The following is a 57671-nucleotide window of genomic DNA, read 5'->3' on the forward strand; positions in this document are numbered from 1 at the left end:
ACCTAAACCTTTGAGCGCAGCGTACATACGCTCGCTTTGCATCGGGAAGGTGCCGTGAGATTAAGGGGGGGTCTTCTTCCCCATGTAATTAAATTAACAAGCGCGGCATAAACCGCGCTTTCAATTTACTCTGATACAGAAGGTTCAGTATTTGCTTGAACATCGCGTGCAGGAGCTTCGTCACTTAACAAGTACTTATCCAGCCATTGCTCTTGCTCCCAAAGCACATGCAGTAAACTCTTGCGAGCACGGTAGCCGTGAGCTTCATAAGGTAACATCACTAAACGCGCTTCTTTCCCTAAGCCTTTGAGCGCAGCGTACATACGCTCGCTTTGCATCGGGAAGGTGCCAGAATTCGGGTCTTCTTGGCCGTGGATCATTAACATCGGCTCGTTAATTTTTTCAGCATGAAAAAACGGTGACATATTGGCGTATACATCCTGTGCTTGCCAAAAATCACGTTCTTCTCCTTGAAACCCAAACGGTGTCAAGGTCCTATTATAGGCACCACTGCGGGCAATACCAGTTTTGAATAAATCACTGTGGGCTAATAAGTTTGCTACCATAAAGGCGCCATATGAGTGGCCTGCAATGGCGATTTTATCTTTATCTGCAATGCCTTTTTCGACCAGCACATCTACCGCAGCTTTGGCACTTGCAACTAACTGCTTTCTAAATAAATCATTTGGCTCTTTACCATCAACACCGACGATTGGCATCTTCGGATCATCAAAAACAGCAATACCTTTTGCGAGGTAAGGCATTGGCCCCCAATAACCTATGTAGGTAAATTCGTACGGCGATTCACGTACTTGCGATGCAACTGCTTTATCTTTATATTCCAGTGGGTATGCCCACATTAATACAGGTAATGGACCTTGCGTTTTATCGTAACCTGGAGGTAAATATAGCGTACCAGAGAGTTCAACACCGTCATCACGTTGGTAACGCACAAGTTCTTTAGTCACCCCTTTAAACGCCGGGTATGGATGCTCAAAGGTAGTGAGCTGAGTCAGAGTGTCGGCATCTAAATCGCGAATAAAGAAGTTAGGTTGTTCGGCCTTAGATTCACGAATAGTAATTAATCGCTCACCTTCATCATCAAGCATGGCACGAACTCGCTCGTAATATGGCGCTTTTGATTGCCATAAACGCTTGGTTGTATTGGTCTTAATGTCGTACTGATCTAAAAATGGCACATTCCCTTGCTCTGACGCACCATCACCGCGCAAAAATATATAACGTCCACCAACCACTTTAATAACGTTTACACCAAGATCATTTCGCTCATAAATAGCGTCGCCCGGATCTTTATAAGCATCGTTATAGCTGCGCTGTGAAAACAATACGCGGTTATTATCCGCATCGCGTGGTTGGATCACATAGGTACGTAACTGGCGATCACTAAAACGCCACTCGGTTAAAAACGCAACGTTTTCATTCGCCCACTCAATACCTGAAAAACGTCGTTCTAGTTTAGCAAATAGTTTTGGTTCACGTTTAAAAGGTGAGCGTAAACTATATAGATGATCATGATACGGCACATCGGTTTTCATATCGCCGCCATCTTGCGCCTGCGCCCAAATGATCTCAGCACCTTGGTCATCACGCCACTGAAAATCACGACGACCCGTTCGCACACTGTCATAACCTTGTGGAATGTTGTCGGCCAGTGGCTGTTTAGACAATTGCGCTAACGTATAACCACGCATGCCAAGCACCTGCCACGTTGTCGCAAAGCGGCTATAGGGTACTTGATACGAAAATGGTTCGTCGATAGTGGCGACTAAAATATTGGTTGAATCAGGCGAGATCGAAAATGATTTAAATAATGCTGGTTTGCCAATCGATAACGCAACACCGCTCAGGGGAATATAAGTTAATTGACCTTGGCCGTAAAACTTAAACTGCAACTCATCAAACGGGCTGGTTAATAAATTTTGGTAAGTCCGTGCTGGCGCTTTTTGACCGCTACTTTGCTGAATAACCGGCACAACGCTATTTGCATCACTAACTAATTTTGGCTTGCCAAGGTTAACCGCTTGGTTAGCAACAATTGCCGTGCTATCTGGTAACCATTGATAAGGGGTAGCTGTTAGCACTGAATTAAGAGCCACTGTTGACAACTGACGTGCTTGTTTAGTTTCGGCGTTATACACCCACAATTGCGCCTGAGTTGGTTGCTCAACAATAAACGCTAAATATTCGCTATTACTTGACCATTTAGGTGAGCGGATCACCCCTTGAGGTAAATTATTAACGGTAATCACAGCCCCAGTCGCAATATGTTTAACTTGTAACGCACTAAATTTAGTGCGAGGACGTGAGCGTGAAAAGTTTGCCGGGTTTAACTTTATACCCGCCAATTTCAATTCTTCTTTTGCTAAATCATCTAATGTTTCAACACGTTTACGCTCAAACAGCGCTAACCATTGACCATCAGCCGATAGGTAGCTACTCGGTGCTAATTTAGCATCAACCAGCGCGGCTAAATCACTTGAAGGGGTTTGATAGCCTTGTGCAGCAAGTACCGAGCCTGAAACACTTACGCTCAGCACTAACGCTAATAACAGCCTGATGCCTTTCATGGTGTATCCTTGATTTTTTATTATTAATAGCTGTATCTAAACATGTTTTGCAACATTCATAAAGTTTTTGCGATTCTAGCTTCAATAACGCCGATAGATGACTTATTAGCTGAAACTACGTTAAACTGGCGCCTTCGTTCAAGCAATTGCTGACGCATACATTAAAATGAAAACAAAAACCGATAAAATAACTATTTTTGACGTTGCCAGAGAAGCTCAAGTTTCTAAGTCAACGGTGTCGTTAGTGCTTACAAACAGTGACAAAGTCAGTGATAAAAGCAAAGAAAAAGTATTGCATGCCATTGATAAGCTTGGCTATGTATATAATAGAGATGCGGCAGCACTGAGAAGTCGCCGCTCTAACTTAGTGGCGTTAGTTATTAATGACTTAACTAACCCTTACTCTGCGCAAATAGCGGTAGGACTTGAAAACCATATTCATGCCCTTGGTATGCTGCCGATGTTAGTGAACACCGCCGAAAATGTTGAGCGCCAAACACAAGTTGTTAAAACACTCAAAGAATATAATGTTGCCGCATTTATCATGTGTCCTGCCCCGGGAACTACCCAGCAGTGGGTTGATGAACTTATCAATAGTGGTTTCCCGGTCATTCACATTATGCGCGAAGTGGCTTTTTGTGCCGCCCCGACAATATTGCCGGACAATAAAAAAGGCACTCATCTAGCCACTAGCCATATTTTACAACAAGGTATTGAGGATATCGCTTTTATAGGTGGAACTGATGATATTTCTGATCATCATGAACGTTTAAGTGGTTTTCACAGTGCCTTAAAGCAGTTTAATATCCATCAACACAAACCAACGATCACCGCCGCCACGAACCGTCAAGGCGGGCGCGATGCCTTTGCTACGTTGTATGCGCAATACCCTGCGACTAAAGCGATTATTTGTTTTAATGATGTTATTGCATACGGTGTCATAGAAGCCATTCGCCAACATGGTTTGATACCCGGTAAGGATATAAAAGTAGTCGGTTTTGATGATTTAGCTGATTCATGTTTAATGTCTCCCTCGTTAAGCAGTGTCACCATCAATGCGGACGATATTGGTAAGCATACTTGCCAAGTACTGCAAGAATTACTTAATCAAGGCACTCCTGCGGTGCGTACCTTAGTCGATGTTCATCTGCAAGTAAGAGATTCAAGTCAATGAAAAAAGTCTTAGTAATTGGCTATGTATGGCCAGAACCAAATTCATCAGCGGCCGGCACTCATATGATGTCGCTATTAAAAGCGTTTAAAAATGAAAATTGGGCGGTTGAATTTGCCAGTCCCGCTCAGAAAACCGAGCATATGGTTAATCTGGATGACTACGGGATCAGCAGCGCAACTATTGCCCTTAATTGTGCAAGTTTTGATGAATATGTTATCAACTACGCCCCTGATATCGTCATGTTTGACCGTTTTATGATGGAAGAACAATTTGGCTGGCGAGTAGATAAACATTGCCCTAACGCAGTAAAAATCCTTGATACTGAAGATTTACAATGCTTACGCAATGCCCGCCATGAAGCGCATAAAGGCAACCGAGCATTTAACCATAGTGATTTACACTCTGACCTCGCCAAACGAGAAATAGCCGCTATTTTACGCTGTGATTTAAGTTTAATTATCTCAAGTTTTGAAATGCAATTACTTGCTGATGTATTTAAAGTCGACAGTAACTTATTGCATCATCTGCCTTTTATGGTCGATTTAAGCTCACTCCCTGAGCAAACTAAATCGTTTGAGCAACGCCAACACTTTATGACCATAGGTAATTTTCGCCACGCCCCAAACTGGGATGCCGTACTCTATTTACAACAAATCTGGCCGCTCATTCGTAAACAACTACCCCAGGCTGAGTTACATATTTATGGCTCTTACCCACCGCCAAAGGCCACCGCGCTTAATAACCCCAAAACTGGCTTTTTAATAAAAGGTTGGGCGCATGATGCCTATCAAGTAATGGAAAGTGCGCGTGTGTGCATCTCACCACTGCGTTTTGGTGCTGGCATTAAAGGAAAGCTGTTAGAGGCGATGATCATGCAAACACCCAGTGTTACAACGACAATTGGTAGTGAGGGTATGCACCATGATTTACCTTGGAGTGGTGTGGTTGAAAATGAGCCGCAGCAATTTGCCGATGCCGCTGTGGCTCTGTATCAAAATAAAAGTTTATTTACGCAGGCACAAACAGCCGGTAATACGATATTAAAAACGCACTACGACAAACAGCTTTTATCTAATAATTTAATCATTAAAATTCAATTGATTAAAGAGAAATTACAAGCTCACCGCGAAGCAAATTTTACAGGCCAAATGCTCAAACACCACACAATGCGTAGCACTCAATATATGGCGCAGTGGATTGAGGCTAAAAACAAATAAAAAAAACTAGACAGGCGGTGATTAGTGTTTAAAATTCCCGCCAAACTAGCTAGGCAAATTTAGATGTATTGTCTATATTTTTTAACTGAATAATTTAAATTTTGGCTCAATACAAATTTGAAAACCGCAACGTTCACAGAAAAGCGCAAATTTATCGTTAAACTGGGTAAGATGCTTCATAAGTATGGCACCCCAGCTTATCGACTCGAAGCTCACTTAATGGAAGTGGCTACTTACCTTGATCTTAAATCTTCATTTGTCATGTCACCCACTTCCGTTACTTTTGTAATTTGGACCGATGGCCATGAAGATGAATATACTCACGTTGCCCGTGTTGATCCTGGCGATCACGATTTAGGGTCGTTAGCCGATACCGATGATCTGGTTAATAAAATGCTCAATGGCGAACTCACGCTACAAGAAGTTGACGTTCAACTCGACGCCATTTTTATTATGCCAAATCCGTATAATCGCTTTACCACAGGGGTTGCCTTTGCCACCTCAGGCGGCGCATTTGCAATGCTGATGGGCACCAGCTGGAATGACGTATTTTGGTCAGCGCTACTTACCTCTGTCGTTTACTTATTTGTACTGTGGTCAGCGCGTTCAAAACGCGTGGGCCATATGTTAGAGCCATTAGTGGCGATAGTCTCGGCTATTTTGGCCTGCGCTGTAAGCGTGCATTTAGACGTCGGGATTAATATTCGTTTAGTGGTATTGTCTGCGATTATTGTGTTTATACCCGGGCTTGCATTAGCACTGGGCCTAGCAGAACTTGCAGCGCGGCATTTAGTTTCTGGTACAGCGCGTGTGATGGATGCTTTTATGCTGTTGTTTAAACTGTATTTTGGTGCCTTCATCGGCATTGCGATTGGTTTTGCACTATTCGGCCAAGCCGATTTCGTACAACCTGACCCTTTACCTAAATGGACGGCTTGGTTGGCAATCTTTTTACTCTGTAGCAGCTTAATCGTTATTTTTAGAACCAAACTAAAACATGCTACATGGTCTATCGCCTCTGGCTTTATCGCTTATGGCAGCAGTATTGGCTCTGCGATGTATTTAGATTACACCTTAGGAACATTTGTAGGTGCATTTGCGGTGGGTGTATTTAGTAACCTATTTAACCGCGTAGCAAACGCTCCTGCCTCAATTGTTGCCATGCAAGGCTTGATTGTATTAGTTCCAGGTAGCAAAACTTACATAGGTCTAAACTCATTAATTGAAGGGCAAGACTTTGTGTATGCGGAGCACATCGGCCAACAAACCTTCCTAATATTTATGTCATTGGTGGCTGGATTAATCTTTGCCAACGTTGCACTCCCACCGAAAAAGAGTTTATAAAGCAATTAAGTGCGGTAGTTACTATCGCGCTTAAACCTTATCACTTTAATCTCTTCATTAAACGCCTACTTGTGCGTATTAATCGCATATTTTAGCATTTAAGGTACACCTTGTTATAATCCTTCGATAATTAAAACATGCGAAGGAAAATTCATGATAAAAACTAGCCTAGCACTGGCTCTTGGACTCTCAAGCTCACTGGCATTTGCAGCCACATCGCTTACTGTAGAAGATATCCCTAAAATTCAGTCAGTTATTCAAACCAGCATTAGTCCAAATGGTGACAATGTTGCATTTACCCGCTCAGTGCCACGTGAATTATACGTCGACGAGAATGGTGCCAATTATAGCGAACTCTATGTCGTCGATGATGAAGGTGTCGAGCGTCCTTTCATTACCGGCTCTGTAAGTATCAAGAGTATTCAATGGTCAAACGATAGCAAAACGATCTACTTTTTAGCAAAACTTAAAGACGACAAGTTTACCGCGTTATATCAAATTCCAGTGGATGGTGGTCAAGCGCAAAAAGTACTATCGCTTAAAGACACATCAATTTCTAGCTATCAGTTAAGCCCGAATAACAAACAACTCGCTATTTTAGCTATGCCAGCGGCTGATAAATCTGAAAAAGAGCTGAAAAAATTAGGCTTTATGGCTGAGGTGTACGAGCTAGGCTTAAAAGATAAACAACTATTTATTGTCGATTTAGCCAAAACAGATAAACCTCTTACACCAACAGCGCTTAACGTTGCAAACTATGTAAGTGATGTAAACTGGGCCGCAAAAGGCGATAAGTTATTAGTAAAAACCCAGCCTACAGCGCTAATTGACGACAAATACACTAAATCACAATGGCACTTATTTGATATTGCGACTAATCAAGTGACGATGTCGTTTGCTACTGAAGGTAAATTAGACGGTGCTGAACTGTCTCATGATGGTCGTTACATCGCAATTCTAGGTGCCGAAGATAAGCATGATCCAGCCGCTGGTCGTTTATTTTTAGCTGACACAAAAACAGGTGAAGTAAGTGATTGGTTACCTAATTTCATGGGTCATATCGTTGATTTTGAATGGTCACATAAACGCAACACGCTTAATTTTATTGCCAATGTAGGTACGCAAAGTTTTGTCGCGAGCATTAAAACCGGCTCTAATAAATACAAAAAAATTATTAATGAAGGCCAATTTATTGCATCAAATCTGAGTATTTCTGATTCAGATAAAACCTTAGCGCTACGTGCAAACACTGCAAAGCACCCAAATGAAGTATTCATTATTCGTGGTTCTAAAGCACAACGTTTAACGGATTCAAACAACTGGTTGAATGACAAACGTTTTGCTAAGCAAGAAACTATTTCACTTAAGGCTCGCGACGGTGTTGAGATTGATGGCGTATTAGTCTACCCATTAGATTATGAAAAAGGCACGCGCTATCCATTGATCATGTCAGTGCACGGTGGCCCTGAAAGCCATGACAAAGACGGTTGGGTAACAAACTACTCGCGTCCAGGTCAAATGGGAGCAGCACGTGGTTATGCAGTATTTTACCCAAATTACCGTGGCTCTACAGGTAAAGGCGTTGATTATTCAAAGCTTGGTCAAAACGACTATGCAGGTAAAGAGTTTGACGATTTAATTGACTTTAAACAGCATCTTGTTGAAATGGGCTTAGTTGATACTAAACGTGTTGGTATTACGGGTGGCTCTTATGGTGGTTATGCATCAGCATGGGCCGCAACAAAATTGACTGAACACTTTGCTGCGAGCGTGATGTTTGTAGGTGTTACCAACCAACTATCTAAATTTGGAACTACTGATATTTCTAACGAAATGAATCTTGTGCATGCACGTTCATACCCATGGGATAAATGGCAGTGGTATTTAGAGCGCAGCCCTATTTACTGGGCAGGCCAGTCTAAAACACCATTACTGATCATGCATGGTAAAGATGATCCTCGCGTACACCCTGCACAATCAATGGAACTGTACCGTTATATGAAAGTACAAGGCAAAGATGTACGCCTTGTATACTATCCTGGCGAAGGTCATGGTAACCGTAAAGTAGCCGCGCAATATGATTACAGTTTACGTTTAATGCGTTGGATGGATAACTATTTAATTGACGGCAAAAAAGACATGCCAGCATTCGAGATTGACCATGCAGGCAAGTTAAAAGCGGTAAAAGACGCCAATAAATAATCCTATTATTTTGTGTTAAATACGCTTTTAGGCCAACATTCGTGTTGGCCTTTTTGCTTTTAAATAACAATGAATATGGATGTAATATAAAGACCTAACTCGGTAATTTTTACAAGAAAACACCTTAACAAGCTCAAATATAAAAAATTAAATCAATATATTACAACAACTTAAAAGTTGGCTTCTGTCTTGCAATATTCATTGTAATTAATGAGTAAAGCAAGGAAAACCCATGAATATTTTTGAAGCACTTCGTAATGATCACGACAAACAACGTTCGCTTGTCGATGCGCTGATAAAAACCCAGGGGGAGTCACCGAATAGACAGTCTCTTATGGATAATTTAAAACATGAGTTAGTAGAACATGCTAAATTTGAAGAGCGTTATTTCTATAATCCTTTGATGTTTGATGATTTAACCCATGAAAAAGCCCGTCATAGTATTGCAGAGCATCATGAACTTGATGAATTGATTGAGCAACTTGAAGAAACTGATATGAGCTCACCAGTGTGGCTTGTGACCGCTAAAAAATTACATCATCTTGTACATCATCATCTGGCTGAAGAAGAGCATGAAGTATTTCAACTAGCCGGTAAAGCGCTAACCGAAAGTCAAAAAGAAAGTCTAGCCGAAAAGTATAATGATGCGATGAGTTAACTGCTATATGTGCCCGCTTTAATTTATAAAGCTCTCTAAATAGCAACAACTCTATACCATTTGCATTTATTAGGCACCTCTAACACGGTCAATACTTGGCTAAGCAAACACTCTTAAATTAACTAAGCCCGGCATCAAACGCTGGGTTTTTTAATGCTCATGCTCCATCCCCACCTTTATTTAATATGAAAATCATTCATTGAATGTAAATATTTCGCAATTGAACATACAACTGATAATTGTTATCATACCTACCTTGGTTGCTTATTAGATTAATAATCTTTATTCTTGTCATGAAGGAAGTACAATGAAATCCCGCCCGCTTTATCTGGCCTCACTGATCAGTGCATTATTAACATCAACAACACTTATTGCTGATGATGACACAGCTGAAAATATGGAAGTGATGGTTGTCACCGCTTCTGGTTATGAGCAAAAATTAATAGATGCACCTGCAAGTGTCTCGGTTGTCTCTCGCGAAGATCTACAAAATAAGCCATTTACTAGCCTTGCTGATGCGCTTCGTGATATCGAAGGTATCGATGTTGGTGCCGGACAAGATAAAAACGGTAATATTAGTATTACCATGCGTGGTTTACCCGCAAGCTATACTCTAGTGCTTATTGATGGCCGCCGTCAAAGTGATGTAGGTAATATAGGCCCAAACAACTTTGGTAACAGCCAATTTATGTATATGCCGCCACTTGAGGCTATCGAGCGAATTGAAGTCGTTCGTGGCCCAATGTCCACTTTATATGGCGCTGATGCAATCGGTGGTGTAATCAATATTATCACTCGTAAAAATCTTGATAGCACCCATGGTAGCGTCACGGTAAGCAGTAATATCCAACAAGACGATCAATACGGTAACGATAATAAAGTCGATATATATTTGACCGGCCCAAGCGGCGTTGAGGGATTAACTTACGGGATCCGTGGTAGTTTTTATGACCGTCAAGAAAGTGAGCCAACTTACAGCGAAAGTTTACCACTTCCAGATGGCAGCATGTGGGTTGATGATGGTAGCTTTGGCGATAAAAAAATCGTTGCAGCACGTAACTGGAATGCCGGCGCAACAATAAACTACCTGATCAATAATCAGAATGAAATTACCTTTGAGTACGACATAGCCAAACAGCGTTACGATAACACCGAAGGTCAAACGGGTACGTTAGATAGCCCAGTCAGTTTATGGCGTGTTAGCAAAGGCATTGTACAGCCACGCGTTGGTTATACTCCATATCAACGTGTTGAACGTGAGCAATTTGTATTTGCACATGTTGGTCGATACGATGTTGGTACGCTTACCAGCAGCATTACCCAAAGCAGCAGTGAAAACTTTGGTCGCTCATTACCTCTTAATGTACAAGAGCGTTTAGGTGTGCAGGCCATTTGGGACCAAGCAGTACAGGATCAAGGCATCGACAAGCCAGAACTAACGGATGCAATTTACGCTCAACTTGATGAGACTTTTTTACCACGCCCAATGCGTACACTAAAACTTGATAACTTAATTATTGATACTAAGTTTGAATCAAATATAGATAACCACTATTTTGTAGTAGGCGCACAATATTTTGATGCCGAAATGGAAGATGGTGTATTTGGTATGTACGGGGATGGCTTCCGTGAAGGTACGACTCAAGATCATCGTCAAACAGCTGTATTTGCTGAAGATAACTGGGAAATTACCACAAATCTAACTGCAACTTTCGGCGCTCGTTATGATCATCATAATATCTTTGGCTCACAAGTTAGTCCTCGCGCTTATTTAGCCTACTCTCCTGCTGATGAATGGACTTTAAAAGGTGGTATCAGCACAGGATATAAAACCCCAGAGCCAAACCAACTATTCTCTGGTATTACAGGTTTTGGTGGCCAAGGTACTAAACCTTTTGTTGGCACGCCAGACTTACAACCTGAAACCAGTGTAAACTACGAAATGGCTGCTTACTTTAATGGCAGTGATAGTTTTAGTGGTAACGTAACGGTGTTTTACAATAATTTTAAAGACAAAATCATTAACCAAGATAACTTACCAAACTGTGAAGTGGCCATAGCTGATGAACCTTGTGTTGAAATTGGCGCAGGTTGGGCAGGCATCGGTAGCACCACCTTTACGCAAGCTGCTAACGTAGATAAATCAGCTACTCGTGGTGTTGAAATTGCTGCTAATTGGCAGATTATTGAACAGTTGTCACTACGTGGTAACTTTACTTACACCGATAGTGAAGTAAAAAGTGGTCGTGATGAAGGACTACCTTTAGTTAATACACCTAAAAATATGTATAACTTAACGCTTGCATGGCAACCATTGGATGATTTGAGTATTTCACTTATTTCTGAAATCCGCAGCGATCGTTACCGTGGTACGGCAAATGTGTCTGGTCCACAGGGCCCTGAAACACAAAAGCTCTACTACAAAGCCTATGATTTATATCATTTAGCAGCAAGTTATAAAATTAATGATAGCCTAGCATTAAATGCCCGTATTAATAATCTGTTAGATGACGACTTATCAAGCCGTACTTGCTTATTAGCAACCTCAGAGGAAGAGTACGAATGTACATCTGATTACAATACTACCCAAAAAGCACGCAGCTTGTGGGTATCAATGAGTTACAGTTTCTAGAATAAAAAGCTATAAAAATAAAGCCCAGCAATAATGCTGGGCTTTTTATTATTACGATTTAACCGTGCCTTTTATACTTCATCACCCAACACAGATTCGTGGCCGAAGCAGATTAAAGCGTATACTCAATAAGGGTTCCCGATGCATAAGCAAAGGAAGCCTTAACTTATAGAATTAAATTTTAGAGTTTATTCGCTTAGTATGTAAAGATATGTTCTGAAAGATTTAATTTAAATCATTGAGGGATCTTATGTATAGAATATGGCTATTAAGTTTATGCTTTGTCTTCGGTGTTGCAAATGCACAAACGCCGCAACCACTGAGTTATGACGCATTATTAAGCAACTATAATTACGATTTTGACGTTAACTATTTTAACCTTGACTCACAAGGGCTGTCGTTAAAAATGGCGTATATTTACTTACCAGCAAAGGCTGGTAAACCCGTTGTGACTTTAATGCACGGTAAAAACTTTAACGCTCATTACTGGACTGAAACTGCACTATTGCTACAAAAACTCGGTTATGGCGTGCTGATACCTGACCAAATTGGTTTTGGAAAATCATCTAAACCACGAGATTATCAATTCTCTTTTGCAGCCTTAGCTAGTCACACCCATGCTTTAATGAGCCAACTTAATATAAATAAATCAATTGTATTGGGTCATTCTATGGGCGGTATGCTGGCAAGTCGCTTTGCGCTTATGTATCCACAAACAACCCAACAATTAATTTTACTCAACCCTATTGGCCTTGAAAATTACCTGCAATATGTTGATTATAAAGACACTAACTTTTTTTATAAAAATGAGTTAACTAAAACACCTGCCGGGGTAAAAGCATACCAGCAAAAAAATTACTATGACGGAAAATGGAATAACCAATTTGCTGCTCTGACGAATTTTATCACCGGACAAATTCAAGGCCCAGATAAAGAGCTAGTAGCGTGGGTTAACGCAAAAACATACGACATGATTTTTACTCAACCCGTTATCACCGAGTTTAAAAACTTCACCATGCCTGTTTCACTAATTATAGGTACAAGAGACAGAACAGGACCTGGCCGTAACTGGAAGAAACAAGGGGTAGATTATGAACTTGGCCGCTACGATCAATTAGGTAAATCAGCCGCGGTATTAATTCCTCACAGCCAACTACTTGAACTGACTGATTTAGGTCATTTACCCCATATTGAAGATTTTAAGCGCTTTAAAGCTGTATTGTTAAAAGCCTTAGAAGCAGGCTCAAAGCCACTAGAGTAATATTTAGGCAGATCAGCGGTTAAAGTTATTAACAGCTGATTTGATTACTCAACGCTGACCTTTGAAAACCAATTAATAAACATAAATGCCTACTATTAGATACCTTTTAGCGATAACAGAAAAATATTGTTAATTAGCATGTGGATTCACTTTTAATATTTTGATGGCACTAAAAAATAACAACTCACTGATATTATTAGACTAAAACTCTATCTCCATTAATATATTACTATTCTGAAGTTATTTAAAAATTAAATAACTTTTCAGTTTAAAACTAAAAAAGCAGGTAATGTAAACTTAAAGTTAAAAAAACAAGCAGTCTGTTGTTGACCAAATTACAACCTTAGCTTACTCTATGTAAGCGCTTACAACACACACATTGATAAATGTAAGCGCTTACAACTTCGTTCGTAGACACAATAACAACCACAACGAAGTACTTTTAAATTTTTGTCGATACTGGGGTTCAACTAATGAACATGACAACAACCAAAGTAAGCCGCCTTGTTGCGGCAATATCCATGACCATGCTATTTGGCTGTGGTGGAAGTGCTGAGACAAAATCTGACTTCACAAAAGTCGATCCACAAAAGCCGGTTTCTGATTGGCAAATGGTTTGGAGTGACGAATTTGATGGCGCAAGTATTGATTCTAACAAGTGGAACTTTGAATTAAATTGTGCCGGTGGTGGTAACAACGAAAAACAATGTTACACCGACAGTGAACAAAATGCCTTCATTAAAGACGGTGTACTAAACATAGTCGCCTTACCGGCCGACGAAGGTGCCGAAAAGCCTTATACATCGGCACGTTTGAACACCCGCTACAACGCAGATTTTACTTATGGCCGTTTTGAAATGCGTGCAAAGTTGCCTTCAGGGCAAGGTAGCTGGCCTGCTTTTTGGATGATGCCAACTAATGAAGTATATGGTACATGGCCGCGCTCTGGCGAAATTGATATTTTAGAAGCTGTAAATTTAAAAACAGTTGCTGAAGATGGCACCGTTGAAGCTAATATTCATGGCACACTTCACTATGGTCGTGAATGGCCTAACAACTCGAACTCTGGTAAAGCATACACATTTGCAGAGGGGATGAACCCTGCTGACGATTTTCATACTTACGCTATTGAATGGCAAGAGGGCGAAATTCGTTGGTACGTAGATGACTACTTATATGCCACACAACGTCGTTCTGAAGTTCGTTATAACTCAAAAGACGAAGCTGTTGGCCTAAAACATAGAGGTTGGTTTGCTGAATACTTTGAACAAGGTAATGGCGAGCTTACAACACATTGGGATAATGCCCCCTTTGATAAAGACTTTTACCTTATTTTAAATAATGCCGTTGGCGGTGATTGGCCGGAAAACGTAAATAACTTAGGCGTTGACGCTGCAGCATTTGCAGAGGGTCAAAGCTTTGAGATTGATTACGTACGCGTTTATCAATGTGCAGCTAATACTGACACAGGTAAAGGCTGTGAGACAGTGCGCCCAGGTTACGACAACTTAGAAGATGCACTTGTTGAAGGTAAAGCGCCTGTACCTACTCCACCAAGTGATGGTGTTGCAAAAAACCTTGATATTTTTAATGGTAGCTTAGACGCAAACTGGATCGCTTGGGATTGTTGTGGCGGAACCACACCAGAAACCATTATCGACGCTGACAAAGGCGACGTGGTTAAATTTAATATCAACGATAATAACGGTACAGTATTAGGTTTTTCAACCCGTGGCGGTCACTTCCCTGATGGCTTTGCAGGGTCATCGTCTCCATTTGATGCTTCTTTACTGCTTGATTTAAATGGTCGTGTATCATTTGATATGAAAGTAGTGACTCCTCCAACATCTTCAACTACTTGGTTATTAAAGGCTGAAGCCGGTGATGGCGGCCCTAATACGGGCGACGTCCCACTTAGCGAAAGTAATGAAGGTGTAACGCCTGTTACTGGCCAATGGCAAACCTATACGTTTCCGCTTTCTTTACTACAAGAAAGAGGCCTCGATATAAGTGCTATTGATGTATTAATGGTATTTCCTACATGGCAAACAGGTGGCGGTGCCGAGTACTTAATTACCAATGTAGCTATTGAAGGTGACTTACCAAAAGTCGATCTTTTCAGTGATGAACAAAACCTAGATTGGCCAATGTGGGATTGTTGTGGTGGTTCAAAACCGGTTGAAGTAATGGATGATGAAGAACACGGTTTAACGGCTGAGTTTACTATTGGCGCAACAGCAACAGTAATGGGCTTTAATAGCCGCACAGCTGCAGGCGGAAGCGGTGAAGCATTCGATGCTACTTCGATATTAGAAAACGGTGTAATAGCGTTTGAGTTAAAGGTGATCTCAAAACCAAATAATCTTGATTCAGTTTGGAGTTTCAAAGTTGAGTCTGATAACGGTAGCTCTGCTGTCGAAATTCCATTAACTGACAGCGTCGAAGGTGTAGAACCTACTATTGGTGAATGGCAAACATATACCTTTACCCTTGCTGATTTAGCGGGTGCAGGTTTAGATGTTAGTGCATTAGATGTGGTGATGATTTATCCAACTTGGGACACAGGTGAAGGCGCTGTTTATCGTGTAGATAACGCATTCATTGGCATTCCATAACTAAGAATCACTTTATGGTAGGTGCGTATAAGCACCTACTTACCGTAAAAAATTTAGTAAAAAGCAGAGCAATTATGAACACAAATAAGTTTAAAAAAAGCCAAATAGCGGCTTCTGTGTCACTTATCATCGCTGCAAGCACATTTAACTTCGCTAACGCTGCGCAAGAAAGTACTGCCGAACCTGAAATCGAAGTAATACAAATTAAAGGTATACGTGGTTCACTGATCCGCTCTATGGACATGAAACGCGATGCATCTGGAGTAGTCGATGCAATTTCTGCCGAAGAAATGGGTAAATTCCCAGATACCAACTTAGCTGAATCACTACAACGCATTACGGGTGTATCGGTGAGCCGTGCAAACGGCGAAGGTAGCCAAATTACAGTCCGTGGTTTTGGCCCTTCATTTAATTTGGTAACACTTAACGGTCGCCAAATGCCTGGAACGGGTAACTCTCGTTCGTATAATCTTGAAAACATCGCCTCAGAAGGTGTAAGTGCCTTAGAAGTATTTAAAACTGCCCGTGCTGATGTGCCTAGCGGTGGTTTAGGTGCGACAGTTAATATTTCAACATCGCGCCCTCTGCAAAGACCTGGGCAGCACTTTTCAGCAACAGCAAAAGCAATTCATGACTCATCAAATGAAGTTGGTAGCGATGTAACACCTGAAATATCAGCTATTTACAGCAATACCTTTAATGATGAAATGTTTGGTATTGGCTTTTCATTCTCGCATCAACAGCGCGACTTTCAAAAACAAAGCGCTAATATTCAAGGTTGGCAAGCTAATGTAGATTTACCGACTCTTTCAGAAGATAAATTTATTGATGCTCGCCCAGTTGATGCAGACGGTAATCGCGTAGGTAATCACTTTTTTGCAAAAGACATGAACTACGCTATTGAAGATTTACAACGTGAGCGTACCAATGGGCAAGTAACACTGCAATTTGCACCCACTGATAATTTTGTGGCCACCCTTGATTACACAGCAAATGAGGCTACAACAGGGTCAAAAACTCTCGGCTGGGGTATTTGGAACGACTTTGGCAGTAATATTAACGGTTACGAGCTAGATGAAAATGGCACCGCTATTTATGCCGATATTAGCGGTAATGATGCGTCATTTACTTCTAGTAAAAACACCACTGAAGTAAAAGCTCGTTCTATCGGTTTAAATTTAGATTGGCAAATTAATGATACATGGCAAATTGAGCTTGACTACCATGATTCTAAAAACGAAACCGACAATGGCGCAGACAAAGGTCTAGGTAGTGATGGGCAAGTTATTTTAGGTTCTGATCAGCTTGTTAATAAAATTTATGATTACCGCACTGGCGAAGTTCCGCATACGCAAGTTAATTGGAAAAACGGCACGAATGTATTAAGCCCAGGTGAGATTGATTCAAACTTTAGTCAGTTTATTCATTCACCGGGGGAATCAAATATTGAACAACTTCAACTACATGCAAGTTGGATAAATGAAAGTTTTGACATTGGTTTAATTGAAGTTAAGTTTGGTGGTTCGCGCACAGAGCAAAACACCGGTGGTTATGAGGCATGGAGTGGCTTAGTTGGTGGCCCTGGTTTTAATCCTTCTTACACTGAAATTTTCCCAGATGGTATGTTTACACTTCATGATACCTCAGGATTATTAGATCAATTTGCCGGTGGCGGTAGCAATTTACAACCAAACTATTACTACAGCTATGATTTTGACGAAGCCGTAGCAAGACAAATGGCATACTTAACCGCTGATGTAACAGGCGGCGATGCTTATGCACCTAATGCCTATCTTGATGGCATTGACAGTCAAAGCTCGGTTGAGGAAATTACCAACAGTATTTATGTTCAATCACGTTGGGAGTTTGACGTTAGTAATTACTACGTTAAAGTAAACGCAGGTCTTCGCTACGAAGAAACCGATGTAACCAGCTCTGTTCGTCAGCGTGTTGAACAACAAGTTAATTGGATCAGCGCTTCAGAGTGGATCACTCAATATTCAGCAGGTGGCGATGATAACTTCTTAGTGCAAGAAGGCAGTTATGATATTTTACTGCCATCAATTGACTTAAGTGTTGACCTAACTGATGACGTGGTTGCTCGCGTATCGTGGGGCAAAACAATGTCACGTGCACCTTTGGGCGATTTAGCTGGCGGTCGTTCACTAACAGGCAGTCCAAAACCGGGAGCACGCGTAGGTAGTCAAGGTAACACGGGGCTATTACCGTTTGAATCAACAAATCTTGATTTATCTTTAGAGTATTACTACGCAGAAGGCAGTTATGCATCTGTAGGTTACTTTAAAAAGGACGTTGATAACTTTATTCAAACCACCATTACCCCAACCACCATTGAAGGCTTATATGATATTTTAAATGGCCCGCGCTATTTACAAGCTGTGAGTGATATTGAGGCACGTGGTGAGCAAGCAACAACCGATGCCATTTTTGCACAAATGCTTGCTAATGGTGATGGTAATGCCAATGGTCAAATTGAACCAAATAGTAACGATCCGCTTATTACTTGGAACATTAGCCAACCACAAAATACCGATAGCAAATCAGTCGATGGTTTTGAAGTGGCAGTACAACACTTAATTGGCGAAACAGGCTTTGGTGTCGGTGTTAATGCTACATTTGTCGACGGCGATGTTGAGTTTGATACAGACAGCTTAGACCAACAAGCCCCGTTAACGGGCTTAAGTGATTCAGCTAACTTCCAAGCGTTTTACGAAAAAGATGGCTTATCAGTAAAACTGACTTACGCATGGCGCGATTCATACCTTATTGGTGTAGGCCAAGCACAAGGTTCTGCTGATGCACCACCACAATATGCGAAAACATATGGCCAGTGGGATATGAGCGTAAATTATGACGTTAACGAGAATGTGACGGTATTCTTTGAAGGTATAAATCTCAATAATGAAACCGAGCAAGGCTATGGCCGTTACGAAGAGCAGTTCTTATTTGCTCGCCAGTATGGTCCACGCTACGCAATTGGTGCACGCTATACCTTTTAATAAACCTAAGTAATTAAACAGTCCAGCCGCTCATTGAGCGGCTTTTTTTATAACTGTTTAATTTTTTCTAATAGCTTATCGGTTGTCCAATCAATAGCGTTATAGGCAATATCGGGCTTATAGTAATCGCCCTTTGCTCTTGCTCTATCAACATACACTTTATTAGGGATAATAACTTTACCTAACCCTGAGGGTAACTCGGCGAGTCGAACATCCATATACAATGAGTCAGCACTGCTTGGCGCGCCAAATAACTGAGTGTTTGAAAACTGCTTAAATACATCAATGGCATCAAGACACGCACTTGCACACTGTGGCGGCACAATAACAAAAACCTGTGTTTTAAAGTCACTTACTGGCACTGTAATTTCGCTTTGGTTTGATTTACTTTGCGGCTCTTCGATGTAAAATAGCTTATTGTTTTCAAGTGACTGCGCCATACCTGCAGCTATTTCTTTAAATTCTTTTTGTGCTTTAGGTTGATCTTTCAACACTTCAATTAATGATTTAACATGGTTAGTATTATCTTTTGACGCTCACCACCAAACCCGGCTATTTTGTGAGTAGTTAGCCATTTTTTGTTCAACAACTTGCTCACCCCACAACGCTTTTGCAAGCTTTAAGCTCCAATACGACGAGCCACCTTGGTTATGACGAAGATCTAAAACCACCGTTTTTGCACTGAGTAACTTAGTACGTTGACTCGCCACTTACTTATACAGGTTATTGTAATCCTTAGTTTGCTTATCGTTATTTGCAAAACTGGGCATAGCAATCCACGCTATGTTTTGCGCAGGCCAAGTTAAGTCGGTTGCAAGCTCATCCCCATTATAGGCATGTGTTAAATGCTTACTTACGCTCTGTGGCTGAACAGACCAATCAAGGGTTTTACTGTAAGTTTGCCCATTGGCTTTTATTACTCTGCTATTGAGCGGCGCAGCTTTCGCTGAAGATAACTGTTATTTAACAGCTATTGTAAACAATGTATCAACCCCTTTATTACAAGGTGTTGCATCGACATAAGACTAGTAAAAGGGGTTAACCAATTTGAATTAGTATGTACACTAAGTCAAAGTGGTGTATTCACTTTTACTCGCCCTGCACTTAAGAGCTTTTCGTGGCAACAAGATGGCGCATTAAAAGCTCCCTTAAAAACAAATCATGCAGTGCAAAATTATTAGCTAATGCTAGGTGAGTTTGATAAGTATGAGCTAGCAAACATGGCTAACTCAGCTATATTAATCTTTTTTAAATAACACCTGTGGATAAACCATTGTTTTCATTTCTAATACATTACCGTTTGGATCTTCAATAAAAAACGTTTCTTGTTCAAATTCATTGCCAACAAAACGACGGTATGGCTTATCTAAATATTCAAGACCTGCATCTGCAATACGCTTTTTTAATGCTTGAAATTGATCTTCTGATAAGTGAATGCCAAAGTGAGGAACTGCCACCGCGCCCATATCAACATCATGACGAACAGTTGGTAAGCGCTCAACACTTTGATGAAGCGTTAACTCGTTACCCCAAAAATCAATGTCTACCCATCGCCCTGCTTCACTATTGCCCGTTTTACAGCCAAGTACGTCACAATAAAATGTTTTCGCTTTTTCGAGATCACCGGCAGGAATTGCTAGGTGCAAACAGTTGGACATAAATTACCTTTATTAATAACTTTTAACATATGAAATATGCTGCATTATACATAAACTGCAATTTATATAACATTAACAGCATTACTTTTAGTAATTAATTGCATACCACCAAAGCTAAAACTAATACTTTATGATGTGTGTGCTATGCCTAAATCCATCTCCTTGAAGTTCATCGCTTTTGTAAACGCGTACAACATTGGCATTATCTATTGTTGTGTCTGCGGCTTTAACTGGCCTCATTGGTTCATTCCATATCCTGCAGATTATAAAAAACATTCTTATGCATCTATTTATACACGTAGTTTTGCCAGTATGTGTTTCACCGTTTTAATTAGCAACTACTGGAAAATTGCTATTATTTCTGCAACTGGCGCTGCGCTCACAACTGCTAAATAAAAGTATTCTAATAAAGAGTAATCCGTTCGCTCTTTGTCGTTTAATAACTAATATAAATATAAATATAAAACTATTAATGACCCTAAACCGCCTACGCTATAATAATTTCATATCTAGCCTTGTTATTTTTTACGTATATCTGTTAATATCCTCCGCGAACTTTATTTGCCCTAAATAAAGAATAATCATATACGGATTTATGAACATGAAAAAACTAATCGCAGTAGCAGCTCTATCTTTACTTCCTTTCTCAAATGCAATGGCTGACCAAGATATTGGTTGTGGTCTTGGTTCAATGTTATTTGCTGGTCAGCAAGGTAAAGGCGTGAAAATTTTAGGCGCTACAACTAACGGTACATCAGGTAACCAAACTTTTGGTATCACTTTTGGTACTCTAGGTTGTGATGGTACTGGTACAGTAACCTCTTCAGAAAAAATTGCTTTATTCATCGACGGTAACATGGAGCAACTTGCTCGTGATATGTCAAAAGGTGAAGGCGAAACTTTAGCTACTCTAGCTGAAGCTTGGGGCGTTGCAGATCAAGATAAAGCAGCGTTTAATGCGCTAGCTCAAGCACAGTATTCTTCAGTATTCACTTCTGAAAATGTGACTTCACAAACAGTTTTAGAAAACCTAAACACTGTAATTGCAAGTGATGCAAAACTTGCTTCTTATACTCTTTCTTAATCAGCTAAATTAGCCGGTTTTTATACGTATAAATAAAGCCGCTGGGGTTTATCTCTAGCGGCTTTTATTAGTGATTATGAAAAAAATATTATTTGTTTTACTAATTGCACTGTTCAGTGCTTACTCAAACGCTAAAAGTATTGAAATTAATACATTAGCAACAGATCCATACTGGCTTAAACTGGGTCACTATCGTCCGACGACGCTAGGTGGTTGGAAAAGTGAAGTAGACAGTGTTAAGTTTTTTTTATCCCCTAAAGGAAAGGTAAGCCCAAGGGATGAGCTCAACACCACTATTAACGCATTTAATGGCGATAATAGCCTCCCTCAACAAACACAACAAACTCGGTGCCAATTTCCTGCACGTTACACGTGGCTTAAAACAAAAATAAAAAATAACTGGCCAGAACTTAATTGCCCAGATCTACAAACTTGGCAAAAAATTATAAACCCTAAGGGCGTTACTTTAGTCTTTCCAACTGCATTTATGAATAGTCCATCATCAATGTTTGGCCATACCTTGTTACGTATTGATGCAAAGGATCAAACTCGGCATAAAGAATTACTCGCATTTGCCGTTAATTTTGCAGCAGAGCCAGATGGTTCTGATAATGCTGCAATGTATGCATTAAAAGGCTTAATTGGTAGCTATCCGGGCAAATTTTCACTGATGCCGTATTATAAAAAAGTACGCGAGTATAATGATTTAGAATCTCGTGATATTTGGGAATACAAACTTAATTTATCCGAGGAGCAAGTTAAGCTTATTTTATTACATCTATGGGAGCTACAATTAGCCACTTTTGATTACTTTTTTATAGATGAAAACTGCTCTTATCAGCTGCTCGCATTATTACAACTGGCAAAAAACGATCTCAATTTAACATCCTCATTTGACTTACAAGCCATTCCATCTGATACCGTTGCGGTACTTAGAAATAATAACTTGTTACAAACACCTAATTATCGTCCTGCGTTTGGTACTAAACTGTATCATTATTCTACTCAAATGACTGACGAGCAACTTAATGACGCAAGAGCGCTTATGCAAGGTGGATCACTCAATACCCGAAACTACTCCGAATCACAATTGGTCGCTATATTAGAAATGGCCTATGAGTGGTTAAATTTTGAGTTTTACGATAAAAATTTAAACCGTGAAGAAATTGCCCCACGACTTGCTAAGTTACTCCTCATGCGTAGCAAATATAAAATAGCTTCGCCATTTACCAAACCAAATCGACCTGCAGCCTCTCCAGAGCAAGGTCATGGTTCTTCTAAAATAACGCTAGCAAGAACCCATTATAATCAACAAAGTGATTTAACAAGTTTTGCATATCGCCTCGCATACCATGACTTACTAGACACCTCTGCTGGGTTTATTCCTGGTGCTCAAATTAGCTTTTTTGATATTGAAGGCGCTATAAAAGATAACGGTAACACTCAGCTAGAACATTTTTATCTATTAGATGCAATGTCACTTGCACCCGATAACCGGATTTTTGATAGCTGGTCATGGAACCTTAAAATGGGCTTTGATCGACAGCCAAATAATGACTTTCAACAAGGCCGCTGGTTTACTAAAGGTGGCTATGGAAAATCAATCGGCAACCCAAACACCCTTCATGGCTATTTATTAGCACAAGTTGAGTTTAACAATGGCGATATAACGGATAAGTTAACAACGGGGTTTGGCACAGAAGCTGGTGTTATTTGGCAAATCAATAATAGTCATAAGCTTGCCCTTAAAACAAATATAATGTGGCTTGTCGATGCAGACGTAGATAATCACGCTGATCTAACATTAAAATGGAATTACGCTTTGTCACGAAATTTATCTATACGCACAGAGCTAAAAAACCAGCGATGGTATACAAGCAGTACGTCGGCTAAACTAGCCATTCAATATTACTTTTAATCACTGGGTTTTACGGAGCTTGTTGGGTAACCAAACAACACGTTTAACTTGGCTTTTAACCCTTTAGCTTGGTAAGTACTTTTAAATAAATACTGCCACTGATGAAAGGTGATTTTGATTGGGTTATTACTGTTTAATTGACCAATAATGCCGTATTTACAGGGCTTGTTTTCATCCTCTTCTACATAAGTGCCAAATAATTTATCCCAAATAATTAAAACGCCAGCGAAGTTTTTATCTAAGTAGCCATTATTTATAGCGTGGTGCACCCGATGATGCGATGGGGTATTAAATAATGCTTCAAACCAACCGAGCTTTTTTACCACTTGCGTGTGTACAAAAAATTGATAAGCCAAATTAAGTGCCACCACCGCAAAAACAATCACAGGCTCAAAGCCTATTAATATCATCGGCAACCAAAATAGCCACATTCCCGCCAGCGGATACATTAAACTTTGCCTAAATGCCGTGGTAAAGTTCATTTTAGTAGAACTATGATGCACTACATGAGCGGCCCATAACCAATGAATATGGTGTGATGCACGATGAAACCAATAGTATAAAAAGTCTTGCAGTAAAAAAGCGCCTAATACAGTAAATAGCGTCAATTCAATATCAAATAGCCGAAACTGATACAACCAATAAAAAAACGGCATTAATAATAATAACGCAATGGCATCAGCGCCTTGATGTAATAAAGCAAGTAACGCGTTGGCTAAGCTGTCTTTTATATCGTAGTAACGTCTAAATTTTATAAACTCAACCCCTACAAACAGCAAAAAAATAGGGCTCAGTGCCAATAAAATAATTTCAATGCTCATGGCGTTTGCTCCTGAAAATAGCTGGCTATTTTTTTAAGTGCTTGGCTAACATCTTTTTTTATAAAAAAAGCCAGTATAAAATTGGGTAACCACAAAGGCGCAATGCAACGAATATGGTAGCTGATCTCGGTGAGTGATGGCTGAGCATTATTGGCTTTTAAGTAAATATCACCACGGTGCTGTGCAACGGGTTTATCCCCTAAAATGCGGTAACAAATGTGGCTATTATCGGCCGTTATTATTTGCTCCTTAAATGTTGTACCTTGCATTTTTATTTGTCTAATGGTGCCTTTTCCACCACTTATTTCACCTGAGTCTTGCGGTGTTAACACTTCAAACTGCGCATTAAAAAAGCGCCCCAAATCAGCATGCGCTAATAATAAGGTGCATAATTGTTCAGGTGTTGCTGCCACACTATGTTTAACGTTTATCTCAATCATTGTGTGCCCCATATTATTTTTATAGATCTCTAGCATATAAAAATATTGCATGGCAAACTTGCGATTAGATGACTATTTTTTAGCTTTAGGCGACAAATGAAAACCTTAGCCGATCATTACTTTTCTAGCTGTTTGGATTATCTTCAAAGCACAGGATTAGATAGCCAAGAGATACTAACTGCCATTGAATTTGATGAATATACAAATAAGCAAACACAACAATTAGCGCCTCGTATTAGCTTAAAAAGCTATAATGCGCTGCTTAGTTATGCACAGCAAACGCTAAATGACTCCTTATTCGGGTTTGAATTAGGAAAACAAATACGTACCGCTGATTTTGGTGTACTTGGGTATTTAATTGAATCGAGTACTAATCTAGCCAGTGCCATTACTGCACTACTGAGCTACGACAGTTTAGTGGCTAACATAGGGCGTGCTGAGTTTGAACAGCAACAAACACTTTGCAAGGTAACCTGGTTAGCAGACCCACAGTGCAGTCCACAAGCCGTATTACGAAATATGACCGCGTGGGTAAGTGTTATACGCCAACTGCTTAATCCTCAGCTTTCGCCTAGTTGCGTTTATTTTACAGCACATTTTTCAGACAGTGAGTTACAACAATTAGCGCAATGGTTTAATTGCCCAGTAAAAGCTGGCGCTAACTTTAATCAAGTAGAGTTTCCAAGTAGTTACTTAACCCTTCCTTTTAAAACCGATAACTCCCAGATTAACGCTGTGCTAAAGCAAATGTCAGAGCAACAGCTATCCCAGTTTAAAAGTCAGCAATTATTAACAGAAAAAATTAATCATATTTTAATGGCTAAATATGATTTGCAGGACTGTTCACTGATCAGAACGGCTAGTGCTTTAAATATGACCCCGCGCACAGTGCAACGTCATCTAAAGCAAGAAAACACCAATTTTGCCGCTCTTCTTGAGCGAGAGCAAAAACGCCGTTTGTTAACATATATTCCTCATTATTCGCTAAGCAGTATTGCAACTATGTTGGGGTTTAATGATCAAAGCTCTTTTAATCGCGCCTTTAAGCGCTGGTATCAATGCTCACCTCGTCAATTTATAAAAAACAATAATTAAACAATTTGATTACCTAAAACACACATTTAACGTGTACCTTTTTATTAATTTTATTTACACTAGCCTCATGTATTGCTTTAAAGACAATTATTTATGCGTTTGCGTATGATGTTAACTGTTTTTGTATTGGTTTTTTATAGTGCGGTCTGTCACGCAAACCCGGTTACCTTCATCGCTGAAGATTTGCCCCCTTATCATTTTAAAAACCCTCAAGGTGAAGCGCAGGGTGCCTTAGTAGATATCGCTAAAGCAGTATTAAAAGGCACGGCTTTAACAGCAACGTTTGAAATAATGCCGATGGCGCGTATGTTTCAACAACAACAAGCCAATCCTAATGCCATCATGCTGTCACTGTTAAAAACACCAAACAGAAACAGCCAGTTTAAGTGGCTGGGAAAAGTGTATTTTGCAGATGCATACCTAGTAAGTTTACGCAGTCATAACGATGAAGTGATTCACTTAAACTTTGCCAAAGAATATAAAGTAGCCACTATTCGCGGTTATTCTGCACAAGCTTATTTAGAAGCTCAAGGCTTTACTGAAAGTGAGAATCTAGTCTTAGTGAGTTACTACCAGCAGCTATGGAGAATGCTGTATAAAAATCGTATCGATTTTGTGGTGACTAACACCCTCACCCTTGAAAACGAGTTAAAGCGAGCAGGGCTCGACCCAAGCTTAATTACTAAGCGTATACACTTAGATGAGCTACCTTCTTCTCTTCACTTTGCAGCAAGTAAGCAGCTTAACCCGCAAACAGCGAAAATTATTACTGATAGATTAAACGCGATAAAAGAAAGCGGTGAATACCAACAAATTTTAAATAAATGGCAACTCCCTATTCCAACGCGCCTTTAGTATTGAGTAGGTAAAACGCCTTGCGTTAAGTAATTTTTCAATGAAGTAAATAAAGGTGAAGGTAAGTTATTAATATCGCACCAACGCCACTGTAAACATTTGTTAGGCTCTTTATTCACAGGCTCGCCACCTTCATACTTTGCCTGCACATATAAAGTAATATAGTGCTTGTTCTCGGCGCTAAATATATCGTTGGTAAAATCGAGTTTACGAATATTAGTAACAGTAAGCCCTGTCTCTTCTGCTACTTCGCGCACTGCACATTGCTCAACCGTTTCACCAAATTCTAAATGCCCCCAGGGGTTGCCCAAGTATTTGCACCATGTGCGCCTATTCGCTCACCGAGTAAAATTTTATTATCATGCATTACTATCACTGCAACGCCTACTCTGACAACTTGACTCATTATTACCACATTAAATAGTTCATCATTTTTATATGTTACCTCATTTAAATCATCAAACTAGTCGTTAGTTCGTTATAAACCATAGCGTTAGCTAAAAACCACACAATCCGTTCATTATTTAACCGACCATAGTCGAATATCACTCCTGATAAAAAGCGCTTAGTTTTAAATAAAGTTATATTAAATTTTGCTCAGGAGCCTTTATGTCAGGTGAATACAAACAACACTACAACGAGTTTAAACAAAACCCGGCAGCGTTTTGGTTATCGCAAAGTAAACGCCTCCCTTGGTACCAGGCTCCCGAAACAGCTTACACACAAGATGAAAACGGTTTATATCACTGGTTTGCGGACGGCCAACTTAATAGCTGCTTTTTAGCGGTAGATCAGCATGTTATTGCCGGCCATGGTGATGAAACAGCGTTAATTTATGACTCACCCGTAACCCATACCGCGCGCAGCTACAGCTACTTTGAACTACAACAAGAGGTCGCTAAATTCGCAGGAGTAATGCAGTCTTTAGGCGTAACAAAAGGCGACCGCGTGGTTATTTATATGCCCATGATCCCCGAGGCCGTAATTGGTATGTTAGCCTGCGCCCGCATCGGCGCTATTCATTCGGTCGTTTTTGGCGGGTTTGCAGCACATGAGCTTGCCGTAAGAATTGATGACGCCAAGCCTAAGTTAGTACTCAGTGCTTCTTGCGGTGTAGAAGTGAATACCGTAATTGAATACAAAGAGTTACTTGATAACGCCCTCGAATCAGCCTCGTATAAAGTAGAACATTGTATTATTTATCAGCGTGAGCAAGTAACTGCACCACTTATGCCTGAGCGTGATATTGACTGGGCTGTTGCAATGCAAACAGCTACTGTTGTTGATCCTGTTCCGGTAAGTGGCGATCACCCGCTTTATATTTTATACACGTCAGGCACAACGGGTACTCCCAAGGGGGTTGTTCGTGAAAATGGCGGCCATGCCGTGGCCATGCATTACAGCATGGAAACCGTATACGGAATGAAACCTGGTGACGTGTTTTGGGCCGCTTCAGATATTGGTTGGGTTGTAGGCCATTCGTACATAGTGTATGCCCCGCTTATGTACCGCTGCGCCACTGTTTTATTTGAAGGTAAACCGGTTAGAACCCCAGATGCCAGTGCATTTTGGCGAGTGGTTGAACAGTATAAAGTAACGGCTTTATTTAGCGCACCGACAGCCTTTAGAGCGATAAAAAAAGAAGACCCCAATGCCGATGGGTTTAAACAATACGATACTTCAAGTCTGAAACGCTTGTTTTTAGCAGGCGAGCGCTTAGATCCCCCCACCTACGATTGGCTCAAAGAAAAAACAGGCCTACCTGTGCTTGATCATTGGTGGCAAACCGAAACTGGTTGGGCGATAGCCTGTAATCCTGTCGGCATTGAGCACCTACCTACAAAAGCAGGCAGTTCAACGGTTGCGACTCCTGGGTTTGACGTACGTATTTTAGATATGAATGGTGATGAATGCGCCCCCAATGAACAAGGTGCAGTCGTTATTAAACTGCCTTTACCGCCTGGGTGTTTACCTACTATTTGGCAAAATACTGAGCGCTTTAAGGCCGGTTATTTAAGTGAATATGAAGGCTATTATCTTTCTGGCGACGGCGGTTATATTGATGATGATGGCTACCTATTTATTATGGGCCGCACCGATGATGTGATTAATGTCGCGGGACATCGTTTATCAACCGGTGAAATGGAAGAAATTGTAGCCGCTCACCCAGCCGTTGCTGAGTGTGCCGTATTTGGTGTTAATGATGCGCTCAAGGGTCAAAACCCCATGGCCATGGTAGTATTAAAAAATGATTTTCATGGCTCGCATAAAGAAGTAGAGCAGCAATTGGTGCAAACCGTGCGTAATCAAATCGGCGCTATTGCGTGTCTTAAAAATATTATGTGTGTAGAGCGCTTACCAAAAACACGCTCAGGTAAAATTTTACGCAAAAACTTACGTCAACTTATTGATGGTGAAGAACTACAAATTCCATCAACCATTGACGATCCGAGTATTTTTGAGGAGTTAACTCTGCAACTTGCTGAAAATAAAATATAAATATTATTTTTAAAACGTCTATTTAAGCGCGGCTTAAATAGACTTTTCTCGCCCCATCTGCTTAACTAGATTTCATTAAATAGATGAAACTCACGCAAATAAATCTCTTGGGAATATAAATGACTGAAATACGATCGCAGCTGCGAGAATTTTTACTGCAATGGTTTAGTCTTTATTTTCCTGGGAGTGCGCATTTATGGTACAACATATTAGTACTGTGCTGGGTTGGCTTATTTGCGCTCATATTGCACCTCATCTTAAGGTCAGTTTCAAAACGACTACTTAAAGGCCGCTTTAGTGATAAAGTTGTTCAAACCGATACCCACACGCCTGCCGACTTAGCGCTTAAATTAACACGTAATATTTCCTTTGTTTTACAAGGTGCAGTGGTTGTTATACAAGCAAGGCTCTGGGTTCCAGAAGGAACGGCTTTTTTACATATCATTGAGATGTTTACTGATCAGTGGATCATTTTATTTGCACTGCTCTCGCTGTTCTCTTTGCTCAATATTTTTCAAGCGATATCTGACAGGCAACCCATTGCAGCTCACTTTCCATTACGTGGTTTTTTACAAACAATTAAACTGATCGCCAGCGTATTAACCGGTATTTTAGCGATTTCATTATTAATGAATAAATCCCCGTTAATATTACTCAGTGGTTTAGGTGCGCTATCGGCTGTACTGCTACTGGTGTTTAAAGACGCTATTTTAGGGCTGGTGGCCGGTATTCAGCTTTCAGCAAACAATATGCTTGCGGTTGGTGATTGGTTAGAAATGCCCAAATACGGCGCAGATGGCGATGTGATTGATATAGCCTTGACCACAGTTAAAGTAAGAAATTGGGATAAAACCATTACCACTATTCCAACCTATGCGCTAATTTCTGACTCATTTAAAAACTGGCGCGGTATGTCAGAATCCGGTGGGCGGCGCATAAAACGGAGTATCCATATAGAAATGAGCAGTGTGCGCTTTTTAGATGAGCAAGAGATCACCGCGCTGAAAAAAGCAGATTTATTAAGTCACTACCTCGAAATTACCCTACCGGCTATTAACGAGCAAAATACCACGAAAAAAATAGATATGAGCTGTACGTTAAATGGTCGTCGGCTCACTAATGTTGGCACATTTCGTCATTATTTAGTCGCGTTATTAAAACATCACCCACATATTCATCAGGGAATGACACTGATGGTAAGGCAGCTAGAGCCAACTAAAAATGGCTTACCCATTGAGATTTATGCATTTACCAATACAACTAATTGGGGTGAGTATGAAAATATTCAGTCAGATATATTTGACCATATATTAGCGATATTACCCGCCTTTTCGTTACGTGCCCATGAGGCACCAACAGGGAACGATATTCGTCAACTAATTAAATCATCACTAAATCCGTTTTAATTGCGCTATTAACCACTGGTGAATATCGCTGTTATTTGAACGTGGATGCCACGCTGCAATCACCTTAAATGGCGGTGGTAATAATTCAACTTCAAGCTGTTTCACTTTGGCGTTTGGCAGTAAACGCGATGGGTAAAAAGCAATTAAGTCAGTACTGCAAAGCAAATCGGGGACAAATGAAAAGCCAGGCACTGACATAACAATATTGCGCGCATAACCCTTATCAGCAAACCATTGGTCGTGAGAGCCTCGTAAGTTAGCACGTGACGCTGAAACCACTAATTGAGGGTGTGCGGCCACTTCAGCAAGGCTCAACGTCGATGAAGAAAACACCGTGTTTTTCCCCGCAATACAAATATGTTGTTCTTCAAATAATGTGTCATAGATTAAGTTTGCAGGGATAAATTCAGGAAAACTAATTAATAAATCCAGCTCTCCTGCACTTATTAATTGATTAACATTATCAGAGGCAAAGTCACGAATAATCAGCTTTAATCCTGGCGCTTCGCGTCTTGTTATTTCTAATAATTGTGGCAAAAGAGCTGCTATAGCGTAATCAGTCGCACTTATTGTAAATACGCCCTTGTAGCTACTTGGGATAAATTGTTTAGGTATTAATAACGCTTCTACCTGAGTTAATATTTGATTAATGGGCTTCTCTAGTGCAATTGCTTTAGGTGTTGCAACCATTGTATTGCCTTGGCGAATAAAAAGCCGATCGTCAAATAAGTCACGCAATTTTCGCAGCTGCTCACTAATAGCCTGCTGGGTTAAGCCCATTTTGCGGGCCACATCCGACACATTTTTTAGTTTAAGTAATGCACTCAATATTCGTAATTGTTTTATATCAAGCCGAGATATACCATTCATAATTGTATCTTAAACAAAAAAGCATTGTTTCAAATTGTACCTTTTAATCCCTATGCTCACCAGCATTGTAATTGGCACTAAACAGCATTATTAATTTAAAAGGTATTAAAATGAGTCAACCAAGTAAAAATATCGACAGTCTATTTTCATCAATCAATTTAGGCCCATACACACTTAAAAACCGTATTGTAATGCCGCCACTTACACGTTCACGTAGCACGGTTCCTGGCAATATCCCCAACGAGGTGATGGCCACATATTATGCACAGCGTGCTAGTGCTGGTTTTATGGTTACCGAAGGCACTCAAATTGAACCAAGAGGACAAGGGTATGCCTGGACACCGGGCATTCATTCTAATCAACAAATAGCTGGTTGGAAAAAAGTAACTGATGCAGTACATGCAGAAGGTGGAATTATTTTTGCTCAACTTTGGCATGTTGGCCGCGTTTCACACACCAGCTTACAGCCTAATGAAGCCAAACCTATTGCCCCCTCAGCTCTAATAGCTGATAGCGTTAAAGTCTTTATTGAAACAGGACCGGCTCAAGGCGCTTTAGCCAACCCAAGTGAACCACAAGCTTTAACAACCGATGAAATAAAAGAGCTTGTTGGCATGTATGCACAAGCTGCCCGTAATGCGCTAGAAGCGGGGTTTGATGGCGTAGAACTGCATTGTGCTAATGGGTATTTAGTAAATCAGTTTATTTCTGAGCACACCAATAAACGAGATGATGAATACGGCGGATCTCTTACTAATCGCCTGCGCTTTTTAAAAGAAATTGTCGCGGCAGTAAGTGACGTAGTAGGCCCTGAGCGCTTAGGGGTTAGATTTGCGCCCTTATTTAGCAGTACTGATGAAACCCGTGTTTATTTAGGGTTAGTAGAATCAGACCCACACCATACCTACATTGAAGCAATTAAAGTACTTGAACAAGCCGGTATTGCCTACCTTTCAATTGCAGAAGCTGATTGGGACAATGCCCCTGATTTACCAGAGCTATTTTATCAAGCAGCTAGAGCTGAATTTTCTGGGCGTATTATTTACGCTGGTAAGTACACTGTTGAAAAAGCGGTGGCGATATTAGCTAAAGGCTACGGTGATTTATTTGCTTTTGGTCGCCCTTTTATTGCAAACCCTGATTTACCAGCGCGCATAAAAAATCAATGGCCATTAAATGAAGCCGATGCAGCCACTATGTATGGCGGGACTGAGCAAGGTTACAGTGACTATCCTTGCTATAAAAATGATTGATAAAAATAACGGAGTAAGAGGCAGCTTAAGTTAAAAATAAATGACCCAAACATGCAGCCCATGTTTGGGTCATTACAGGGTATTACTGCTTTTTATCTATCACCATTTTTAGTTCATTTAATGCAGCAACCGAAAAACCCCGATCATAAAAGTAAATAATCTTACCGCTACCATCAATTAATACGATGCGGCTATTATTCGGATTTTCATTACCAGTGAACGCTTGTACTGCATCACCGTCTTTATAAATAGTGATCACCCCGCCCCACAGTTCTTTAGGAATGCCTTTTCTCATACCGCTATCAATAAAAGTACTAAACATACGCGGCACCATGCCTTGAATTGTGGGTAACTCATAAGCGGTGACGTTTATGCCACTCATATCCAAGCCAATAAGCCAGCGATCAATATCAAATTGACTATCTTGTTTATACCCAATTAACAGTAATGTCTGTGCGTTGTTAAAGTCTGTAGGGATAGTAAATTGCTGTTGCTCCAAGCTTTCACCACTGATAGTTGGAAACTGTTTACCGACTAAGTTCTGATTTGGGTATTGACTCGAACACCCACTTAAAAAAATAAAAAACATTAAACCAACAACTGATCGCAACATCTCTGTTCTCACTATTAATTAATAAACGATTAGGAAAAATTCTTTTGAATACAAATTTTTGATACGAATAAACACGCTATTAAGATCTAAATAACAACCAAAGAAGTCCATTCATACTGTTTTTTATCATTGCTTAATTTACCATTGATTATTAGCACCTTTAAATAGAAGCTCAACGGTTATATTTGTGTACAATAGTATTTTTTATACTCAAACATTATTAGCACATATCAATTTGTTCTATAGCATATCAAAAGTGTATTTTCGTTACCCGATACAAAACGCTAAAGTGCCGCGCTTATTCACAGCTTTAAAGAGGATGCTATGTCGCTTGCTGTTTTATTAATGCTGGCATTATTTGTCGGTTTGCTGTTTGCGATTTATCTTTTTTCGCAAAAAAGTAAAACCTTATCTCGCACTGTTTTATTTGGCTTAGTTGTTGGTAGTGCTTTTGGTTTAGCCTTACAATTTTTATTTTCCCACTCCCCAGAGTCTATTAATGACGTTTTAAGTTGGGTAAGTGTTGTTGGTAAAGGCTATGTTGGGCTATTAAAAATGATCATCATGCCATTGGTATTGGTGTTTATGATTGCCGCCGTGGTGAAACTAGAAAACCAAGGCTCTTTGGGCAAAATATCGTTCATTAGTATTGCTGTTTTACTCTTTACTACGGCAATTGCAGCCTTAATTGGTATTGCCGTAACCTATGGCTTTAATTTAAGTATTGAAGGCTTAGTTTCGGGAACCCGTGAGGCAGCAAAAATGAGCACGCTAGAGGGTAAAGCAGCCAATGTAGCTGATTTAAGTGTGCCACAAATGCTATTGAGCTTTATTCCAGAAAATCCATTTGCTGATTTAAGTAACCAACGCTCAACCTCTATAATTGCCGTCGTTATTTTTGGTGTCCTTGTAGGGATTGCCGCACGCAAGGTGATGCTTGAACGTAGCGAACTAGCAGATCCAATTCGCAACGGTGTTAACGCCTTACAAGCCATAGTAATGAACTTAGTAAGAATGGTGATAGCGCTAACGCCTTATGGCGTCGCAGGGTTAATGGCAAGCGTTGTGGCAAACTCAAGTAGCAATGATATTGTTAATTTACTGGCGTTTATTGTGGCTTCCTATGTCGCTATATTATTAATGTTTATTGCTCATGGTTTATTACTTAGCCTAGTTGGTGTGAACCCTAAGAGTTACTTTGAAAAAATTTGGCCAGTACTGACCTTTGCATTTAGCTCGCGTAGTTCAGCAGCCTCTATTCCTATGAATGTGGATGTACAAATTAACCAGCTAAAAGTGCCGCCTGCTATAGCTAACTTATCGGCTTCTTTTGGCGCCACTATTGGCCAAAATGGCTGTGCCGGTATTTACCCAGCCATGCTGGCAATGATGGTAGCACCCAGCGTAGGAATTGATCCGCTGACATTCGAATTTATTTTACCGTTAATTGGCATTGTTGTTATAAGCTCTTTTGGTATTGCCGGAGTAGGTGGTGGCGCAACGTTTGCTGCATTGGTTGTATTACCGACCATGGGATTACCGGTTGAGATAGTCGCGTTACTGATCTCAATTGAGCCATTAATAGACATGGCACGCACCGCATTAAACGTATCAGGGTCAATGACCTCAGGTGTTATAACGAGTAAATTAATTAAAGTGCACTAGATTTTTTGTAGTCGCCCAGCTTTGGCTGGGCTTTTTTATCTGTATTACTCCCTCCGCCTTAAGTAAAAACAATCCATTTATCTAATCACTAAAACAAAATCAATCATATTTATAGATTGTAGTAATCGCTTTATTTCGCACACACATTTCAGCCCGTTGCTATATTCTTTTCATTGCTTTGTTATTCAGGCTTGATTAAGCCTCACTTGAGCAAACAAATTTACAACTCAATAATTTTTAAAACGATTGAGATCTCTGTTTAAAGTAGTAATACGCTTTGTATAACGAAATTCGTTAACTTTAAGGAAGCTGACAATGAAAAACCGTTCATTCAATAAAAAAGCGCTTGTTGGATTTATAAGTATGGCACTTATATCTGGCACCGCTGTTAGCCAAGAAAAACCACAAATGTCAAAGCCACAAGGTGCTGTTGGCATGGGTGAAGCTAAAATGGGCGCAACCAGAACAAACCAGTTTTGGTGGCCAGATCAACTTAACCTTTCACCTCTGCGTGATCATGATGAACGCTCAAACCCTTACGGTGCCGACTTTAATTATGCCAAGGCATTTAATAGCCTAGATTTAGACACAGTAAAAAGTGATATTGATGCCCTACTAACACAATCTCAAGATTGGTGGCCGGCGGATTTTGGTAACTATGGGCCATTTTTTATCCGTATGACATGGCACAGCGCAGGTACTTACCGTACGCTTGATGGCCGCGGTGGTGCTGGTGGCGGTCAACAACGTTTTGAACCTCTCAACAGCTGGCCAGACAACGTAAGCCTAGATAAAGCCCGTCGTCTACTTTGGCCTATTAAACAAAAATACGGAGAAGCACTTTCATGGTCAGATTTAATCGTATTAGCCGGTAACGTTGCTCTAGAAAACATGGGGTTTGAAACCTATGGTTTTGCCGGCGGCCGGACTGATGACTGGGAACCAGACATGGTTTACTGGGGCCCTGAAGTAGAAATGCTTGCCAGCGACCGTGAAGATGCCAGCGGCAAATTAGAACGCCCATTGGGTGCAACTCACATGGGTTTAATTTACGTAAATCCTGAAGGCCCTAAAGGGGTTCCTGATCCAATCGGTTCAGCTAAAAATATTCGTGTGGCGTTTTCTCGCATGGCCATGAACGACGAGGAAACTCTTGCACTTATCGCAGGTGGCCACACCTTTGGTAAAATGCATGGTGCGCACAAACCGAAAGATTGTGTGGGTGCAGAGCCCGCAGCAGCAGGCATTGAAGAACAAGGGTTAGGCTGGAAAAACAAATGTGGTAAAGGCCACTCTGAAGATACCGTATCAAGTGGTTTAGAAGGCGCATGGACACAAGCTCCTACTCGCTGGTCATCACTGTACCTTAGCAATCTACTTAACTTTGAGTGGAAACAAACTCGCAGCCCAGCGGGTGCGATCCAATGGATCCCAACCGACGAATCTATGCACAAAACCGTACCTGATGCTCATGTGAAAGGTAAGTTTAATTCACCAGTCATGACGACTGCAGATTTAGCACTTAAATTCGATCCTGAATACCGCAAAATTGCTGAACGCTTTTTAAACGACCCTAAAGAGTATCAACTGGCATTTGCTAAAGCATGGTACAAATTGACTCACCGAGATATGGGGCCACCACGTAACTTCTTAGGTAAAGAAGTTCCTAAAGGAGACTTAATTTGGCAAGATCCTATTTCAGCAGAGACTCAATCAAACATTGATGCTGGCGCAGTAAAAGAGCTTAAAGCCAGTATTTTAGATTCAGGTCTTAGCGTATCAGAGCTAGTACGTGTTGCATGGGCATCTGCAGCAAGCTACCGTCATTCCGATATGCGCGGTGGTGCTAATGGTGCACGCCTTGCACTTGCACCACAAAAAGACTGGGCGGTAAATAATCCGGTCGAAACTGCAAAAGTACTAAAAGTATTAAAAGCGATTCAAGCCGACTTTAATGATAGTTTCTTTAGCAAAAGCCAAGTGTCACTGGCCGACCTGATTGTGTTAGCTGGTAATGCAGCGATTGAAAAAGCAGCGAAAGATGCAGGCTACACAGTAGACGTACCGTTTAATGCTGGCCGTGGCGATGCTACGCAAGCGCAAACTGACGTTAATGCATTTAGTTTATTAGAGCTGCCTGCCGATGGCTTTAGAAACTACTTCGATGCTGAAAAAAGCTACAAATCGCCAACTGAAATGCTAATAGATAAAGCAGATAAACTTGATCTAACAGTGCCTGAAATGACGGTATTAGTAGGCGGATTACGTTCGCTTGATGCAAACTATAAAGGCACTGACTACGGCGTATTTACTGACAAGCCAGGCACTCTAAATAACGATTTCTTTGTTAATTTATTGGATATGTCTACGGTTTGGAAAAAGTCATCAGATGCGGGGATTTATCAAGGCTTTGATCGTCAATCAGGTGAGCAAAAGTACACAGCCACTTCAGTTGATCTGATTTTTGGTTCAAATTCAGAACTACGTGCAGTTGCCGAAGTATATGCCTTTGATACATCAAAGCAAAAGTTTGTAGAAGACTTTGTTGCGGCATGGACTAAAGTAATGAACTTAGACCGTTAATTACCATTAAGTAATACAACCATAGCGCTGCAATTAATTGCAGCGCTTTTTATGTTGGTTAGTCATACTCTTTTATATATTACTGCATTGCTTTGCAGCTAAACATACTGCCCAAACCTTGCTGAGTGTAAGTGCCTATAAAGATAGTCAATAAGCTTCGTCATCACTAAAAACCGTCACTGAAAGCTCTTCATCTATATTTTCAAAAACCAAAAAATTAATAGGCTTACAACAGACTTGGCAGTCCTCAATATATTGTTGATCAACATCTGCCGGATCGAGCAGCACGTCAATATTCTCACCACAATAAGGACATGCTATCGTTTTTTCAGTTAATTGATTCATTGCTATAACCTCACATATTACTTGCTATACCCATTATCATTAGACATATAGTATCAAGCTGCATTTCTTTGTGCAGGCTCTTTGTTGAATTTCTTTGCAGGAGCAATCAGCATACTATACTCACTCATAGTACTGCCGATAACATACTTACACTCAAAGTGTTTTAACAAACAACTTAATTTATTGCTATATTAAACTCATTAAATTTAAGGGTGTTGGGTAAAACGAAAAAGCAACAGGCATAAATATCTTTGCCTAAGATAGTGCATATCTAGCCTCACAAAATTTAGGACATTAAAAGATATTTGCATAAATATATTCAAATTCATCATCTTTTTCATAAAATACGACATCACAAAGGGATCCTTTTGCTCCGCCTCGCTTTTTGCAAACTCAATATTTTTGCGCATATAAGAGCTCAAAATATCTAAATGACTTCAAGGAATTGGGATTTAATTTTTAGCAGCTTAGATTGCACTCCAGCCTCCATAAAAACCTAACGAGCCTGAAGAGTAATTCGTTTTTAATTTATTTTTTATTGATGTATTAACCACAGTCGAATTCCTATTTTGATTCAATCGGTTACTTCTATTTCACGAAAAATATAAAAAGAGGACTTGGTGTTGTTTTAATTGGCATTTTGGAAGGTATTACAGGTGTTTGAGGATATAAAGCGCAGTGCTTTAGAAAAGTAAAAAAGCGCTGCAACAATACAGCGCTTTCATTACTCATAAAAATTATTTGTTTAAGCTTAACCGCTTTATTTAAAAGAAGCCGAGCGGATCTTCGCTGTAGCTTACTAATAAATTTTTAGTTTGTTGGTAATGGTCAAGCGCAAGCTTGTGGGTTTCGCGGCCGATGCCTGATTTTTTATAACCACCAAACGCAGCGTGTGCAGGATACATATGGTAACAGTTGGTCCATACACGGCCTGCTTCTATTTTGCGGCCAAAGTGATAAGCACGGTTCATGTTGCGGCTCCATACCCCTGCGCCTAGACCAAATTCAGAGCTATTAGCCAGTTCGAGTGCTTCGGCTTCGTCTTTAAAGGTCGACATTGAAATCACCGGGCCAAAAATTTCTTCTTGGAATACCCGCATATCGTTAGTGCCTTTTAACAGCGTTGGCTGAATGTAATAACCGCCATTTAGCTCATCTGTTAGTTGCTCTACATTGCCGCCAGTAAGTACTTGTGCGCCTTCTTTTTTGCCAATTTCAATATAGCTGAGAATCTTATCAAACTGTGCTTTAGACGCTTGTGCGCCTACCATGGTTTCACTATCAAGCGGGTTACCGCGTTTAATTTTTAATGTGCGCTCTAAAATACGCTCAATAAACTGCTCGTAAATATCTTCTTGAATAAATAGTCGCGATGGGCAAGTACACACTTCACCTTGGTTAAAGTACGCAAGTACTGCGCCTTCAATGGCTTTACTTAGGAAGGAATCGTCTTTTTCCATTACATCGTTAAAGAAAATATTCGGTGATTTACCACCGAGCTCAACCGTTGATGGAATAATGTTATCAGCGGCACATTTTAAAATGTGTGAGCCAACAGGAGTTGAGCCGGTAAAAGCAATTTTAGCTATACGCGTGCTGGTTGCCAGCGCTTCGCCCGCTTCTTTACCGTAGCCATTTACTACATTAAGCACGCCTGCAGGCAATAAATCACCAATAATTTCCATCAACACTAAAATAGATACTGGTGTTTGTTCAGCCGGTTTGAGTATCACACAGTTACCTGCGGCAAGCGCTGGTGCGAGTTTCCATGCGGCCATTAGAATTGGGAAGTTCCACGGAATGATTTGTCCAACAACGCCCAGTGGCTCATGAAAATGATACGCGACTGTGGTTTCGTCTATCTCGCCAATACTGCCCTCTTGGGCGCGAATACAACCGGCAAAATAACGAAAATGATCTGCCGCCAGTGGGATATCTGCCGCCAATGTTTCGCGAATGGCTTTACCGTTATCCCACGTTTCGGCAACTGCAAGAAGCTCAAGGTTTTGCTCTATCCGATCAGCTATTTTTAATAATATATTACTACGAGCCGTTACTGAAGTTGTACCCCAAGCAGCTTTTGCAGCGTGGGCTTTATCAAGGGCAAGTTCAATATCCGCTTTATCAGAGCGTGGTACTTTACAAAATACTTTACCATTAACGGGGCTAATATTATCAAAGTACTGACCATTTACAGGCTCGACCCACTGTCCGCCAATGTAATTACCGTACTGGGATTTAAAGTTAATAAGTGCGCCGTCGCTGCCAGGATTTGCATAGATCATTGTGTGTGTCCTTTATTCAAAATGTTGCTTTTTAAATTTAATCAAATTGACTAAGTTTGACGGGAGATTGTTGTTTATTTATCCGTCACCTGTTGACATTAGCTTATAAGAAGCATAAAAACTTGATTAGCTGTCCAAAAAACATGTCTGTGCGTCCAAACTCTGTTGGTCGTGTTTAAAGGAAATAAAATGAATACCACGTTATTGACTGAAAAACTGACTAAAAAGCGCCAAGCGGTTGATGTACTGATCGAAAATAAAATTACTTTTGCCTCAGACAACGCCGAGCTGAGCATTTACGACACCTACCAAGACGCACAAAAAGTAGCACTGCATTCCAGCGAACTGCTGTTTTGCGGCATGATCAGCGGTAAAAAAGTGATGCACGTTGCTGACAGTAACTACCATGAAGAATTTTTACCCCAGCAATCATTTGTATTAGCACCCGAACAAGGGGTTTTAATCGACTTCCCAGAAGCATCAATGAAGCAACCTACCACCTGTTTGGCTATCGAAATTAGCCGCGATAAAATCAGCCAAGTAGCTGACGCGCTAAATATGCAGCAGCAAATAAGCAGCGATGATTTTTTTCATTACATTCCAAAGCTGGTGCATACCCAACACAATCAACAAACCCAACAATTACTTGAACGGATGATTGGGTTATTTAGCGAAAACGAGCAAGATCGTCATTATTTAATTGATCTATCAGTAAATGAGTTAATCACTCGATTATTACAACAACAAAGCCGCGATTTAATGCTCGCCAATTGCCAACAAACTATTGCATGCCCATTAACCGATGCCCTACATTTTATTAAAGAACATCTTAATCAAACTTTAGATATCGATACTTTATGTAAAATAGCCTGCATGAGCCGTAGTAAATTTTACCAGCAATTCAAACTCGCCTTTGGGCAAACTCCGGCCATGTGGCAACAACAGCTAAGATTAAAGAAATCTCGCCAACTTCTACAATCAGGACAACAAATAAGCCAAGTTTGCTACGATCTTGGCTTTACCAATCCCAGTCATTTTAGCCGTTTGTTTAAGCAAAAATTTGGTGTTTCACCTAAACAATGCAAGCATTAATATTCATCTATTAAGAATTTTTAACTAAATTAAAAGTTTTTATTGACTCGAACGCAATTGCAGATTATTTTCCCGCTGATGTTTTTATCGGCATAACAATAGCGGCATGCATCCCCTGCACCGTCTGGCGCCAAGCCAACGCATTTTACTGTGTCGCAATTGTGCTAAACCCACCGCGAAACCTAACAGTGACTTCTGCGTGCAAAAGCAGTGACTTGGAATATCAGCCGTTGGGCTAACATTCTTTGTTTTTGTTAAGCAGTTTGAGCCAATTACTCAAATGCTTTTTATTTTGTGAATACTTAAATGCTCGAACCTTCTGCGTTAAGTCTTGTGCCGCCAGTTGTAGTGGTGGTTTTGGCGATCGTGCTACGTCGTCCTATTTTATCTTTGCTGATCGGTGCCCTTGTTGGCCTTGCTATGCTAAATCCTGTTGAAATGCTTAGCAACTTTGCTGCGGCATCGTTAAAAGTAATGGTAGATGAAACAATCGGCTGGCTTATTCTAGTGTGTGGTGGCTTTGGTGCGTTAATCGCATTGCTCGTGCGCACCGGTGGTGCAGCAGCATTTGGTAGTTTTGCGCTGCGCTTTTGTAAAGGCCCACGCTCATCGTTGATCATGACCTTTTTGCTCGGTATCGTGATTTTTATCGACGATTACCTCAATGCGCTTACCGTGGGTGAAACCATGAAACGCATTACCGATAAATTTAAAATCAGCCGTGAAATGCTTGCCTACGTGGTCGACTCTACCGCAGCGCCAATCTGTGTATTAGTGCCGCTGTCTACCTGGGCGGTGTTTTTTGGCGGCTTGTTGGTTGATAACAACATAGCCGTCGAAGGCCAAGGTATTGCTGTGTATATTCAAGCAATACCCTATATGCTGTATGCATGGTTTGCCGTGTTACTTGTGCCATTAGTGGTACTTGGTGTTATCCCTTTATTTGGGCCGATGAAAAAAGCCCAATTACAGGCGATGCAAGAACAACCGCAAGTAGATCCTGCACAGTACAACGAAGTGCAAACTGCCGATGAATACGCAGTAAAAGCCGTTGAAGAAAGCTTTGAAAGCGCAGACAGCCACGGCAAACTGTACAACTTTTTACTGCCTATATTATTGCTCGTTGCGTTCACTGTGTATTTTGACATTGATGTATACAAAGGGTTATTAGCGACATTCGCCGTGACGCTGCCATTTTATATGCTGCAAAAGCTAATGCCATTTGCCGAAATGATTGAAAAAATGCTCGATGGTTTTAAAAGCATGTTGCCAGCAATAGGAACTGTGATCGCCGCATTTATTTTTAAAGATGTGTGCGACCAACTACTATTACCACAGTTTGTAATTGATTCCTTAAGCCCATTCATGACCGCAGGCTATTTACCTGCAGTGGTGTTTTTAGCAATGGCAATTTTGGCGTTTGCTACAGGCTCAAGCTGGGGTATTTTTGCGGTAACAATTCCTATTGTGATGCCTCTGGCAGTCGCGGTTGATGCAAATATACCGCTGGTGATTGGTGCGCTGTTATCTGCCTCATCATTTGGTAGCCAAGCATGTTTTTACTCAGATTCAACTGTCCTTGCAGCACAAGGTTCAGGCTGTAACTTAATGAGTCACGCAATTACTCAATTGCCCTATACACTCATCGCAGCAGCCTGTGCATTTGTCGGGTTTCTAGTGATAGCATAACGACAAAGGTTAAAAATGGTCTAGCTTTTCAGCGCGGGAAATAAATACCCGCGCTAATTTTTTATCAAGGAAAGAATCGGATATAATAACGAAGCTAGAAATTTTGTAAAAGGAGTAATATTTTGCTCTACACTTGCCATTTCTAAAGCTTCCATATATGCCACACAAAAGGACGTATAGCAAGCGTTACATCGCCTTGCTGTTCATCTGGGCTTGAAGGAATATACCAACCTCGCATTACCTCTTTAATGAAGCCATGCTTAGTCAAGCGCTCTCTATCGGTGCGCTCAAGCATTTTCGATTGCACAGCAATAATGCCACTATCTTGCAATAGCTTTAATCGCTCTAGAGAATGTGTAAGCTTTACTGACACTTGATTCATGTTAACACAGCTAGTTTTTGCTGAAGTTGAAAATTAGCTTTTAGTGTAGTTAATTACTAGCTTTTAATGCAGCTGTGATAGCTTAGGAGAATTAGGTGCAGGAAAAAGTTAGCGAGGTGAAGGTTAAAAACAAACCCATTTAACTATACAGCCACTTTAATTGAGCAAACAAAACTGTACAACTAAATTTACTTTTTAGGCTCAAAACATTTCTATTGCTACTTGGTACTTGGTACTTTAATTTCAGCTATTAAATGGGTCATTATCCCTATTAAAGTCAAATTATTCGAAAAAAAATAACTGACTGATACTATTTAACTTTTTACTAAGTGGCCGGATTTTTAAGCTAACAACTATTTTGGCGTGAAATGCCTGCAAAACGTAAGATCTTTTAGATTGTTTGCCTGTGATTGTACTTTCTAAGCGTTTTTCACGCTGGTATGCATGAGTTGTAAAATAGGAACGCCCTCTTTATACTGAACGCATATATCCTTAGCCATCTAAAAAAGCCATAATCATTATGCTCAAGACTATTTATCCATCCAAAAGCTTGTTTATCCAGCTCTTATTTATTTTTATAATAGTAGCATCCATAATGCTTTCACATGAAGAAAAATCAAGCATAAAAACGGGGTACAGCCTTGAAACTCTCACTACCAAAATAGTTATCAACCATGGTTGGCCTCTAACTTATAAAAAAAGCCAAAGAGGGTGGCCTTCCATTATCTATTACACCAACTTGTCAATCATATTGTTAATTGCTTTTTTGGTCGGTTTGGTAATTCCTTTGGTGATTAATCTCGGCACTTTCTATTGTGAAAAAAGAAAAAAATAGAAAAATAAAGTTAAGAATACCATTAATTAGAGTGATATGGGATTAGGGGGCGGCTTTAACAATGTCTTTATTGGCTTGGCATACTCCTAGATAAATAAGCAGAGATAAAATCTGAAAGTTACTTATCTCTTTACTTATCTTTGCCTTCTACTTTCTACCTATTATGTCGTCGATGACACAACGTTTAGTAAAGTGTCTGTTAACGTAGGCTTTGCGCCAACTGCATTAAATGAAAGTTCATTTTAAGGCGACCTAACTATCTAATAGCTACGTTGCTTTCAATCAAAATAATAAGCCAACTATTACTCAATAATTACTCCTGTAATATTCCACTACGGGCCCTATGTCATAGTCAATCACGCACCTTGTTATTGAAAATTTATACACGCTAACAAATTGTTCACTAAATTTATATATTTGGTATTATTCGCTTTTTCGTATAATAAGTTAATAACGAATGAAGTAATAACAAACCTATAAGCTCACACACCGCTACTTCAGCAGTAGAGGTAGAACTAGTATAATAGAAAATAGAGGTTATTTTATAAACTCTTGTTGATAAGAAGTAACCAAACACACTAGGAAATATCAATAGTAATACCGAGCAGAGAATGATGAATCGTATGATCAAATGCTGATTTTTTAAAATATTATCTTCCCATGCTCGAACTACAACATACAGGTACGGAGCAAATATGAATGGGATATACAAAAAAAGATTTAAGCTCTCGTCGCGACGAGTGAGTATTCCGAAAATCAATAGAATACTAATAATTAGAAATAAAAGACTACAAATGACCGACAGTGTTTTAACAAAGAGTTGTTTCATAAGTGCTTATTATTGCCTAGATTATTAAATAAAGTTAAGATGAGATAGGTTAAGTTATTCTATCTATCAAATCAATAGATTAAAGAATCGCCCGCAAGCGCCCCCGTTTAAAGTAGTCCTAACTGAGCACTGTGCTTTTCTTTATTATCTAATTCGACTAACTGATTTTTGAACACTCCCCACCCGGCCTGCAATCAAGCACCCGAGGTTTTCGCTACGCTCTGTTAAATTGTGGCAGACACACAGTTTAAGAAATTAAACCCAGTATAATTAGTGAATAGCGATTCTTGCTTACAGTCTGAACTGTTTTGTATAAATAGCACTTATTGGAAGCAATGAAAATAGGCTCTAAAAACATGCCTGAGTGGTTGAAAATATATTTTCAAGCTGATAGTAAGCGGTCGAATCAGCCGCTTACTAAAGCTTTAAAGCCAATCTTTTAGGGTAACTAAATGGTTGGCATTCAACGCATTTTATTTCATGCGCATCAGTATGTGCGGGATTTATTATAAAATTATATTCATCTGAACAAACAGATGAAGGAACTTGCAGTACAGCTTCTCCCATACTCGTTAACCAGTCGCTACCCACTATTTGGGTTTTTAATATATAAGGGTGATCATCCCAGTCACTTGGTAGATCAGATACAACCAAGCGTTTAATTTTCAGTTTATCAGGTATCAATATAGATGTGACTGATAGCTGCTTGTTAAGTATATCCGTAGAGTCGTTCACTAACCTCTCAAGCATTGCAAGGGAGCGGCTACTTGCTGTGTAAACAACAGGTTTACCAGCCATGTGCCATCTACCTTCTGCATAAAGCCCACCTAGGCCTGATAGCGCGTTATTTGAATTGTTATGTTCAGTTGGGGCAATTCTATAACAAATCATCAAGCAGTGAATCCATACTCTAGCCCATAAATAATTCGCTTAATTAACTCACGGCCGCGAATGGTATGCAAAAACTCTTTTGGCGCTTTGCCATCGAACTGCGTATGAGCGGTGTTCAACCACTCATTCCAACGTTTTACATCACCAAAGTATGAAATACCTATAGATGACAAACGTGCAACTTCCAATGCATTTTGACTTAAGTTAATACCTAAACGTTTGCGCTCTTTTACATGTCGCTCTAATGTTCGCGTAGTAGTACCAATAGTCTTAGCTATGAGTTTTTGTTCCCATCCAAGCGATTTACTAAGAAGGAAAATAGACGAAGCTTTCAAGCCTGTAGTAGCAACAGTAATTTCTTCTAATGCATTAGAGTTGTTAGTGATTAACCCACCACTCACTACTTTTATAAAATCAAACTTTAAAGTTTCCATAAACACCTCCAGCGACAATTGTCGTTAATTATAATACCAAGTGTCAAAACTAGCAAGGTGACATAGCGCTATTCACTGATAGCTGAACGAGATGGCCGCTGGGGTTCTTGCATCTCATGCGCACCATGCAATTTGTCTAATTCTGTATCAGTCTAATGTAAAGTACTCTCTTGAGTAAATTCAAACACACTAACAACTTTGGCCTTTAACCTTGCTAACTTTACCCTCGCGAGCATTACTCTTTTTCCAATTAACCACGACTATTACTTGTATCTGCTCCCCTAAAAAGCGGATAATTGCAGCTAAATGAAAATACACTGACTAAGTCTGGCGCAAACACCTGCAAGCCTTACTTATTAGTGCGCATGAAGGTGGACCAACTCAATGGAAATTAAAGTTAATTTTCTCGATAATCTTAGATTAGAAGCTAAGTTTGACGATTTCTCAGTCATTGCGGATCAACCAATCCGTTATAAAGGCGATGGCTCTGCGCCAAGTCCGTTTGACTACTTTTTAGCATCTTCGGCTTTATGTGCTGCGTACTTTATTAAAGTGTATTGTAATGCCCGTGATATCTCGACTGACGGTATTCGTGTTGCGCAAAACAACATTGTTGACCCTGAAGATCGTTATAACCAAATCTTCCAAATCCAGGTTGAACTCCCTGAAAGTATTTCAGAAAAAGACCGCACCGGCATTTTACGCTCTATTGATCGTTGTACCGTAAAGCGTGTTATTCAAACCATACCTGAATTTAAAATTGATGCCATAGAAAGCTTAGATAACGACGCGCAAGCCATGTTAATGGCAAAATCAGCAGGCAGCGAAAACACCTTTATTTTAGGTAAAGATTTACCGCTTGAGCAAACCATTGCTGATATGACTGCGATTTTGGCTGACTTAGGCATGAAGATTGAAATTTCATCATGGCGTAATATTGTACCAAACGTCTGGTCATTGCATATTCGTGATGCTGCATCACCGATGTGTTTTACCAATGGTAAAGGCGCCAGCAAAGAAAGCGCATTATGTTCAGCCCTTGGCGAGTTTATTGAACGTTTAAACTGTAACTTTTTTTACAATGACCAGTTCCTTGGTGAAGAAATTGCCAACAGCGAATTTGTTCATTACCCGAACGAAAAATGGTTTCAGCTCACTGATGATGACTCACTACCAGAAGGTATTTTAGACGACTATACCTTGAGCATTTACAACCCTGAAGATGAGCTGTGTGGCTCGCACCTTATCGACACTAACTCTGGTAATGTTGAGCGAGGTATTTGCTCGATCCCATATGTGCGTCACTCTGACGGCGAAACTGTGTACTTTCCATCAAACTTGATTGAAAACTTGTTTTTAAGTAACGGCATGAGTGCGGGTAATAACTTTGCCGAAGCCAAAGTACAATGTTTATCTGAGATTTTTGAACGTGCTGTTAAACGCCAAATCATCGAGCAAGAACTGGTATTGCCAGACGTACCAGAAGCGATACTTGCTAAATATCCTAGTATTGTTGCCGGTATTAAAGGCTTAGAAGAGCAAGGCTTTCCGGTTGTTGTAAAAGACGCATCTCTAGGCGGGCAATTCCCTGTCATGTGCGTAACGTTAATGAACCCGAAAACCGGTGGCGTATTTGCTTCATTTGGTGCACACCCAAGTTTTGAAGTCGCCCTTGAACGTAGCTTAACAGAGCTATTACAAGGTCGCAGCTTTGAAGGTTTAAACGACGTACCTAAACCAACATTCAACAGCATGGCAGTATCTGAACCTGAAAACTTTGTTGAACACTTTATTGATTCAACCGGTAAGATCTCATGGCGCTTTTTCAGTGCTAAACACGATTATGACTTTGTGGAATGGGATTTTTCAGGTACTAACGAAGAAGAAACAGCTAGCTTATTTGGTATTTTAAAAGCCTTAGGTAAAGAAGCTTATATTGCTGAATTTTCAGACCTTGGCATCGCATGCCGTATTTTAGTGCCTGATTATTCAGAAGTTTACCCTGTCGAAGACTTAATTTGGGATAACACCAATAAAGCCCTTAAATACCGTGAAGATATTTTAAATCTGCACAGTTTAGATGAAGACCAACTTGCCGACTTAGTTGAGCGCTTAGAAGACAGCCAGCTTGATAATTACATCGATATCATCACCTTAATTGGCGTTGAGTTTGACGAAAACACCGTGTGGGGTCAGTTAACTATTCTTGAGCTTAAGCTGCTAATTTATTTAGCATTAGGCGATTTAGAAGCGACCATGGAACTGGTTGAAACCTTCTTACAGTTTAACGATAACACTGTTGAACGCGGGTTATTCTACCAAGCAATGCACGCGACTTTAGAAGTTGCGCTAAATGATGACTTAGAAATTGAAGACTACATTCACAGCTTCACCCGCATGTTTGGCCAAGAAGTAATGGATGCAGTCGTCGGCTCTATCAATGGTGATGTGATGTTCTACGGTTTAACTCCAACCAATATGCAACTTGAAGGGTTAGATCGTCATCAGCGTTTGATCGACAGCTATAAAAAACTGCATGGGGCTCGCGCTGCAAGAGCCAAATAACTATTGTCAGCGCGAGATTTGCGTAGGCGGGAGTTTATATCGCGCTGTTACTCTTTCTGTCGGACAATAACGTCTTAAATTTAAGCACCTAGCAATGGCAGGTGCTTTATTTTTTTATAGCGCAAAGCCAACGATATACAATGGGCTAGCTCTTTAACTGGCACGGTTTGATTAAGCTTAAACACCAAAGCACGGTTACCTTCATAGCTAAACGTATCACCATAAAGCTCTTTGAAGGTTTCAATAAGTTTAGTTTTACAGTTAAAGTAAATACAAAATTGCTCAGCTGATTTTGGTTTGTGATCAAAACGAATGGTAGAGCCTATTTTTGAAATATAACTCGGCTCTCCCCACTTGAGTGTTTCTTCAAGTTCAGTGATGCCATCCTGCACAGCTACCTGCAAAATCAGACTTCTGATCTCATGTAATACAACCGCGATATTTTCAGGGTACGTCGTAAATTTTTGTTTAACACTCTGATGCATTTAACGCTCCTTAAAGAGTCGTAAAATTAGGCTATTTCGTTAACTCAAGTATTTTTACTTTGTTTATCTGTGCTGAGTAAATTTTGCCCTGCCACTTCGACTTTTTAGCTAACTATGCTGGCTTTTCTGAATGTTTCCAGATACCCGCGATCAATTAACGGCTGGCTCATACCGATAATGCCCTGTAATTTTATAGCGAAACAGCACGTCTTCACGCTGCGGCCCTGCGCCTATGTTATGCACTATCAATGGGGTTTTGTTATCTGCAGTGTATGTATCTACCACGATACCGATATGCGGCAAATTGCCCGGCAGCATCCACGTGACAATATCGCCTGCTTTATAGGTCTGAGCATTATTAGTTATGGGCAGTACTGTACCGTGGCGTTTAAAAAAAGCCTGTAAATTAGGCACGCGACGATGATCTATATTACTATCGGGTTTAGTAAGCCCCCATATTCTTGTTGATGGATAGACTGAAAAATTATCGCGCATATCTTCATGAACTAACTTTTGTAAATCGATACCCAATGCTCGGTAGCTGCGAATAATCACATCTGTGCATACGCCAATATTGGCAGGTACATCGCCATTTGGATAGGCAATACGGTGATAAGCGCCGTCATAGCGCACGCTTTGTGTTGTTCTATCATTTGCAGCGTTTACAAAATCATCAGCAAATGAGTTGGCTAAGCTATAAAAAGGGCTTAGCAGTAGCAATATGGACACTATCTTATTCATCAAAATCCTAGCGGTTTGAGCTGTTCCTTTTTTATATAGTTACACTGTATGTACATTTTGTAAATTATTTAAAAGATAATGATTCATAAAAAAAAGCCCAAGCAAATCGCTTGGGCTTTAATCTTTTTCAACGCTTCAATTAGCTAAATTACTTTTGCAATTTAATGCCATTAAAGTGCGCTTGTAAGTCTGTTACCAATGTTTGTTTTGGTAAATCTGCAAACGGTTTGTCGGCAAATTTGCTACCACGAAGCTGTACGTTTAAACGCGCAGCTTGTGGGTTTAACATAGTTTGCTGGTAGTAGTCTTTAATATCTGCAAGCGTGACTTTTTCAACTTCAGCGATTAACTTATCCTTTGAATCAAAATCAAAGTTTTCACGATACCAATCGCCAATCAGTGGGCCCATTTCATCGCTAAGATTTTTAGGCTGCTGTTTAAGCGACACTAATACGGCATTTTTAAGCTGCTCGAAGGTTTCTTCACTCATGTTATCAAGCTCTACTGCATATTGCATTTTGAACTCTTCAAAACGCGCTTGCATGGTTTTTACATCTTTTACTGGGGTTTGAATAAACAAGCCAATCGCTGAGTAATCTTCAATTGGCCGTGCTAAGCCACCAACCGCATATGCTAATTGCTCTTCAGTACGTAACTTGTCAAACGCGACGGTACTAAAGTGACCTTGTAAGACTTGCGCCTGCGCTTTTTGCTTATAGCCTGCAATCGGGTGTACGGTCATATCAATAATAGCAACATCAGCCACATCAATATCTTTTTGCAATACAATCGTTTCGCCTGGTTGCGGTAACCACGCTTTACTGCGCGCAAATTCAGTGCTTTTATGCGCCGCTGGTAAAACTGCCGTTAACTCTTTAGCTATCGCTTCAACATCTGATTGGTTATAGTTACCATAAGTGAACACGCGCATTTCGTTATTAGCAAAGGTATGCTGTTTAAGCTGCTCAAAATCTGCAATGGTTAATGCTTTTGCCGTATTGATCAGTGCATCGGTGTCAAAGCTGCCTGTTCGTATTAATTTAGAGTACTCACCAAATGCTTGATAATAAGGGAATTGTTTTTGGGCGTTTAATAAATCACGTTGGTAACGATCAAGCGCTTGAGCAAAACCTTGCTCAGTTACTTGCACATCAATATTTGTCAGTGCTTGCGCGAGTAAAACATTTTGTTTATCGGTAAAACCACTCATTGAAAGGATAAGTCCGTTACTTGCTTCAAGGCCAACACTCATACCTGCCACGGCAGCTTCGGTACTTAGCTTGCTTTGTTGTAAGTTAAATAAGTCAGACCATACTGAATAAAGTACTTTAGCTTTGATATCCGTCAGAGCATCTGGGGTATTTAAGTAAACTTCGACCAAACCTTTCGGTTGCTCGGCAAAGTTTTGACTCGCTTGACGCCATACTTTTACGCCATTTTTATCATATACCAGCTTAGGGTGTTTTTGCTCTGCAAATTGTGCTGTTTTAATCGCAAAACTCTCAGGTAATAAACGATTTACCGTAGGTAATGCTAAGGCAAACTGACTAGGCTTACTCCAGCTGGCAATTTCAGCATCACTGATATCTTCAATGCGGTATTTACCATCGTAAAAATGCAATTGTGAATCGGTTTCTTCTTGCTGTGAGGTATACCAAATACGCAGAGTATCAGCATTGAGTTGCGCAAGTACGTTGTTGATCGCAGCTGCATCAAACTTAGCATAATAGAAAGGCGCATTAATAACGTGGTTTAGTGGATAATCTTGCATGCTACCAGTTAAATTACTGACATAGCCAAATTCATCGCCTTTTTCTAAAAATTGAAATTCATTATTAAGTGAAGTGCGAATTTCATTAAAGTATTTACTATCTACACCTTCTTTTTTGATCAAATCAATATATTGCATTATTGTTGCAACGATCGTTTCACGGTTTTTCATGCCTTCGTCTGTTAATTGCACATTAACCGTCAGCGCACCGTAATTACCATATTGGGTTGGCGCTGCCCCGGCTGAAAGTTGTGAAACCCAGCCTTTATCACGCAAAATTTGCGCCGGGCTACCTTGCATTTCATTGCTTAATAAGTATGCTACAAAACGGTTAGGTTTAACGGCAAATTCATTGCTGTTATCAGTAATAGTAAAATCAAGTTGTAACTCTTTTACGTCTTCATTTGGCGCGTAGTGAACGCGTTTTCCACCTACGTTATCAAAATCTAGCTTTGTGGTAACAGTTGGTTTGTCGATCTTTTTATCTTCAATATCAGCGAAGTATTTTTGTGCTTTCGCTTCCATTTCCGCAAGTGGTAGATTGGAAATCATTGCTACTTTCATAATGTTAGAAGAGTAGTATTTATTATAAAAATCAACGGTTTCTTTATGTAAAGAGCTACCGTCTTTATCACCTAATGTTTCAAGATTACCGATTAAAAAACGATTAGCTGGATGATCGCCCATCATTTGTCGGGCAAGCTTAAACTGACCAAAAAAATCCATCTCGCGACGCATTGACCATTCGGCGTTTACTGCGTTTTTTTCTTTATCGGTGTATTCTGGGTAAAGCTTAGGGGATTTAAAAAAGTCAGCAAAACGATCCAATGCTTCATCGTAAGCATCGTTATTTACTTCAAACATGTAATTAGTAATATCTAACCATGTATAAGCATTGTGGGCGCCGCCGTTTTTAGTCATAAAATCAGAGTAACCCTTGGTATCTGGGTAACGATCTGTGCCTAAAAATAGCATGTGCTCTAAATAATGCGCCATTCCCTGCTGGCTAATTGGATCATGTAATAAACCAACACCCACACTCAATGAAGCTGCTGATTTTTCAGCAGTTGGATCCGACACTAAAATTACTTCAATCTCATTCGCAAGTTTAAGGGTTTTATATTGACGAGTATCGTTGGGACTTATTACCAGCGTATCTGAAAGTAATGACGTTTGCTGCTGTACCGCTGTGGTGGTAGTCCCGCAGCCACTTAATACTGCTAAAGCAATAGCGCTTAAAGTAATTATTTTTTTCATATTGAGAATGTGATCCATACTTATTTGTTGTTTGAATGATCGGTAAAATTCAAAAAGCTTGCAATCATTTTTCTAAATACTTTGTAACACATTGTGAATTATAAAGACAAACTGCTAGGCTTAAAGTTACGTTATTTATCAAATGAGACTCTTAATGGAAAAATATGTATTACTCGCGATGTTTTCTCAGGTACTACTCACTTTTACGGTAATGGTAGTCATGGGCCGCCGCCGTTTTAGTGCGGCGCGTAACAAAACGATTACTATGCAAGATTTTGCCACTATGCAATTAAATAATGCGGGTGATGATGTATATATTGCCGGTAGAAACTTTATTAATCAGTTTGAAATACCAGTGCTATTTTTTGTAGCCTGTTTAGCTGCTTTACAGCTCAATGCAGCGGGTTATGTATTTATTACTTTAGCCTGGGGTTTTGTGATTTCGCGCGTCATTCACAGTATTATTCATTTAGGCAGCAATAGCGTAAAACCTCGCTATTATAGCTTTTTGCTTGGCTGTTTACTGGTTTTAACTATGTGGGTGTTATTAGTAATGCGGGTATTTGCACTCTAAAGCGTTACGTTTGCTATCGGGACACATAACCCGATAGCAAGTATATACCTTTAAGCTGCGCGGCGGCGTTTAAAGCCAAGCAATAATAATGGTAGTAACCAGCTCATACTACCACTTGAGCTATCCCCATCATCAGGCTGAGTTGGAGTCGGATCGTCAATTAGCGTATTTTCTTTTGGAGATAAATTTACTGACGAATTTGGATCATCATCAAGTACCAGAACACTATTGATCGACACTAAATTAGCAATAGTCAACGTGGTATCTGCACTTGCACATTGGTCTTTAGTTAGATTAACTACCGGTATTTCACCGCAATGCACTAACGCAGAGATCTTATCAAGCACAGCATAACTATCTGCTGTAATCTGACCAAATACGGTAAAACCGCCATTTTGCTTATCTAAGTTTGCGCTATTATCTTTGAGATTAAAAAACCATTGACTTGTGGCACTATTCGCATTATTGCTTAATTTAGCCATGGCAATCGTGCCTTTTACATTCGATAATTCTGGCTCATTCACAACAGCTGGTGACGTTGTGATCGCTTTAAAATCATCGGTAAAAGTAAAGCCTCCACCTTGAATAATAAAATCCTTGATTGAACGGTGGATCACGGTTTGATTGTACGCATCACTTTGTATATAACTTAAAAAGTTCTCGACCGTTTTGGGGGTCTGTTGATCAAACAAATCAACCTTAATAGCACCTTGTGAAGTTTGCATTTCAACTACAGTTGCATGGCTTGCAAATGAGGTTGCGGTTAACAAACCGCATAGTAATAGTTTTTTCATTATTATATTTATCCTGAAGAATGTTGTGGTTATGTGAATTTAATGCAAATAGTAAAGAACTCTTGTGGAGATTACGATAGCAAAACGTACCTTTAAACAAATCAAACCGAATTGATTACATTTAAATTACATGTGGTTACAATGTGTTGTTATTCACTCACGTTATAAATAAATTTTGTTTAAAACGAAATCGTCTTAATAGCCGAGTTTATTTTGTTAGTATTATTTATAACAATAAAACACACACAACAGGATTAACAACTATGTCGTATGAAGAGCAACACATCTGTGATTTTGGTTTACACCAAGGAGAGGCGTACACTAAGTTACCGGCAAGCTTTTTAAACTGGATGGTGGGTAATAACCATGAAAAATCAGCATTAGCAGAACAAGAGTTACAGCGACGTCAATTAGCGGCAACTGGAAAGTTAAATTTCCAAGATGACATTAAAATAGAATAATTACGTTATTTTGCAATAAAACTAGTTTAAACTATGCGCTTAATAAATAGCACAACACTGACAACACGGGTCATATTATGCGCATATTACTTTCATTTTTCCTATTACTAAGCATTACTGCATGTAGTAATCATCAAACCTCCGTTCAACAAGCTGACACAGCAGATATTCACTATCTCACCATTTTACATACCAATGATAATCATGGCCGTTTTTGGCATAACGAAAAAGGTGAATACGGTATGGCTGCACGTAAAACCTTAATCGACCAGTTACGTGCTGATGCGCAGCAACAAGGTCACGCAGTGCTACTTCTATCTGGTGGTGATATAAATACAGGCATTCCAGAATCAGACCTGCAATTTGCAGAGCCTGATTTTAAAGGAATGTCATTAATTGGTTACGATGCGATGGCGATTGGTAATCATGAATTTGATAATCCACTGAGTGTTTTAAAACAACAGCAGCAGTGGGCAAATTTCCCGCTTCTTTCGGCTAATATAATTGATAAAAAAACCGGTAAAAATGCCTTCGAATCCTATAAGATTTTTAACAAACAGGGGCTGAAAATCGCCGTTATTGGTTTGACAACCACAGATACCGCTAAAATAGGCAACCCGCAGTATATCGGCGGCCTTGAATTTCAAGAGCCCGTTGCAGTAACCCAAGCTTTAGCCGAGAAAATCAAAGCACAATATCAACCGGATATCACGATTGCAGTAACTCATATGGGTCATTATGTTGATGCGAATTATGGTATAAATGCACCTGGCGATGTTACCCTTGCCCGCTCTTTACCAGCTCATACCCTTGATATGATCATCGGCGGTCACTCACAAGAACCTGTGTGCATGGCAAGCGAAAATAAAAATGACGATAACTTTAAACCCGGTATGACATGTAAACCAGACCAACAAAATGGTACGTGGATAATGCAAGCTCATGAATGGGGTAAATATGTCGGCAAAGCCGAGTTTAAACAAGAAAACGGCGTATTAACCTTATTAGATTATAAATTATTGCCAGTTAACTTATACGTTGATAAAACGCAAGCTGATGGTTCAATTAAGCCTGAGCTTGCCAACGAATACATCAAACCAGACGCTGCCTTAAAAACATTTTTAGCTGATTACCAAGCCAAAGGTGCAAAACAAATTGAAGGTGAAATTGGTTATGTTGATGCAAAGCTTGAGGGCGATCGCAATAAAGTTCGTTATCAACAAACCAACTTAGCGCGCGTTATTGTGCAAGCACAAATGAATGTTGTTGGCGCTGATTTTGGTATCATCAGTGGCGGTGGCGTACGTGATAGTATTGCTGCAGGTGCAGTTAGTTATAAAGATATTTTAAAAGTACACCCTTTTAAAAATCGCATCGCGTATGTTGATTGGCAAGGCCAAGAGCTTTGGGATTACCTTGAGACTGTAACTAGTTTCCCACCGGATTCTGGTGCTTATTTGCAATACCACAAATTAAGCTTCGAGCGTAACGATAATGCGCTGACTAAAGTGATGATCAACGGCAAAGTTCTGGATAAAAACAAAACCTATCGCATGAGCATTAATAGCTACAATGCATCTGGCGGTGACGGCTACCCGATACTGATAAATCATAAAGGATTTGTCAGCACTGACGAAACAGATGCACAGGCATTGAAACGCTTCTTTATTGAAAATAGTCCAGTCAAAGCCATTGAATTTGCTCCTAAATAATCAGAGCTTACCTCACACAGTTTAAGTATTAGCAGTGTGAGGTTTTTATTCTGAACTAACTTACTAACCAGGTTAAGGTTATTTGCCTATCACCTCTATATCATCTGCTTTGATATTCGATAAACCATAACTATGTAACCGTGACCGAGAGCCTTCACCATGTGCCTTAGGAGGGTAATATTTCTCCTTCAGCTGTGAGTGTTCAATAAGTACCTCATCCAATGCAGCCCTAATTTCACTCAAGGTTTTTTCTAGACTGTTAGTAAAATTAGGCCGTTTACGAATAGTATGGCCAAGTTGTGTTAATCGGTAAAAATACTTATTAGCAAGTTCAATTAACTCATCCGGCACATCTTTGTTTTGATTAAGTATCACGTCCGGATTCTCAACGCAAAACTCGATTAAAGCCAAGTAAAAACACAGTGGTTTGTTAGCTAAGCCAGCTTTTATCTCAGCGTTATCATTAATAGCCAAAACTTTGGCTTGCAAATCAATCACTAGTTTCACTTGCACATTAATCAGTGGAAGTTGCTCTACTTGTTCTTTTAATGCTAAGTGTTTCAGCGATGTTCGGTTAATAAGTTCAGCCCACTTAGAAAATAAAAAAGCCAATAATAACAATACCATAAAGGTATAAATATCGCTTATATGCCACCAACGCGTCTCAATTAAAAATGTAATCGCAACTTTTTGATCACTTGTTTCAAGATACTCTATCCGACTTTCGCGGCCATTATTTGTTAATGCCAGTGAGACATCATTGATGGTATTAACTTGAATTGGCTGTTGTATCAATTGCATATTCAAACGTTGTAGATAACCAACAATAGCATCATGATTACCCGAGTGTTTCAAAAAACGATTTGATAAGTCTAACCGAGGTAAATCTAGTGCAATTCGGTTTTCAATATCAGCCATTATTAAATCGTTATGTTGCGCCTGCTGCAGATAACTAGAGAGTTTAAACGTCAATAGCGCCGCACTAAAAATAAGCAGTGTCACGCCAAACAAGCGCTTATTATTCATCACGTTGCTCTCCTAAGAATTCAGCTTTACCC

41 protein-coding genes and 3 pseudogenes (1 of these 44 running past the window's edge) are annotated in these 57671 nt (G+C 40.0%); 25 read left to right on the plus strand and 19 right to left on the minus strand.

What is annotated here, in order from left to right:
• Nucleotides 1-125: 125 nt before the first annotated feature.
• A complete protein-coding gene (locus FW757_RS10495) occupies nt 126-2588 on the minus strand; it encodes a S9 family peptidase (RefSeq protein ID WP_446441193.1) in 2463 nt (820 codons plus the stop codon).
• Between the two features lie 166 nt (nt 2589-2754).
• On the opposite strand from FW757_RS10495, the gene FW757_RS10500 reads away from it, so the two are divergent.
• From FW757_RS10500 to FW757_RS10540, 9 genes are all read left to right on the plus strand, one after another.
• Nucleotides 2755-3762: a LacI family DNA-binding transcriptional regulator gene (locus FW757_RS10500; protein ID WP_182717550.1), complete on the plus strand. Its 1008-nt coding sequence runs from the start codon at nt 2755-2757 to the stop codon at nt 3760-3762.
• On the plus strand, nt 3759-4979 hold the full coding sequence (locus FW757_RS10505; RefSeq protein WP_182717551.1) for a glycosyltransferase: 1221 nt from the start codon (nt 3759-3761) through the stop codon (nt 4977-4979). The genes FW757_RS10500 and FW757_RS10505 overlap by 4 nt, the downstream gene beginning before the upstream one ends.
• A gap of 117 nt (nt 4980-5096) precedes the next feature.
• Entirely contained in the window at nt 5097-6323 is a 1227-nt protein-coding gene (locus FW757_RS10510) for a threonine/serine ThrE exporter family protein (protein WP_149980016.1), read from the plus strand.
• A 153-nt stretch (nt 6324-6476) separates the two neighbouring features.
• Nucleotides 6477-8525, plus strand: a complete 2049-nt coding sequence (locus tag FW757_RS10515; RefSeq protein ID WP_149980015.1) for an alpha/beta hydrolase family protein — start codon at nt 6477-6479, stop codon at nt 8523-8525.
• Between the two features lie 232 nt (nt 8526-8757).
• Nucleotides 8758-9183 carry a hemerythrin domain-containing protein gene (locus FW757_RS10520; protein WP_149980014.1) on the plus strand — a complete coding sequence of 142 codons (426 nt, stop codon included), beginning with the start codon at nt 8758-8760 and terminating at the stop codon, nt 9181-9183.
• Nucleotides 9184-9490: 307 nt separating this feature from the next.
• Nucleotides 9491-11815: a TonB-dependent receptor domain-containing protein gene (locus FW757_RS10525; protein WP_446441194.1), complete on the plus strand. Its 2325-nt coding sequence runs from the start codon at nt 9491-9493 to the stop codon at nt 11813-11815.
• Nucleotides 11816-12065: 250 nt separating this feature from the next.
• Nucleotides 12066-13076: an alpha/beta fold hydrolase gene (locus FW757_RS10530; RefSeq protein ID WP_446441195.1), complete on the plus strand. Its 1011-nt coding sequence runs from the start codon at nt 12066-12068 to the stop codon at nt 13074-13076.
• Between the two features lie 473 nt (nt 13077-13549).
• Nucleotides 13550-15691: a family 16 glycosylhydrolase gene (locus FW757_RS10535; protein ID WP_446441196.1), complete on the plus strand. Its 2142-nt coding sequence runs from the start codon at nt 13550-13552 to the stop codon at nt 15689-15691.
• A 74-nt stretch (nt 15692-15765) separates the two neighbouring features.
• A complete protein-coding gene (locus tag FW757_RS10540; RefSeq protein WP_446441197.1) occupies nt 15766-18711 on the plus strand; it encodes a TonB-dependent receptor in 2946 nt (981 codons plus the stop codon).
• Between the two features lie 47 nt (nt 18712-18758).
• On the opposite strand, the pseudogene FW757_RS10545 reads toward FW757_RS10540, so the two are convergent.
• Together FW757_RS10545 and FW757_RS10550 are read right to left on the minus strand one after the other, a co-directional pair.
• Nucleotides 18759-19628, minus strand: a pseudogene (locus FW757_RS10545) (S41 family peptidase); the annotation flags it as partial.
• A gap of 321 nt (nt 19629-19949) precedes the next feature.
• The gene (locus FW757_RS10550) at nt 19950-20369 is read right to left on the minus strand and encodes a VOC family protein (RefSeq protein ID WP_182739529.1); all 420 of its coding nucleotides are present in this window, start codon (nt 20367-20369) and stop codon (nt 19950-19952) included.
• 196 nt (nt 20370-20565) lie between these two features.
• On the opposite strand from FW757_RS10550, the pseudogene FW757_RS10555 reads away from it, so the two are divergent.
• From FW757_RS10555 to FW757_RS10565, 3 genes and pseudogenes are all read left to right on the plus strand, one after another.
• Nucleotides 20566-20756: pseudogene (locus tag FW757_RS10555) on the plus strand (hypothetical protein); the annotation flags it as partial.
• Between the two features lie 214 nt (nt 20757-20970).
• On the plus strand, nt 20971-21453 hold the full coding sequence (locus FW757_RS10560) for a DUF3015 domain-containing protein (protein WP_149980008.1): 483 nt from the start codon (nt 20971-20973) through the stop codon (nt 21451-21453).
• Nucleotides 21454-21529: 76 nt separating this feature from the next.
• Nucleotides 21530-23371 carry an Lnb N-terminal periplasmic domain-containing protein gene (locus FW757_RS10565; RefSeq protein WP_446441198.1) on the plus strand — a complete coding sequence of 614 codons (1842 nt, stop codon included), beginning with the start codon at nt 21530-21532 and terminating at the stop codon, nt 23369-23371.
• On the opposite strand, the gene FW757_RS10570 is transcribed toward FW757_RS10565, so the two are convergent.
• Both FW757_RS10570 and FW757_RS10575 read right to left on the minus strand, forming a co-directional pair.
• On the minus strand, nt 23368-24192 hold the full coding sequence (locus FW757_RS10570; protein ID WP_182717559.1) for a sterol desaturase family protein: 825 nt from the start codon (nt 24190-24192) through the stop codon (nt 23368-23370). The two genes, FW757_RS10565 and FW757_RS10570, sit on opposite strands and share 4 nt — an antisense overlap.
• Nucleotides 24189-24632 carry an SRPBCC family protein gene (locus FW757_RS10575; RefSeq protein WP_182798171.1) on the minus strand — a complete coding sequence of 148 codons (444 nt, stop codon included), beginning with the start codon at nt 24630-24632 and terminating at the stop codon, nt 24189-24191. Before FW757_RS10575 ends, FW757_RS10570 begins: the two co-directional genes overlap by 4 nt.
• 96 nt (nt 24633-24728) lie before the next feature.
• Between FW757_RS10575 and FW757_RS10580 the strand changes: the two genes are divergently transcribed.
• Entirely contained in the window at nt 24729-25727 is a 999-nt protein-coding gene (locus FW757_RS10580) for an AraC family transcriptional regulator (protein ID WP_064663881.1), read from the plus strand.
• 93 nt (nt 25728-25820) lie between these two features.
• Nucleotides 25821-26582, plus strand: a complete 762-nt coding sequence (locus tag FW757_RS10585; RefSeq protein WP_149980003.1) for a substrate-binding periplasmic protein — start codon at nt 25821-25823, stop codon at nt 26580-26582.
• On the opposite strand, the pseudogene FW757_RS10590 reads toward FW757_RS10585, so the two are convergent.
• Nucleotides 26579-26988: pseudogene (locus FW757_RS10590) on the minus strand (nucleotide triphosphate diphosphatase NUDT15). The gene FW757_RS10585 and the pseudogene FW757_RS10590 sit on opposite strands and share 4 nt — an antisense overlap.
• 203 nt (nt 26989-27191) lie before the next feature.
• Here FW757_RS10590 and FW757_RS10595 point away from each other — a divergent pair.
• Nucleotides 27192-29081, plus strand: a complete 1890-nt coding sequence (locus FW757_RS10595; protein ID WP_446441199.1) for a propionyl-CoA synthetase — start codon at nt 27192-27194, stop codon at nt 29079-29081.
• 119 nt (nt 29082-29200) lie between these two features.
• Nucleotides 29201-30487, plus strand: a complete 1287-nt coding sequence (locus tag FW757_RS10600) for a mechanosensitive ion channel family protein (protein ID WP_446441200.1) — start codon at nt 29201-29203, stop codon at nt 30485-30487.
• Here the strand turns inward: FW757_RS10600 and FW757_RS10605 are convergent.
• Entirely contained in the window at nt 30473-31357 is an 885-nt protein-coding gene (locus FW757_RS10605; protein ID WP_024601320.1) for a LysR family transcriptional regulator, read from the minus strand. The two genes, FW757_RS10600 and FW757_RS10605, sit on opposite strands and share 15 nt — an antisense overlap.
• 110 nt (nt 31358-31467) lie before the next feature.
• Between FW757_RS10605 and FW757_RS10610 the strand changes: the two genes are divergently transcribed.
• Entirely contained in the window at nt 31468-32610 is a 1143-nt protein-coding gene (locus tag FW757_RS10610) for an alkene reductase (RefSeq protein WP_446441201.1), read from the plus strand.
• Between the two features lie 82 nt (nt 32611-32692).
• Here the strand turns inward: FW757_RS10610 and FW757_RS10615 are convergent, their stop codons facing one another.
• Nucleotides 32693-33223 carry a hypothetical protein gene (locus FW757_RS10615; protein WP_145234322.1) on the minus strand — a complete coding sequence of 177 codons (531 nt, stop codon included), beginning with the start codon at nt 33221-33223 and terminating at the stop codon, nt 32693-32695.
• 324 nt (nt 33224-33547) lie between these two features.
• Here FW757_RS10615 and FW757_RS10620 point away from each other — a divergent pair, with 324 nt between their 5' ends.
• Nucleotides 33548-34888, plus strand: a complete 1341-nt coding sequence (locus FW757_RS10620) for an L-cystine transporter (RefSeq protein WP_149979997.1) — start codon at nt 33548-33550, stop codon at nt 34886-34888.
• A 315-nt stretch (nt 34889-35203) separates the two neighbouring features.
• Entirely contained in the window at nt 35204-37471 is a 2268-nt protein-coding gene (gene katG / locus FW757_RS10625; protein WP_446441202.1) for a catalase/peroxidase HPI, read from the plus strand.
• Nucleotides 37472-37618: 147 nt separating this feature from the next.
• Here katG and FW757_RS10630 read toward each other — a convergent pair whose 3' ends face one another.
• The gene (locus tag FW757_RS10630; RefSeq protein WP_145234329.1) at nt 37619-37816 is read right to left on the minus strand and encodes a CPXCG motif-containing cysteine-rich protein; all 198 of its coding nucleotides are present in this window, start codon (nt 37814-37816) and stop codon (nt 37619-37621) included.
• Nucleotides 37817-38580: 764 nt separating this feature from the next.
• Nucleotides 38581-40101: an acetaldehyde dehydrogenase ExaC gene (exaC, locus tag FW757_RS10635; protein WP_145234333.1), complete on the minus strand. Its 1521-nt coding sequence runs from the start codon at nt 40099-40101 to the stop codon at nt 38581-38583.
• A 189-nt stretch (nt 40102-40290) separates the two neighbouring features.
• Here exaC and FW757_RS10640 point away from each other — a divergent pair, with 189 nt between their 5' ends.
• Nucleotides 40291-41193 carry an AraC family transcriptional regulator gene (locus tag FW757_RS10640; protein ID WP_182717568.1) on the plus strand — a complete coding sequence of 301 codons (903 nt, stop codon included), beginning with the start codon at nt 40291-40293 and terminating at the stop codon, nt 41191-41193.
• A 306-nt stretch (nt 41194-41499) separates the two neighbouring features.
• A complete protein-coding gene (locus FW757_RS10645; RefSeq protein WP_182717569.1) occupies nt 41500-42882 on the plus strand; it encodes a Na+/H+ antiporter NhaC family protein in 1383 nt (460 codons plus the stop codon).
• A 142-nt stretch (nt 42883-43024) separates the two neighbouring features.
• Here FW757_RS10645 and FW757_RS10650 read toward each other — a convergent pair whose 3' ends face one another.
• The 3 genes from FW757_RS10650 to FW757_RS10660 form a co-directional block, all read right to left on the minus strand.
• Nucleotides 43025-43264 (minus strand): hypothetical protein, encoded by a 240-nt coding sequence (locus FW757_RS10650; protein WP_182717570.1) that lies wholly within the window; start codon nt 43262-43264, stop codon nt 43025-43027.
• Nucleotides 43265-45345: 2081 nt separating this feature from the next.
• Nucleotides 45346-45819 carry an RES family NAD+ phosphorylase gene (locus FW757_RS10655; RefSeq protein ID WP_182739518.1) on the minus strand — a complete coding sequence of 158 codons (474 nt, stop codon included), beginning with the start codon at nt 45817-45819 and terminating at the stop codon, nt 45346-45348.
• Nucleotides 45819-46253, minus strand: a complete 435-nt coding sequence (locus tag FW757_RS10660; protein ID WP_182760761.1) for an antitoxin Xre/MbcA/ParS toxin-binding domain-containing protein — start codon at nt 46251-46253, stop codon at nt 45819-45821. Before FW757_RS10660 ends, FW757_RS10655 begins: the two co-directional genes overlap by 1 nt.
• 384 nt (nt 46254-46637) lie before the next feature.
• Here FW757_RS10660 and FW757_RS10665 point away from each other — a divergent pair, with 384 nt between their 5' ends.
• Complete coding sequence (locus FW757_RS10665; protein ID WP_182760762.1) at nt 46638-48818, plus strand: OsmC domain/YcaO domain-containing protein; 2181 nt, start codon at nt 46638-46640, stop codon at nt 48816-48818.
• 80 nt (nt 48819-48898) lie between these two features.
• Here the strand turns inward: FW757_RS10665 and FW757_RS10670 are convergent, their stop codons facing one another.
• The 3 genes from FW757_RS10670 to FW757_RS10680 all read right to left on the minus strand — a co-directional run bounded on the left by FW757_RS10670 (nt 48899) and on the right by FW757_RS10680 (nt 53072).
• On the minus strand, nt 48899-49303 hold the full coding sequence (locus FW757_RS10670) for a DUF1801 domain-containing protein (RefSeq protein WP_182760763.1): 405 nt from the start codon (nt 49301-49303) through the stop codon (nt 48899-48901).
• A gap of 150 nt (nt 49304-49453) precedes the next feature.
• Complete coding sequence (locus FW757_RS10675) at nt 49454-50044, minus strand: DUF1287 domain-containing protein (RefSeq protein WP_182760764.1); 591 nt, start codon at nt 50042-50044, stop codon at nt 49454-49456.
• Between the two features lie 148 nt (nt 50045-50192).
• A complete protein-coding gene (locus FW757_RS10680) occupies nt 50193-53072 on the minus strand; it encodes an insulinase family protein (protein WP_182730762.1) in 2880 nt (959 codons plus the stop codon).
• A 154-nt stretch (nt 53073-53226) separates the two neighbouring features.
• Between FW757_RS10680 and FW757_RS10685 the strand changes: the two genes are divergently transcribed.
• Nucleotides 53227-53646: an MAPEG family protein gene (locus tag FW757_RS10685; protein WP_182739512.1), complete on the plus strand. Its 420-nt coding sequence runs from the start codon at nt 53227-53229 to the stop codon at nt 53644-53646.
• Nucleotides 53647-53696: 50 nt separating this feature from the next.
• On the opposite strand, the gene FW757_RS10690 is transcribed toward FW757_RS10685, so the two are convergent.
• Nucleotides 53697-54440 (minus strand): peptidylprolyl isomerase, encoded by a 744-nt coding sequence (locus FW757_RS10690; RefSeq protein WP_182739511.1) that lies wholly within the window; start codon nt 54438-54440, stop codon nt 53697-53699.
• Nucleotides 54441-54703: 263 nt separating this feature from the next.
• Between FW757_RS10690 and FW757_RS10695 the strand changes: the two genes are divergently transcribed.
• On the plus strand, nt 54704-54901 hold the full coding sequence (locus FW757_RS10695) for a hypothetical protein (protein ID WP_145234351.1): 198 nt from the start codon (nt 54704-54706) through the stop codon (nt 54899-54901).
• 77 nt (nt 54902-54978) lie between these two features.
• Entirely contained in the window at nt 54979-56613 is a 1635-nt protein-coding gene (gene ushA / locus FW757_RS10700) for a bifunctional UDP-sugar hydrolase/5'-nucleotidase UshA (RefSeq protein ID WP_182783514.1), read from the plus strand.
• Between the two features lie 78 nt (nt 56614-56691).
• Here ushA and FW757_RS10705 read toward each other — a convergent pair whose 3' ends face one another.
• Nucleotides 56692-57639 carry a hypothetical protein gene (locus FW757_RS10705; protein ID WP_182717579.1) on the minus strand — a complete coding sequence of 316 codons (948 nt, stop codon included), beginning with the start codon at nt 57637-57639 and terminating at the stop codon, nt 56692-56694.
• Nucleotides 57632-57671, minus strand: the 3' end of a protein-coding gene (locus tag FW757_RS10710; protein WP_182794466.1) for a PhnD/SsuA/transferrin family substrate-binding protein. It continues 857 nt past the right edge of the window; the window shows 40 of its 897 coding nt (coding positions 858-897); its start codon lies beyond the right edge, outside the window; it ends in the stop codon at nt 57632-57634. The genes FW757_RS10705 and FW757_RS10710 overlap by 8 nt, the downstream gene beginning before the upstream one ends.

This window comes from Pseudoalteromonas sp. 1181_04, assembly GCF_052850545.1.

Bases quoted from the DNA above. Each gene is read 5' to 3' on its own strand.
- FW757_RS10570 (WP_182717559.1), bottom strand. From the start codon at position 24,192: ATGAGCATTGAAATTATTTTATTGGCACTGAGCCCTATTTTTTTGCTG.
- exaC (WP_145234333.1), bottom strand. From the start codon at position 40,101: ATGATCTATGCAAATCCTGGCAGCGACGGCGCACTTATTAACTTTAAA.
- FW757_RS10690 (WP_182739511.1), bottom strand. From the start codon at position 54,440: ATGAAAAAACTATTACTATGCGGTTTGTTAACCGCAACCTCATTTGCA.
- FW757_RS10610 (WP_446441201.1), top strand. From the start codon at position 31,468: ATGAGTCAACCAAGTAAAAATATCGACAGTCTATTTTCATCAATCAAT.
- FW757_RS10585 (WP_149980003.1), top strand. From the start codon at position 25,821: ATGCGTTTGCGTATGATGTTAACTGTTTTTGTATTGGTTTTTTATAGT.
- FW757_RS10705 (WP_182717579.1), bottom strand. From the start codon at position 57,639: ATGAATAATAAGCGCTTGTTTGGCGTGACACTGCTTATTTTTAGTGCG.
- FW757_RS10495 (WP_446441193.1), bottom strand. From the start codon at position 2,588: ATGAAAGGCATCAGGCTGTTATTAGCGTTAGTGCTGAGCGTAAGTGTT.
- FW757_RS10615 (WP_145234322.1), bottom strand. From the start codon at position 33,223: ATGTTGCGATCAGTTGTTGGTTTAATGTTTTTTATTTTTTTAAGTGGG.
- FW757_RS10515 (WP_149980015.1), top strand. From the start codon at position 6,477: ATGATAAAAACTAGCCTAGCACTGGCTCTTGGACTCTCAAGCTCACTG.
- FW757_RS10565 (WP_446441198.1), top strand. From the start codon at position 21,530: ATGAAAAAAATATTATTTGTTTTACTAATTGCACTGTTCAGTGCTTAC.
- FW757_RS10680 (WP_182730762.1), bottom strand. From the start codon at position 53,072: ATGAAAAAAATAATTACTTTAAGCGCTATTGCTTTAGCAGTATTAAGT.
- FW757_RS10605 (WP_024601320.1), bottom strand. From the start codon at position 31,357: ATGAATGGTATATCTCGGCTTGATATAAAACAATTACGAATATTGAGT.
- FW757_RS10660 (WP_182760761.1), bottom strand. From the start codon at position 46,253: ATGGAAACTTTAAAGTTTGATTTTATAAAAGTAGTGAGTGGTGGGTTA.
- FW757_RS10670 (WP_182760763.1), bottom strand. From the start codon at position 49,303: ATGCATCAGAGTGTTAAACAAAAATTTACGACGTACCCTGAAAATATC.
- FW757_RS10505 (WP_182717551.1), top strand. From the start codon at position 3,759: ATGAAAAAAGTCTTAGTAATTGGCTATGTATGGCCAGAACCAAATTCA.
- ushA (WP_182783514.1), top strand. From the start codon at position 54,979: ATGCGCATATTACTTTCATTTTTCCTATTACTAAGCATTACTGCATGT.
- FW757_RS10665 (WP_182760762.1), top strand. From the start codon at position 46,638: ATGGAAATTAAAGTTAATTTTCTCGATAATCTTAGATTAGAAGCTAAG.
- FW757_RS10695 (WP_145234351.1), top strand. From the start codon at position 54,704: ATGTCGTATGAAGAGCAACACATCTGTGATTTTGGTTTACACCAAGGA.
- FW757_RS10575 (WP_182798171.1), bottom strand. From the start codon at position 24,632: ATGATTGAGATAAACGTTAAACATAGTGTGGCAGCAACACCTGAACAA.
- katG (WP_446441202.1), top strand. From the start codon at position 35,204: ATGAAAAACCGTTCATTCAATAAAAAAGCGCTTGTTGGATTTATAAGT.
- FW757_RS10620 (WP_149979997.1), top strand. From the start codon at position 33,548: ATGTCGCTTGCTGTTTTATTAATGCTGGCATTATTTGTCGGTTTGCTG.
- FW757_RS10595 (WP_446441199.1), top strand. From the start codon at position 27,192: ATGTCAGGTGAATACAAACAACACTACAACGAGTTTAAACAAAACCCG.
- FW757_RS10655 (WP_182739518.1), bottom strand. From the start codon at position 45,819: ATGATTTGTTATAGAATTGCCCCAACTGAACATAACAATTCAAATAAC.
- FW757_RS10600 (WP_446441200.1), top strand. From the start codon at position 29,201: ATGACTGAAATACGATCGCAGCTGCGAGAATTTTTACTGCAATGGTTT.
- FW757_RS10645 (WP_182717569.1), top strand. From the start codon at position 41,500: ATGCTCGAACCTTCTGCGTTAAGTCTTGTGCCGCCAGTTGTAGTGGTG.
- FW757_RS10550 (WP_182739529.1), bottom strand. From the start codon at position 20,369: ATGTCCAACTGTTTGCACCTAGCAATTCCTGCCGGTGATCTCGAAAAA.
- FW757_RS10540 (WP_446441197.1), top strand. From the start codon at position 15,766: ATGAACACAAATAAGTTTAAAAAAAGCCAAATAGCGGCTTCTGTGTCA.
- FW757_RS10675 (WP_182760764.1), bottom strand. From the start codon at position 50,044: ATGAATAAGATAGTGTCCATATTGCTACTGCTAAGCCCTTTTTATAGC.
- FW757_RS10520 (WP_149980014.1), top strand. From the start codon at position 8,758: ATGAATATTTTTGAAGCACTTCGTAATGATCACGACAAACAACGTTCG.
- FW757_RS10535 (WP_446441196.1), top strand. From the start codon at position 13,550: ATGAACATGACAACAACCAAAGTAAGCCGCCTTGTTGCGGCAATATCC.
- FW757_RS10500 (WP_182717550.1), top strand. From the start codon at position 2,755: ATGAAAACAAAAACCGATAAAATAACTATTTTTGACGTTGCCAGAGAA.
- FW757_RS10650 (WP_182717570.1), bottom strand. From the start codon at position 43,264: ATGAATCAAGTGTCAGTAAAGCTTACACATTCTCTAGAGCGATTAAAG.
- FW757_RS10685 (WP_182739512.1), top strand. From the start codon at position 53,227: ATGGAAAAATATGTATTACTCGCGATGTTTTCTCAGGTACTACTCACT.
- FW757_RS10640 (WP_182717568.1), top strand. From the start codon at position 40,291: ATGAATACCACGTTATTGACTGAAAAACTGACTAAAAAGCGCCAAGCG.
- FW757_RS10630 (WP_145234329.1), bottom strand. From the start codon at position 37,816: ATGAATCAATTAACTGAAAAAACGATAGCATGTCCTTATTGTGGTGAG.
- FW757_RS10525 (WP_446441194.1), top strand. From the start codon at position 9,491: ATGAAATCCCGCCCGCTTTATCTGGCCTCACTGATCAGTGCATTATTA.
- FW757_RS10560 (WP_149980008.1), top strand. From the start codon at position 20,971: ATGAAAAAACTAATCGCAGTAGCAGCTCTATCTTTACTTCCTTTCTCA.
- FW757_RS10530 (WP_446441195.1), top strand. From the start codon at position 12,066: ATGTATAGAATATGGCTATTAAGTTTATGCTTTGTCTTCGGTGTTGCA.
- FW757_RS10580 (WP_064663881.1), top strand. From the start codon at position 24,729: ATGAAAACCTTAGCCGATCATTACTTTTCTAGCTGTTTGGATTATCTT.